56 protein-coding genes, 1 tRNA gene and 2 pseudogenes (2 of these 59 only partly in view) are annotated in these 55,690 nt (G+C 68.9%); 23 read left to right on the forward strand and 36 right to left on the reverse strand.

Going from position 1 to position 55,690, the window contains the following annotated elements:
- Nucleotides 1-313, forward strand: partial view of a TetR/AcrR family transcriptional regulator gene (locus DFR72_RS34615; RefSeq protein WP_090069820.1) — the 3' portion only. The gene continues 383 nt to the left of window position 1, outside the view; only the last 313 of its 696 coding nucleotides appear in the window; its start codon lies beyond the left edge, outside the window; its stop codon occupies nt 311-313.
- Here DFR72_RS34615 and DFR72_RS34620 read toward each other — a convergent pair.
- Genes DFR72_RS34620 through nth form a run of 4 tightly spaced genes read right to left on the reverse strand, consistent with a single transcriptional unit; the run spans nt 310 to nt 3,436 of the window.
- Nucleotides 310-1,497 (reverse strand): MarP family serine protease, encoded by a 1,188-nt coding sequence (locus DFR72_RS34620; RefSeq protein ID WP_090069818.1) that lies wholly within the window; start codon nt 1,495-1,497, stop codon nt 310-312. The genes DFR72_RS34615 and DFR72_RS34620 overlap by 4 nt on opposite strands.
- Nucleotides 1,498-1,512: 15 nt before the next feature.
- Nucleotides 1,513-2,172 (reverse strand): NUDIX hydrolase, encoded by a 660-nt coding sequence (locus tag DFR72_RS34625; protein WP_090069816.1) that lies wholly within the window; start codon nt 2,170-2,172, stop codon nt 1,513-1,515.
- Nucleotides 2,169-2,732: a TlpA family protein disulfide reductase gene (locus DFR72_RS34630; protein WP_090069814.1), complete on the reverse strand. Its 564-nt coding sequence runs from the start codon at nt 2,730-2,732 to the stop codon at nt 2,169-2,171. The genes DFR72_RS34625 and DFR72_RS34630 overlap by 4 nt, the downstream gene beginning before the upstream one ends.
- Complete coding sequence (gene nth / locus DFR72_RS34635) at nt 2,729-3,436, reverse strand: endonuclease III (protein ID WP_245983763.1); 708 nt, start codon at nt 3,434-3,436, stop codon at nt 2,729-2,731. The genes DFR72_RS34630 and nth overlap by 4 nt, the downstream gene beginning before the upstream one ends.
- A 136-nt stretch (nt 3,437-3,572) precedes the next feature.
- Here nth and DFR72_RS34640 point away from each other — a divergent pair, with 136 nt between their 5' ends.
- The 3 genes from DFR72_RS34640 to DFR72_RS34650 all read left to right on the forward strand — a co-directional run bounded on the left by DFR72_RS34640 (nt 3,573) and on the right by DFR72_RS34650 (nt 6,389).
- Complete coding sequence (locus DFR72_RS34640) at nt 3,573-3,812, forward strand: hypothetical protein (protein WP_030477588.1); 240 nt, start codon at nt 3,573-3,575, stop codon at nt 3,810-3,812.
- Nucleotides 3,813-4,021: 209 nt separating this feature from the next.
- Entirely contained in the window at nt 4,022-4,696 is a 675-nt protein-coding gene (locus tag DFR72_RS34645; RefSeq protein ID WP_030477589.1) for a Crp/Fnr family transcriptional regulator, read from the forward strand.
- Nucleotides 4,697-5,141: 445 nt separating this feature from the next.
- Nucleotides 5,142-6,389 (forward strand): MFS transporter, encoded by a 1,248-nt coding sequence (locus DFR72_RS34650; protein WP_090069813.1) that lies wholly within the window; start codon nt 5,142-5,144, stop codon nt 6,387-6,389.
- 47 nt (nt 6,390-6,436) lie between these two features.
- Here DFR72_RS34650 and dnaN read toward each other — a convergent pair whose 3' ends face one another.
- The 3 genes from dnaN to DFR72_RS34665 are packed head-to-tail and all read right to left on the reverse strand — an operon-like array spanning nt 6,437 to nt 8,850.
- A complete protein-coding gene (dnaN, locus tag DFR72_RS34655) occupies nt 6,437-7,528 on the reverse strand; it encodes a DNA polymerase III subunit beta (RefSeq protein WP_090069811.1) in 1,092 nt (363 codons plus the stop codon).
- A 60-nt stretch (nt 7,529-7,588) separates the two neighbouring features.
- Complete coding sequence (locus tag DFR72_RS34660; RefSeq protein WP_090069809.1) at nt 7,589-8,479, reverse strand: Gfo/Idh/MocA family protein; 891 nt, start codon at nt 8,477-8,479, stop codon at nt 7,589-7,591.
- A 14-nt stretch (nt 8,480-8,493) separates the two neighbouring features.
- A complete protein-coding gene (locus DFR72_RS34665; RefSeq protein ID WP_090069807.1) occupies nt 8,494-8,850 on the reverse strand; it encodes a hypothetical protein in 357 nt (118 codons plus the stop codon).
- Nucleotides 8,851-8,889: 39 nt separating this feature from the next.
- On the opposite strand from DFR72_RS34665, the gene DFR72_RS34670 reads away from it, so the two are divergent.
- Both DFR72_RS34670 and DFR72_RS34675 read left to right on the forward strand, forming a co-directional pair.
- Nucleotides 8,890-9,684 carry an NUDIX hydrolase gene (locus DFR72_RS34670; RefSeq protein WP_090069805.1) on the forward strand — a complete coding sequence of 265 codons (795 nt, stop codon included), beginning with the start codon at nt 8,890-8,892 and terminating at the stop codon, nt 9,682-9,684.
- Entirely contained in the window at nt 9,681-10,490 is an 810-nt protein-coding gene (locus tag DFR72_RS34675; RefSeq protein WP_245983751.1) for an MBL fold metallo-hydrolase, read from the forward strand. The genes DFR72_RS34670 and DFR72_RS34675 overlap by 4 nt, the downstream gene beginning before the upstream one ends.
- Here the strand turns inward: DFR72_RS34675 and DFR72_RS34680 are convergent.
- From DFR72_RS34680 to sp36, 4 genes are read right to left on the reverse strand one after another with little or no spacing between them, the layout of a single operon-like run.
- A complete protein-coding gene (locus DFR72_RS34680) occupies nt 10,484-11,611 on the reverse strand; it encodes a hypothetical protein (RefSeq protein ID WP_090069803.1) in 1,128 nt (375 codons plus the stop codon). The two genes, DFR72_RS34675 and DFR72_RS34680, sit on opposite strands and share 7 nt — an antisense overlap.
- A gap of 11 nt (nt 11,612-11,622) precedes the next feature.
- Nucleotides 11,623-12,225 carry a hypothetical protein gene (locus DFR72_RS34685; protein WP_090069801.1) on the reverse strand — a complete coding sequence of 201 codons (603 nt, stop codon included), beginning with the start codon at nt 12,223-12,225 and terminating at the stop codon, nt 11,623-11,625.
- Between the two features lie 40 nt (nt 12,226-12,265).
- Nucleotides 12,266-12,721 (reverse strand): RidA family protein, encoded by a 456-nt coding sequence (locus DFR72_RS34690; RefSeq protein ID WP_090069799.1) that lies wholly within the window; start codon nt 12,719-12,721, stop codon nt 12,266-12,268.
- On the reverse strand, nt 12,718-12,873 hold the full coding sequence (gene sp36 / locus DFR72_RS34695; RefSeq protein WP_090069797.1) for a Sp36 family protein: 156 nt from the start codon (nt 12,871-12,873) through the stop codon (nt 12,718-12,720). The genes DFR72_RS34690 and sp36 overlap by 4 nt, the downstream gene beginning before the upstream one ends.
- Nucleotides 12,874-12,941: 68 nt before the next feature.
- On the opposite strand from sp36, the gene DFR72_RS34700 reads away from it, so the two are divergent.
- From DFR72_RS34700 to bagB, 3 genes are read left to right on the forward strand one after another with little or no spacing between them, the layout of a single operon-like run.
- The gene (locus tag DFR72_RS34700; protein ID WP_090069795.1) at nt 12,942-13,193 is read left to right on the forward strand and encodes a hypothetical protein; all 252 of its coding nucleotides are present in this window, start codon (nt 12,942-12,944) and stop codon (nt 13,191-13,193) included.
- A gap of 44 nt (nt 13,194-13,237) precedes the next feature.
- The gene (gene bagA / locus DFR72_RS34705) at nt 13,238-14,230 is read left to right on the forward strand and encodes an ATPase BagA (RefSeq protein ID WP_090069793.1); all 993 of its coding nucleotides are present in this window, start codon (nt 13,238-13,240) and stop codon (nt 14,228-14,230) included.
- Nucleotides 14,227-15,351, forward strand: a complete 1,125-nt coding sequence (gene bagB, locus DFR72_RS34710; protein ID WP_090069791.1) for an ATPase BagB — start codon at nt 14,227-14,229, stop codon at nt 15,349-15,351. Before bagA ends, bagB begins: the two co-directional genes overlap by 4 nt.
- Before the next feature lie 13 nt (nt 15,352-15,364).
- On the opposite strand, the gene DFR72_RS34715 is transcribed toward bagB, so the two are convergent.
- Entirely contained in the window at nt 15,365-15,655 is a 291-nt protein-coding gene (locus DFR72_RS34715; RefSeq protein WP_090069789.1) for a WhiB family transcriptional regulator, read from the reverse strand.
- 237 nt (nt 15,656-15,892) lie between these two features.
- Between DFR72_RS34715 and DFR72_RS34720 the strand changes: the two genes are divergently transcribed.
- Nucleotides 15,893-18,325 (forward strand): penicillin-binding protein, encoded by a 2,433-nt coding sequence (locus tag DFR72_RS34720; protein ID WP_090069788.1) that lies wholly within the window; start codon nt 15,893-15,895, stop codon nt 18,323-18,325.
- Here DFR72_RS34720 and DFR72_RS34725 read toward each other — a convergent pair whose 3' ends face one another.
- Nucleotides 18,326-18,979, reverse strand: coding sequence for a GntR family transcriptional regulator (locus tag DFR72_RS34725; protein ID WP_090069786.1), 654 nt, complete (start codon nt 18,977-18,979; stop codon nt 18,326-18,328).
- 52 nt (nt 18,980-19,031) lie between these two features.
- Here DFR72_RS34725 and DFR72_RS34730 point away from each other — a divergent pair, with 52 nt between their 5' ends.
- On the forward strand, nt 19,032-19,748 hold the full coding sequence (locus tag DFR72_RS34730) for a haloacid dehalogenase type II (protein ID WP_090069785.1): 717 nt from the start codon (nt 19,032-19,034) through the stop codon (nt 19,746-19,748).
- Between the two features lie 43 nt (nt 19,749-19,791).
- Here DFR72_RS34730 and DFR72_RS34735 read toward each other — a convergent pair whose 3' ends face one another.
- Nucleotides 19,792-20,262: a GatB/YqeY domain-containing protein gene (locus DFR72_RS34735; protein ID WP_090069783.1), complete on the reverse strand. Its 471-nt coding sequence runs from the start codon at nt 20,260-20,262 to the stop codon at nt 19,792-19,794.
- Between the two features lie 68 nt (nt 20,263-20,330).
- On the opposite strand from DFR72_RS34735, the gene DFR72_RS34740 reads away from it, so the two are divergent.
- The 3 genes from DFR72_RS34740 (at nt 20,331) to DFR72_RS34750 (ending at nt 22,093) form a co-directional block, all read left to right on the forward strand.
- On the forward strand, nt 20,331-21,284 hold the full coding sequence (locus tag DFR72_RS34740) for a metallophosphoesterase (RefSeq protein ID WP_170176538.1): 954 nt from the start codon (nt 20,331-20,333) through the stop codon (nt 21,282-21,284).
- A gap of 19 nt (nt 21,285-21,303) precedes the next feature.
- Nucleotides 21,304-21,377, forward strand: a tRNA-Pro gene (locus DFR72_RS34745).
- 488 nt (nt 21,378-21,865) lie between these two features.
- Nucleotides 21,866-22,093 carry a hypothetical protein gene (locus tag DFR72_RS34750; protein WP_143086885.1) on the forward strand — a complete coding sequence of 76 codons (228 nt, stop codon included), beginning with the start codon at nt 21,866-21,868 and terminating at the stop codon, nt 22,091-22,093.
- Nucleotides 22,094-22,112: 19 nt separating this feature from the next.
- Here DFR72_RS34750 and DFR72_RS34755 read toward each other — a convergent pair whose 3' ends face one another.
- Entirely contained in the window at nt 22,113-22,592 is a 480-nt protein-coding gene (locus DFR72_RS34755) for a GAF domain-containing protein (protein ID WP_090069781.1), read from the reverse strand.
- A 218-nt stretch (nt 22,593-22,810) separates the two neighbouring features.
- Here DFR72_RS34755 and DFR72_RS34760 point away from each other — a divergent pair, with 218 nt between their 5' ends.
- From DFR72_RS34760 to DFR72_RS34765, 3 genes are all read left to right on the forward strand, one after another.
- On the forward strand, nt 22,811-24,625 hold the full coding sequence (locus tag DFR72_RS34760; protein WP_245983752.1) for a prolyl oligopeptidase family serine peptidase: 1,815 nt from the start codon (nt 22,811-22,813) through the stop codon (nt 24,623-24,625).
- 270 nt (nt 24,626-24,895) lie between these two features.
- Complete coding sequence (locus tag DFR72_RS45915; RefSeq protein ID WP_170176539.1) at nt 24,896-25,060, forward strand: hypothetical protein; 165 nt, start codon at nt 24,896-24,898, stop codon at nt 25,058-25,060.
- Nucleotides 25,061-25,215: 155 nt separating this feature from the next.
- Nucleotides 25,216-26,169 carry a BtrH N-terminal domain-containing protein gene (locus DFR72_RS34765; protein WP_090069779.1) on the forward strand — a complete coding sequence of 318 codons (954 nt, stop codon included), beginning with the start codon at nt 25,216-25,218 and terminating at the stop codon, nt 26,167-26,169.
- A gap of 99 nt (nt 26,170-26,268) precedes the next feature.
- Here DFR72_RS34765 and DFR72_RS34770 read toward each other — a convergent pair whose 3' ends face one another.
- From DFR72_RS34770 to DFR72_RS34780, 3 genes are all read right to left on the reverse strand, one after another.
- Nucleotides 26,269-26,745, reverse strand: coding sequence for a Dps family protein (locus DFR72_RS34770; RefSeq protein WP_090069777.1), 477 nt, complete (start codon nt 26,743-26,745; stop codon nt 26,269-26,271).
- Between the two features lie 15 nt (nt 26,746-26,760).
- Complete coding sequence (locus DFR72_RS34775) at nt 26,761-27,183, reverse strand: organic hydroperoxide resistance protein (protein ID WP_090069775.1); 423 nt, start codon at nt 27,181-27,183, stop codon at nt 26,761-26,763.
- A gap of 81 nt (nt 27,184-27,264) precedes the next feature.
- Nucleotides 27,265-27,837 carry an NADPH-dependent FMN reductase gene (locus tag DFR72_RS34780; protein WP_030477613.1) on the reverse strand — a complete coding sequence of 191 codons (573 nt, stop codon included), beginning with the start codon at nt 27,835-27,837 and terminating at the stop codon, nt 27,265-27,267.
- A gap of 65 nt (nt 27,838-27,902) precedes the next feature.
- Between DFR72_RS34780 and DFR72_RS34785 the strand changes: the two genes are divergently transcribed.
- Nucleotides 27,903-28,955, forward strand: coding sequence for an alpha/beta hydrolase (locus DFR72_RS34785; protein WP_090069773.1), 1,053 nt, complete (start codon nt 27,903-27,905; stop codon nt 28,953-28,955).
- Here the strand turns inward: DFR72_RS34785 and DFR72_RS34790 are convergent.
- From DFR72_RS34790 to DFR72_RS34810, 5 genes are all read right to left on the reverse strand, one after another.
- Nucleotides 28,931-30,106, reverse strand: a complete 1,176-nt coding sequence (locus DFR72_RS34790) for an MFS transporter (protein WP_090069771.1) — start codon at nt 30,104-30,106, stop codon at nt 28,931-28,933. The genes DFR72_RS34785 and DFR72_RS34790 overlap by 25 nt on opposite strands.
- Complete coding sequence (locus DFR72_RS34795) at nt 30,103-31,293, reverse strand: MFS transporter (RefSeq protein WP_090069768.1); 1,191 nt, start codon at nt 31,291-31,293, stop codon at nt 30,103-30,105. Before DFR72_RS34795 ends, DFR72_RS34790 begins: the two co-directional genes overlap by 4 nt.
- 38 nt (nt 31,294-31,331) lie before the next feature.
- Nucleotides 31,332-32,738: a gluconokinase gene (locus tag DFR72_RS34800; RefSeq protein WP_090069766.1), complete on the reverse strand. Its 1,407-nt coding sequence runs from the start codon at nt 32,736-32,738 to the stop codon at nt 31,332-31,334.
- A gap of 418 nt (nt 32,739-33,156) precedes the next feature.
- Nucleotides 33,157-34,221, reverse strand: coding sequence for an aspartate-semialdehyde dehydrogenase (locus tag DFR72_RS34805; RefSeq protein ID WP_090069764.1), 1,065 nt, complete (start codon nt 34,219-34,221; stop codon nt 33,157-33,159).
- Nucleotides 34,218-35,483 carry an aspartate kinase gene (locus DFR72_RS34810; protein WP_090069762.1) on the reverse strand — a complete coding sequence of 422 codons (1,266 nt, stop codon included), beginning with the start codon at nt 35,481-35,483 and terminating at the stop codon, nt 34,218-34,220. The genes DFR72_RS34805 and DFR72_RS34810 overlap by 4 nt, the downstream gene beginning before the upstream one ends.
- Nucleotides 35,484-35,587: 104 nt before the next feature.
- On the opposite strand from DFR72_RS34810, the gene DFR72_RS34815 reads away from it, so the two are divergent.
- Nucleotides 35,588-36,811 (forward strand): glycosyltransferase family 39 protein, encoded by a 1,224-nt coding sequence (locus tag DFR72_RS34815; protein WP_245983753.1) that lies wholly within the window; start codon nt 35,588-35,590, stop codon nt 36,809-36,811.
- Nucleotides 36,811-37,371, forward strand: coding sequence for a nitroreductase family protein (locus DFR72_RS34820; protein ID WP_090069758.1), 561 nt, complete (start codon nt 36,811-36,813; stop codon nt 37,369-37,371). The genes DFR72_RS34815 and DFR72_RS34820 overlap by 1 nt, the downstream gene beginning before the upstream one ends.
- Here the strand turns inward: DFR72_RS34820 and DFR72_RS34825 are convergent.
- From DFR72_RS34825 to DFR72_RS34835, 3 genes are all read right to left on the reverse strand, one after another.
- Nucleotides 37,357-37,770: an NUDIX domain-containing protein gene (locus DFR72_RS34825; RefSeq protein ID WP_170176540.1), complete on the reverse strand. Its 414-nt coding sequence runs from the start codon at nt 37,768-37,770 to the stop codon at nt 37,357-37,359. The two genes, DFR72_RS34820 and DFR72_RS34825, sit on opposite strands and share 15 nt — an antisense overlap.
- Before the next feature lie 96 nt (nt 37,771-37,866).
- Nucleotides 37,867-38,154 (reverse strand): hypothetical protein, encoded by a 288-nt coding sequence (locus tag DFR72_RS34830; RefSeq protein WP_090069754.1) that lies wholly within the window; start codon nt 38,152-38,154, stop codon nt 37,867-37,869.
- A gap of 18 nt (nt 38,155-38,172) precedes the next feature.
- A complete protein-coding gene (locus DFR72_RS34835; protein WP_090069752.1) occupies nt 38,173-38,469 on the reverse strand; it encodes a hypothetical protein in 297 nt (98 codons plus the stop codon).
- A gap of 733 nt (nt 38,470-39,202) precedes the next feature.
- Here DFR72_RS34835 and leuA point away from each other — a divergent pair.
- The gene (gene leuA / locus DFR72_RS34840) at nt 39,203-41,026 is read left to right on the forward strand and encodes a 2-isopropylmalate synthase (RefSeq protein ID WP_090069750.1); all 1,824 of its coding nucleotides are present in this window, start codon (nt 39,203-39,205) and stop codon (nt 41,024-41,026) included.
- Here the strand turns inward: leuA and DFR72_RS45920 are convergent.
- From DFR72_RS45920 to DFR72_RS34850, 3 genes and pseudogenes are all read right to left on the reverse strand, one after another.
- Nucleotides 41,023-41,907: a TolB-like translocation protein gene (locus tag DFR72_RS45920; protein ID WP_425459930.1), complete on the reverse strand. Its 885-nt coding sequence runs from the start codon at nt 41,905-41,907 to the stop codon at nt 41,023-41,025. The two genes, leuA and DFR72_RS45920, sit on opposite strands and share 4 nt — an antisense overlap.
- Nucleotides 41,896-43,100: pseudogene (locus tag DFR72_RS45925) on the reverse strand (MFS transporter); the annotation flags it as partial. The pseudogene DFR72_RS45925 and the gene DFR72_RS45920, both read right to left, overlap by 12 nt.
- A gap of 46 nt (nt 43,101-43,146) precedes the next feature.
- The gene (locus DFR72_RS34850; protein ID WP_245983755.1) at nt 43,147-44,718 is read right to left on the reverse strand and encodes a discoidin domain-containing protein; all 1,572 of its coding nucleotides are present in this window, start codon (nt 44,716-44,718) and stop codon (nt 43,147-43,149) included.
- 328 nt (nt 44,719-45,046) lie between these two features.
- Between DFR72_RS34850 and DFR72_RS34855 the strand changes: the two are divergent.
- A pseudogene (locus tag DFR72_RS34855) lies at nt 45,047-45,466 on the forward strand (DedA family protein); the annotation flags it as partial.
- 20 nt (nt 45,467-45,486) lie between these two features.
- Here the strand turns inward: DFR72_RS34855 and DFR72_RS34860 are convergent.
- From DFR72_RS34860 to DFR72_RS34885, 6 genes are all read right to left on the reverse strand, one after another.
- Nucleotides 45,487-46,068: a TetR/AcrR family transcriptional regulator gene (locus DFR72_RS34860; RefSeq protein WP_090069749.1), complete on the reverse strand. Its 582-nt coding sequence runs from the start codon at nt 46,066-46,068 to the stop codon at nt 45,487-45,489.
- 80 nt (nt 46,069-46,148) lie between these two features.
- Nucleotides 46,149-47,255: an ABC transporter ATP-binding protein gene (locus DFR72_RS34865; RefSeq protein WP_090069748.1), complete on the reverse strand. Its 1,107-nt coding sequence runs from the start codon at nt 47,253-47,255 to the stop codon at nt 46,149-46,151.
- Nucleotides 47,252-48,250 (reverse strand): ABC transporter ATP-binding protein, encoded by a 999-nt coding sequence (locus DFR72_RS34870; RefSeq protein ID WP_090069746.1) that lies wholly within the window; start codon nt 48,248-48,250, stop codon nt 47,252-47,254. The genes DFR72_RS34865 and DFR72_RS34870 overlap by 4 nt, the downstream gene beginning before the upstream one ends.
- A gap of 6 nt (nt 48,251-48,256) precedes the next feature.
- Nucleotides 48,257-49,180 (reverse strand): ABC transporter permease, encoded by a 924-nt coding sequence (locus DFR72_RS34875; RefSeq protein WP_177224620.1) that lies wholly within the window; start codon nt 49,178-49,180, stop codon nt 48,257-48,259.
- Between the two features lie 5 nt (nt 49,181-49,185).
- The gene (locus tag DFR72_RS34880) at nt 49,186-50,190 is read right to left on the reverse strand and encodes an ABC transporter permease (RefSeq protein ID WP_090069744.1); all 1,005 of its coding nucleotides are present in this window, start codon (nt 50,188-50,190) and stop codon (nt 49,186-49,188) included.
- Nucleotides 50,191-50,232: 42 nt separating this feature from the next.
- Entirely contained in the window at nt 50,233-51,912 is a 1,680-nt protein-coding gene (locus DFR72_RS34885; RefSeq protein ID WP_090069741.1) for an ABC transporter substrate-binding protein, read from the reverse strand.
- A gap of 216 nt (nt 51,913-52,128) precedes the next feature.
- On the opposite strand from DFR72_RS34885, the gene DFR72_RS34890 reads away from it, so the two are divergent.
- Nucleotides 52,129-55,407 (forward strand): AfsR/SARP family transcriptional regulator, encoded by a 3,279-nt coding sequence (locus DFR72_RS34890; protein ID WP_090069739.1) that lies wholly within the window; start codon nt 52,129-52,131, stop codon nt 55,405-55,407.
- Here the strand turns inward: DFR72_RS34890 and DFR72_RS34895 are convergent.
- Nucleotides 55,383-55,690: the 3' portion of a uridine kinase family protein gene (locus DFR72_RS34895; RefSeq protein ID WP_245983756.1), read on the reverse strand. 169 nt of this gene lie beyond the right edge of the window; only the last 308 of its 477 coding nucleotides appear in the window; the start codon falls outside the window, past its right edge; the stop codon is at nt 55,383-55,385. The genes DFR72_RS34890 and DFR72_RS34895 overlap by 25 nt on opposite strands.

A 55,690-nucleotide genomic window follows, 5' to 3' on the forward strand; every position in this document is an offset into this window, starting at 1 on the left:
CGAGTCGACGCTCGCCACGGTCCGGCTCGCGGACATCGACCAGGTGCTCGGCGTGGTCAGCGCCGTGATGGCGTACGTGTTCGGCGCCGTGCGCAGCGAGATCACGGAGCTGCGCGCGGAACGGGCCACCGGCCTGACCGAGGAGCAGTGGCAGCGGGCGTCCGGGCCGTACATGGAACGGATGCTCGCCACCGGCCGCTTCCCGCTGCTCGGCAGGGTCATGTTCGAGTCCACGGACCGCGACCACGCCGAGGTCTTCGACACCGGTCTCGGCTACGTCCTCGACGGCATCGCCGTCCGGCACGGTTTCTAGCTGGCGCAGCCCTGGGTGGAGGCGCGCTTGGTGAGCGTCGGCGCCTTCTGCACCATCGCCTGCACCTGCTGCGCGGTGAGCACGAAGCCAGTCTCCGGGTCGTCGACCGCGGCGCCGAAGACCACGCCCATCACCCGGCCGTTCGGGTCGACCAGCGGGCCGCCGGAGTTGCCGGAGCGGACCTCGGCGCGAACCGTGTAGACGTCACGCGTCACCGTCTGGGCGTCGTAGATGTCCGGGCCGCGCAGCAGCGGGATCCGCTCCCGCACCCTGGCCGGCGAGGCCTTGTACGGGCCGTCGAGCGGGTAGCCGAGCACGATGCCGTCCTCGCCCGGCTGTACCTCGTCCGAGCGGAACTGCAGCGGCGTGGCCTCCAGGTCCGGCACCGCGAGCACGGCGATGTCCGTGCGCGGGTCGTAGGAGACGACCGTCGCGTCGAACTGGCCGCGGCCGACCTCGACCGTCACCTCGTTCGTGCCGGCGACGACGTGGGCGTTGGTCATGACTCGTTCCGGCGCGATGACGAAGCCGGTGCCCTCCAGCGCACGGGAGCACGAGGGCGCACGGCCGCGGACCTTGAGCACGGAGGCCTTCAGCCGGTTCGCGACCGGCGAGTTCGCCAGCTGGCCGTCCGGCGGCTCGACGTCCTTGAGCGGCGTGCGGTTGAACGGGTCCATCGCCTGCGGGAAGCCCGAGACGTCGAAGAGCTTCTGCAGGTCGCCGGACAGCACGCGGGCGGCCTGCGGCATGGTCTGGTCGACCTTGCCGAGGATCACCGACTGCTTGAGCGACGAGGTGAGGTCCGGCAGGCCGACGACCGAGGTCAGCGGCAGCGCGATCATCCACGCCACGATGAAGACGACGAAGCCCTGCACGATCGCGCCCAGCGCGTTGTCCGCGCCGCGCAACGGCGACGCGTTGACCCGTGCCTTGATCGTCCGGCCGATGTAGACGCCGATCGTCTCGCCCAGCGCCACGAGCAGCACGACGATGCCGACCGCGAACACGACCTTGGTGACGACGTTCTCGAACTGGGAGACCAGCAGCGGAGCGATCTGCGTGCCGAGGATCAGGCCGACGAGCACGCCGACGAAAGCGGGCAGCGCGACGACCATGCCTTGCCTGGCCCCGGACAGCGCGGCGATCGCGGCGAGGCCCAGCACCAGCAGGTCAACCCAGTTCAACCCGAAACCTCCGCCTCACTGTGTAGCGCGCAACGCTAGTTCAAGGTCACGCACATCGGTCGCATCCCACGGCTGTTCCCAGCCGCCGAGTGCGATCAGGCCGTTGATCAACCCCGCGGTGAAACCCCACACCAGCATGCCCGGCGCGGAGAAGGCCGCTCCGACGTAACCCGCGGGGTGGCGCACCCGGAACCTGTTGGCAGGATCGGCGAGGTGCGCGACCGGCACCCGAGCGACCGCAGCGGTCTCCGCCGGATCGACAGGGGCGACGGGGCTCGGCTGTTCCCAGTAGGCGAGCACGGGCGTGACCACGAACCCGGACACCGGCACGTAGAGCTCCGGCAGCGTTGCAAGTGGTCTCACTCCTGACTCAAGTACACCTGTCTCCTCGTAAGCCTCGCGTAATGCCGTGCCCACCGGCCCGTCGTCGGTGTCGTCGGACGCACCGCCGGGGAACGCGACCTGGCCGGGATGCGAGCCCAGCGTGTCCGAACGGCGCAGCAGCAACACGTCCGGCCCGTGCTCCTCGGACTCGCCGAACAGCATGAGCACGGCCGCCTTGCGCACGCCCTGCTCCGGCGCCCGCGGGACCCGCATGAACGTCTGCGCGTCGATCTCCTCGGTGGCCTTGGCCAGGCGCTGCATCCAGTCGGGTGGCTCTGTCGCCTCCGTCATCGAACCGCCTTCTCCACCTGTTCCGGTGCCTTGAAGTACGGCGGATCGGTGATCTGCCGGACCTGACCGTCCGCTGCTACGTAATACGTGGCGGGAAGCGTCATCGGCGCCTTGAATTGCTTGCGGAGCTGATCCGCCTCGTCGTGGACCGAGGGCAGCCGCACGCCGAGCCGGGCGAGCAGCTCCAGACCGTCCGCCTCCCTGCTCTCCACGAGAACTGGGACGACCGGGACGGCACCTGGTTGCTTCGCATAGGTGTCCAGCACTGGCAGCTCCTCCTGGCACGGCTGGCACCAGGTCGCCCAGAAGTTGATCAGGAGCGGCCCCTTGAGCGCGAGGGCCGTCCGGGTGCCGTCGCCGAGGCACGTCACGCCGACGCCGCCCTCCGCCCCCGGCACGCACGGCCGGAGCTGGGCCTGTGCGCGCAACGCGACCAAGTCCTGGGTCGGGCGGGTGGACGTGGGCGGCGGATCCGGTGCGGCGCCCCGGGGCCACAGCGCCACGACACCCGCCACGCCGAGGACGAGCACCACGACGAGCCAGCGCGTGCGGTTGTTCACGCTCCTAGCTTCTCACCGGCCCGTACCCGCTCGGCGAGCTCGATCAGGTGGGGCTTCTCGTCGCCCTTCACGAGCTTGGCGGCCTTGTCCGGGTCCTCCGGGCCGAGGCCGTACGACGGGCAGTCGTTCATCAGCAGGCAGGCGCCGCAGGCAGGGGTCTTGGCGTGGCAGACGCGGCGGCCGTGGAAGACGATCCAGTGCGACGCCATGGTCCAGTCGCGCTTCTCGATCAGCTCGCCGATGGCGTGCTCGACCTTGACCGCGTCCTCCAGCTCGGTCCAGCCCCAGCGGCGCACGAGGCGGCCGAAGTGGGTGTCGACTGTGAGCCCGGGCACATCGAACGCGTTGCCGAGAACCACGTTGGCCGTCTTGCGTCCTACACCAGGGAGCTTGACCAGCTCCTCCAAGTTGCCCGGCACCACACCGTCGTGCTGCTCCACCAGAGCGGCACCGAGACCCAGCAGAGACGTCGCCTTGTTCCGGAAGAAACCGGTGGGGCGGAGCATCTCCTCGAGTTCAGTCCGGTCGGCACCGGCGTAGTCGGCGGCCGTCGGGTACTTCGCGAAGAGCGCGGGAGTGACCTCGTTGACCTTCTTGTCGGTGCACTGCGCGGACAGGATCACCGCCACGACGAGCTCGAGCGGCGTCGTGAAGTCCAGCTCGCAGTGCGCGTCCGGGTATCCCTGGGCCAGCACGCGCACCATCCGGCGGGCCCTGCGGGTCAGGCCGAGTCTGGTTTCCGGTTTCTTGGTTGCGGGCACTGATCCAGAGTAGTCAACACGCCGAACCCCACCCCTAGATCCGCACTCGAATCCCTCATGCGCCACACTTCGGAGCATCATGACTGCCTGGCTTGTGATCGTCGTTCCGATCGTGATCATGTTCTTCGCGCTCTTCATGGAGCGCGTCGAAGCGAAGCTCCGGCACGTTGCCGTGCAGGAGAACGAGGTCGAGGAGTTCCTGGAGTCCGCCAGGCCCGAAGAGGTCAAGGCGCTCTACGGACACGGCATCGGTCGCGCCCTTGACATGTTCCGGCTCCGTCGCCGTGGCCGCGGTGGTGCGCGCAAGCGCGTCCGCTGACACGACCCTGGCGTCGACCGACACCCAAATGGCGTAGGCTGGCTCGTTGGGCTCTGGATCGAGCCAGCCGGGTTGTTCCTAGTAAGACGGCGAGCCGAGCGGCGATCCACAAGAGAGCCCTTAGACTGCAACGCAGTGATCGGCGGCACGGCGCTGACTCCACCAAAGATGGTGGTAGGCGTGCCGTCGCGTCGATTAGGAGGGACGAGGTGGACGAGACCCTGGCGCGAGCGGGCATCTTCCAGGGGGTGGACCCGGCGGCCGCAGAGGCGCTGGCGACGACCCTTGAGACGGTGGAGTTCCCGCGTGGCCACGTGATCTTCGCGGAGGGTGAGCCGGGCGATCGGCTGTACATCATCCAGTCCGGCAAGGTGAAGATCGGCCGCAAGTCGCCGGACGGCCGCGAGAACCTGTTGGGGATCTTCGGGCCCTCCGACATGTTCGGCGAACTGTCCATTTTCGATCCTGGCCCCCGCACGTCGACTGCGACGACGGTGACCGAGGTGCGCGCGGTGTCCATGGACCGCCCCGCGCTCCGTCAGTGGATCACCAACCGGCCGGAGATCGCCGAGCAGCTGCTGAGGGCCCTGGCCCGCAGGCTGCGCCGGACGAACTCGATGCTGGCCGACCTGATCTTCACGGACGTGCCCGGCCGCGTGGCCAAGGCGTTGTTGCAGCTCGCACAGCGCTTCGGCTCGCAGGAGGCCGGCCTGCTCCGCGTCACGCACGACCTGACGCAGGAGGAGATCGCGCAGTTCGTCGGCGCGTCCCGCGAGACCGTGAACAAGGCTCTCGCCGACTTCGCGCACCGCGGCTGGCTGCGGCTCGAAGGCAAGAGCGTGCTGATCCTGGACCCGGAGCGCCTGGCGCGCCGAGCCCGCTAGTTCAGAACGCGAAGCACCAACGCAGCGGAGCCCCGTGGACTGCACGGGGCTCCGCTGCGTTGGTGCTTGAGCACGCGACGAGCTTGCCGCCGTCTGCGGAGCAGCGGCCAACAAGCACCACCGAACACGAAGGACCGGGCGCCACCCCCGACGTGGCGCACCGGTCCTTGGTGTTCGCGCGGCCCATCCCCCGACGAACCACGCCTTCCACCCTCTGGCGCGCAGGCCCCGACCCTCTGGCCAGAGGTTGGTCTTCGGTCGGCGAGTCAACTTTCGCACGTCGACACCCCGACCACTCAAGCCCTTTCACCCTCAAGGACCTGGTGTGTGGCCTATTCGTTGCATGTTTCACCCGGTCATCCCATTCCTGTGACCCAATCGCAACCATCGTGACCCTGCGCACCCGATCTGGTACATCCGTACCAACTTTGGCATACTGGTACACATGTCCCACTCCGCCCGTCTCTCGGACTACCGCGCTGCCCTGACCACTCCCGGCATGCGCGGCCCCGTGGTCGCGTCTCTGCTCGCCCGCCTGCCCATCGCCATGGTCGGGCTCTCGCTGCTGCTCTACGTCGAGCGCGCGACGGGATCGTTCGCGGTCGCCGGCATGGTCTCGGCGGCGGCGCTGACGGGTGTGGCACTCGGCTCCGTGATCCAGGGCCGGTTGATGGACCGCTTCGGCCCCACCCGTCCCCTGCTCTGGGTGACCGGGATGTTCGCCGTCTTCGTCACCGTCTCGGTGCTCGCCGTCGAGGCGGCCGCGTCGGTGTTCGTGCTGGTCCCGCTGGCCCTCGGGGTCGGCGCGACCGAGCCGATGGTGGGCTCGGCGTCGCGTGCGCTGTGGGAGCGGATGGTGCCGGCCGGTCCCACGCGGATGGCCGGTTACGCCTACGAGGCGATCAGCATGGAGGTCTTCTTCATCCTCGGGCCGGGTCTCGCCGGTCTGCTGCTGGCCGCGCCGTGGGCGGGCACCGGTGTCGTCGTCGGCGCCGTGCTGATGGTCATCGGCGCGATGTGGTTCGCGTTCAACCCCGTCGTACGTGCGTGGGGCCCGGTCAAGCAGGCACCGCGTCCGTTGCTCGGCGCGTTCGCCTACCCCGGCATGCGCACGGTGGCGCTGGCCGCGCTGGGCTTCGGTGTGACCATCGGCTTCGTCGAGGTGGCCGTGCCGGCGTTCGCGAAGGCCGCGGGTCACGCCTCGATGGGTGGCCTGATGCTGTCGCTGTGGTCGATCAGCTCGGTGGTCTTCGGCGTGCTCTACGGCATGCGCCCGTGGCCGCGCCCGATGCACCTGCGCCTGCCGGTGCTGCTGGCCGGCTTCGCGCTGCTGACGTTCCTGCTCGCGATCCCGGCGACGCTGATCGGGCTCGCCATCGCGCTGTTCCTCGTCGGCACGCTGATCACGCCGCAGTCGACCGCGCACTCCGCGGCGATCGAGCAGGTCACGCCGAACGGCATGGCCGCAGAGGCGTTCGGCTGGGTGATCACCTCGGTGACCGTCGGCCTCGCCATCGGGCAGGGTGTGTCCGGCCAGCTGATCGAGCACCTCGGCACGCGGCCGGCGTTCGTCGCGGCGGGTGTCGCCGGGCTGGTGATCGCACTGGCGGTCTGGCTGCTGCGCGCCACCGTGCAGCGCGGCGTGCCCGCCGAGGTGCCGGCACGGTCCGAGATGGAACTCGCCTCGCGCTGATCGGTTTTCAGGAGGCCGGCCCGATCCGGGCCGGCCTTCGTCGTTCGTCAGGCCACCGAACGCATCGGCACCACGAGGTAGGTGAGCTCGACGCCGTCTTCCCCTGGCGGCGACGTCAGCACCGTCGAGCGGAGACCGCCCTGGATCTTCAGCTCGATCCGGCGGCCAGCGAACGCCTTCAACGCGTCCGCGAGGTAGCGGGCCTGGAACGTCTTGGTCAGCCGGTCGCCCTCGACCGTGGCCTTCACGAACTCCTCCGACTCACCCTGCTGCGGGTCGCTGCCCTTGACCCTGACCTCCGAGTCCTCGACCTGGATGGTCACGGCCTGGTGCGGGCCGCCGTAGGGAGTGGCTCTGCGAACGGCGCGCGCCAGCGCGTCGGCGTCCACGAGCACCGTGCTGTCGATGACTGCCTCCAGGAGTCGGCGCGCCCGGTCGTCCGGGAACGGAGCGGCCAAGAGCGCGGTGGAGATCGAGTTGTTGCCCCAGGCGAGGCCGATGCGGTCCTCGTTCGCGTGCAGGGCGACCTTGTTCGTCGCCTGCCGAGCCGCCTCGACGATGGCCTTCGCAGGTACCAACAGGTCCAGTTGACCTTGTTGTTCCCACGGAAGTGTGGCGTAGGCCATGCGGTAGCGGTCGGTGGCCATGAAGTGCAGCTTGTGGGCGTCCGACTGGATCCGGATGCCGGTGAAGATCGGCAACGCGTCGTCCTTGCTCGCCGCGCCCGCCACGGCCGCGATGATCCTGAGCTTCGCCGCGTCGATGTGGCCCTGGAGCTCCGGCAGCACCGGAACACCGGGGTGGTGGTCGAGGTCGAGCAACGGCAGCGCGAACCTCGACGTGGGCGTGCGGACGGCCAGCCGCTGCCCCTCGACCTTCAGCCTCACCTGCGGCTCGTCGAGCGACTGGAGGGTCGCGGCCAGCAGCTTCGCCGGCACGAGCACCTCGCCCTCGGTGTGCACCGTCGCGTAGACGCTCAGGCGCACACCGTGCTCCTGGTCGCTGCCGGCGACCTCCACGTCCGTGCCGGCCTTGAGGCGGAGCCCGGCCAGCACCGGGTCGAGCACGCGGGTCGGCAGCAGCCGCGCCACCTCGGCGGCGGCACCGGCGAGCTCGGCTGTGGTGGCGGTGAGGTCCATGGTCTGGACGCTAGCGGGCACCCCTGACAATTTCGGGCGCCCTGGTTCTGACCGCGGCTGTCAGGCACCCGCCTTGCGGCGCGCCAGGTCGATGATCCGCTGCAGGTGCAGCCCGCGCCGCACGTCGCACTCGTGCGTGGTGGTGCCGCTGTCCACCATCGCCACGAAGTCGTCGAGCAGGTTCGTGAAGCACTCCAGCGCGGGCGTGTCCCGGTTCGTCAGGGTGCGGTGGCCCTCGGTGCCGAAGACGGTGAAGTCCGCGAACGGTGGCTGCACCGGCAGCGAGAGGCAGAGCGAGACGGTGCTGGTGGCGCCGCCGGCGTGCTGGAGGATCAGCTGCCACAGACCGGTGTCCGTGACGTTCGCGGCCAGGACGTCGGTGATCTCGCCCAGGGCGGCGTCGAGCAGGTCGAACGCGTGCGGGCCCACGTCGTCCAGGGCGCCCTTGTCGTGGCGCCACGGGGAGTTCGAGAACGGGCCGTCGAGCAGTGCGCCGGAGATCCAGCGGCTGTCGGCGCCGGTCCAGCCGCCGGTGCGGTGCAGCTGGGCCAGCATCTGCTTGGTCTCCGGGGCGTAGCGGCGGGTCAGCACGACCAGGGACGCGACGCCCGCCTCCTCCACGGCGGCCACCAACTCCGTTGCCACCTCCACGGATTCCGCGATCGGCTTCTCCAGCACGAGGTGCTTGCCCGCGCGCGCCGCCTCGATCGCCATCGGGCCCTGCACGCCCGGCGGCACGCAGAACGCCACGGCGTCCACAGTGGACAGCATCGCGGTGTAGTCCTCGAACGGTTCCGCGCCGAGGGAACCCGCCAGCGAGGCGGCCGCTTCCGGGCGGCGCGCCCACACACCGGTCAGCGCGGTGCCGGGGTGGTTCGCGATTCCGGGGCCGTGGATCATCTCGGCCCACGGGCCCGCACCGACAAGTCCTACGCGCAGCTGTTCGTCCACTCGCACATCCTGCCTCAGGTGTAACTGGCCTTGGGGACGAAGATCTCGCCGCCGTTGTCGAACTTCAGGCGCACGCCGTCCTGGCCGGACTCCCGCTTCGGCTCGTGACCCCAGCCGCCGGGCACCGTCACCACGTAGCCGCGGTCCGGTGACGGGCCGAGCCAGACCTCGTAGTGGTCGCCGCCGACGACCCGTTCGACCTTCTTCACGTACATGCCCGGTGCGTCGGAGGTCGGTTCGGCGCTGCTCACGGTCGTGCTGTCCGGCACGAACATCACCACGCCCGCCACCGCGGTGAGGCCTGTGCCCATCACCGCGCCGAGCAGGAACAGCAGGACCTTCACCAGGCAGCCGGAGACGTTCGTCGCCATCACACCATCCTCGAGTAAGCGCGGTCGTACGCTCGGAGGATGCCCGACGACATGACCTTGCCGGGAAACCTGGTACCCCGAACGCCGGTTTCCCAACCCGCCGAGGCACGCGACGCCGTCACCGTGGTCCTGCTCCGCGACGGCGCCGAGGGCCTCGAGGCCTTCCTGCTGCGCCGCGTGAAGGGCATGGCGTTCGCGGGCGGCATGACCGTCTTCCCCGGCGGTGGTGTGGATCAACGCGACGCCGACACGTCCGTCGCGTGGACAGGTCCGCCGCCGGAGTGGTGGGGCGAGATCTTCGGCGTCGACGCGGCCACGGCCCGTGCGTTCGTCTGCGCGGCCGTGCGTGAAATGTTCGAGGAGTCCGGCGTGCTGCTCGCGGGCCCCGACGCCACCTCGGTCGTCGCGGACACGAAGGACTTCGCGCAGGCCCGGCAGCAGCTGGTGGACCGCGAGCTCTCCCTCGCGCAGTTCCTCACGGCGAACAACCTCGTCCTGCGCGCGGATCTCCTGCGCCCGTGGGCGAACTGGGTGACCCCGTACGAGGAACCCCGCCGCTACGACACCCGTTTCTTCGTCGCCGCGCTGCCGTCGGGCCAGAAGGCCGACGGCGAGACGACCGAGGCCTCCGACGCGGCCTGGCAGACCCCCGCAGCCGCCATCCAGGACGCTCAGGAGGGCCGCCGCATGCTCATGCCGCCCACCTGGCGCACGCTCGACGAGGTGGGCGCGCTCGGCAGCGTCGAGAAGGTCATGGCCGAGGAACGCAGCGTCGAGAAGATCATCCCCAAGCTGATCCGCGACGGCGACGTCATCCGGGTGGTGTTCCAGTGAGCGGCTCCCCGCTGATCGGCGCCCGCGCAGAGCACCCGCGCTACGGCGAACTCCGCCAGGTCACCGAGCACGCCGCCGTGCTGCTGGCGGACAACCCGTCACCGATGACGCTCGACGGCACGAACACGTGGCTGCTCAAGGCACCGGACGCGACGTCGTACGTGGTCGTCGACCCCGGTCCGCTCGACGACGCCCACCTCAGGCGCATCGCGGAGATCGGCCCGGTCGCCGAGGTCCTGCTGACCCACGGCCACCCCGACCACTCCGAGGGCGCGAGGGAGTTCGCGGAACGCGTGAAGGCTCCGGTGCGCGCGCTCGACCCGACGTTCACCTACGGGTCAGAGGGCCTCACGGACGGCGATGTGATCACCAGCGCCGGCCTGGAGCTCCGCGTCCTGGGCACGCCCGGCCACACCAGCGACTCGCTGTGCTTCGTGATCGACGGCGAGGCCGTGCTGACCGGCGACACCGTCCTGGGCCGCGGCACGACGATCGTCGCCCACCCGGACGGCAGGCTCGGCGACTACTTCGAGTCGCTCGAGCTGCTCGCCGAACTGCCGGAGAACACCGCTGTCCTGCCCGGCCACGGCCCGGAGCTCGCGGACGCGGGGGAAGCGGCGCGGATGTACCTCGCGCACCGCACGCAACGCCTGGAACAGGTCCGCAGGGCCGTCCAGGCACTCGGCGGGGCTCCGACCCCGCGCCAGGTCGTCGAGGTCGTCTACGCGGACGTCGACAGGGTGCTGTGGCCCGCCGCCGAGTGGTCGGTGCGGGCCCAGCTGGAGTACCTGCGGACCGGTTACTGAGGCTGGTGGCCGTTGTTCGTGGCCCCGAAAGCCGACTGACGCGACGAGGACCGGTCGATCTGCCAGCGGCCGCTGTCGGTGGCCGGTGCCCCGGTCTGCTCCCGCTGCGCCAGCTCCTCGTGCAGCTGCTGCAGCAGGGCCCGTTCGCGCTCGCTGAGGTTCGCGTCCACCGAGGACGGCTCCGCGGGCTCGGCCAACGCGGCCTGCAGGGCCGCGAGCTCGTCGGGCTTGAGCTCGGTGGTGATCTCGGCCCGGTTGATCGGAACGGGCTCGGGGAGCACCTCGATCTCGGGCTCCACGGTGGCCATCGGGATGCGCTTCACGGGTTTGGGCGGGAAGGGCTGCGAGCCCTCCACCACCTGGGGTGCTGAACGTGTGCGTCGTGAGCCGGTCTCTTCCAGTTGCTCCGGCGCCGGTGTCGGCTCGGCCACCGGCGCCGGAGCCGGAAGCTCCTCGGCGGGCTGGTCGAACCAGGCTTGCTGCTGCTGCGAGACGTGGTCGGCCATCGGGGCCGGGGCACCGGAGATCGGCACCGCCAGAGACGACGTCACCGCGGCGGCGTGGTAGTCGCTGACCTGCACACCGGTCGCCAGGACCTCGACGGCGGCGCGGACGCCCGCCTTCCGCAGCACCGTGTCGATCCGGTAGGCGGTCGCGGGCGCGAAGCCCTGCGGACCGATGTCCACCAGCACCACGCGCTGCGGCAACGGGCCCGGCGTGGAACCCGTGGGCGACGAACGCCAGACGCACCGCACCGAGCGGATGTCCGGCAGCACCGACACCGCACGGGTCAGGTCGCCGGCGATGTCCGAGGCCGGGTCGGTCTCGGAGGTGAAGCGGTGCCTGATGAACGGCAGCATCTCGACCACCGGCAGGCGGTCGGTCAGCGACCCGTCCGAGCGGACCTCGTGGAGGATCCACGTGATGGCGGCGCGCTCGTCCGGCAGCACGGGGATGCTGCCCGCGACGAGCGTGCCGACGAGCAGCTCGATCGAGCGGTCCAGTTCTCCGACCGCGAGGAACTCGCGGGCCTGCGACAGAGCGGCGTCGTCCACGCGCCCGGCCATCGACAACAGGAGATCGTGGAGACGGACCGGCAGGCCGACACCGTCGTTCGTCACGTCAACTCTCCTTAGCTGAGCACCAGGTGCTCATCGGACTCGGCGCCGGCGCACACCAGCTCGGATGCGGCCAACGCCGCCCGGTGATAGGGCGGAAGGTCCATTCCGGACGACATGACCTCTACGCACGGGTCGTGCTCGCCCAACGCCCGCAGAACGCGCTGCAACTCACCGGTCAGCCGGGCGTGGCCGGTCGTGGCCGCCACCAGCAGGACGCGGTTGATCCCGGAGGGACCGATGCGCCAGCAGGAGCGAACCTCACCGACCCCGTGCCGGCCTCGCAGCGTGGCACCGAGAACGACGGTCGCGGAATCACCCATCGGCACCCGATCGGGTGATTCCGGGGAAAAGGTGTAGTCGGTGGCGGGCAGTTCGTCCAGTCCTGTGACCGAACTGAGCGCACCGGGTTCCGCCCCGTAGGGCACCAGCGCGTCCTGCAAAAGGCGCAGTTCGTGATCGGTCAGAGGGATGCGTCCGTGCAGAAGGGTGCGCGGCAACGACCGCGCGAGCACCGCGTACGCGTCCGATGCGGCCCAGTCCCGGTACCGCCACAGCAGCTCGTCCGGGAGGCGCCCGGCGAGCCGCAGCAGCAGTTCGTGGCACGTGTCCGACATGTCACACCCTTCAGCAGAACCCGTAACTCGAACCGGGAACTCAGACCTCGACGATCAGTTCGATCTCCACCGGAGCGCCGATCGGCAGCTCGGCCACGCCCACGGCGGAGCGGGCGTGCTTGCCCTCGTCACCGAAGATCTCGCCGAGCAGCTCGGAGGCGCCGTTGATGACACCCGGCTGACCGGTGAAGCCCTCGGCGGAGGCCACGAACCCGACAACTTTCACGACTCGCTTGATCGAGTCAATCCCCACGAGCGCGTGCACGGCCGCGAGAGCGTTGAGGATGCACGTCGCGGAGTACTGCTTGGCCTCCTCCGGGGAGACATCGGCGCCGACCTTGCCGGTGGCGGGCAGCTTGCCGTCGACGAACGGCAGCTGGCCGGACGTGAACACCCACGAGCCGCTCTGCGTGGCGGGCACGTAGGCGGCCAGCGGCGCGGCGACGCCGGGCAGCTCGATGCCGAGCTCCTTGAGGCGGTTGCTCCAGGTGGTCACGCCTTCACCCGCTTCAGGTACGCGACGTGCTGCTCACCCGTCGGGTTCGTCAGCACCGTGACCAGCTCCCAGCCGTCGTCACCCCACTGGTCGAGGATCTGCTTCGTTGCGTGGATCAACAACGGCACGGTCGCGTACTCCCACTTCGTCATGCTCGGAGCCTAACTTGCCACCCGAGCGGGGCCTGCCCGGTCGGCGAGGTTGGAGCTACCTTGATCACATGGAGACCTGGCGGATCATCGCCACCGGCCTGTTCGCGGTGGGTGGGCTGGTCCTGGTGCTCGTCGCCATGGCGCAGGTGCGTGACCGCAAGCACAGCCAGCGCGTCGCGGTCGTCCAGGCCGGACTGATCGGACTCGTGGTCGTGGTCGTCATCACGGCCAGCATCGCGCTGTGGCTGCCGTCGGTCGTGGCCTGGGCCTTGGTCGCCGCCACCGCCATGGCCGTTCTCTTCCTCACCATGGTCGATTGACCGACCGGTCCACGTTCGACCGATTTCACACATAGTCTGGACGTGTGACGTCGTGGACCGAGGAGCTGACCCGAGCCCGTCTGCACGTGGTCTCCGGCAAGGGCGGCACGGGCAAGACGACGGTGGCGGCCGCGCTCGCGCTCGCGCTGGCCACCGGCGGGCGCCGGGTGCTGCTGGTCGAGGTCGAGGGCAGGCAGGGCATCGCCCAGCTCTTCGACCGGGCCCCGCTGCCCTACTCCGAGGAACGGATCGCGTCCGCGCCGGGCGGCGGTGAGGTGCACGCGCTCGCGGTCGACGCGGAGGCCGCGCTCCTCGAGTACCTGGCGATGTTCTACAACCTCGGCTTCGCGGGCCGGACGCTGCGCAAGATGGGCGCGATCGAGTTCGCGACCACTCTCGCCCCCGGCCTGCGCGACGTCCTGCTGACCGGCAAGGTCAAGGAGTGCGTGAACCGCACCGGGCCGGACGGCCGCCACCTCTACGACGCCGTCGTGCTGGACGCGCCGCCCACCGGGCGCGTGGTCAAGTTCCTCGACGTCACCAAGGCCATGGCCGACCTCGCCAAGGTCGGGCCGATCAAGGGGCAGAGCGAGGGCGTCGTGCGGCTGCTGCACTCCGGCGACACGGCGGTGCACCTGGTGGCGCTGCTGGAGGAGATGCCGGTGCGCGAGACCCTGGACGCCGTCGCCGACCTGGACGGCGCCGACCTGCGTCCGGGCGCGGTGCTGGTGAACCGGGTCCAGCCGGTCCGGCTGCCCGCGCGGTCGCTGCCGGTCGCCGCCGAGGGTCGGCTCGACGAGTCACGGGTGCGCGCGGGGCTGCAGACCGCCGGGCTCGACCTCGACGAGTTCACGGTCGAAGGTTTGGTGGACGAGACGGTGGAGCACGCCATCCGGGTGCAGTCACAACAAGAGGCCAAGGAACTGCTCGGCGAGTCGGACCTGCCGACGCTGGAGCTGCCGGACCTGACGGACGGCGTGGACGTGGCCGCGCTGTACGAGCTGGCCGAGACACTGGTCGCGGCAGGAGTCCGATGAACAAGCTCGAGTTCGACCCGCTCCTGGACGACCTGGGGACACGCGTCCTCGTGTGCTGCGGCTCCGGCGGTGTGGGCAAGACGACGACCGCGGCGGCGCTGGGGTTGCGCGCGGCCGAACGCGGCAGGCGCGTGGTCGTGCTGACGATCGACCCGGCCCGGCGCCTGGCGCAGTCGCTGGGTCTGCGGGAGCTGGACAACCACCCGCGCGAGGTCGTCGTGGACGGCTTCGAGCCCAAGGGCGAGCTGTTCGCGATGATGCTCGACATGCGTCGCACGTTCGACGACATGGTGCTGACCCACGCGGGCCGCGACCGGGCCGACCAGATCCTGTCGAACCCCTTCTACCAGACCATTTCCTCGTCGTTCTCCGGCACGCAGGAGTACATGGCGATGGAGAAGCTGGGCCAGCTGGTGGCGCAGGACGAGTGGGACCTGATCATCGTCGACACCCCGCCGAGCCGGTCGGCGCTCGACTTCCTGGACGCGCCGCAGCGGTTGTCGACGGTGCTCGACGGCAGGTTCATCCGGATGCTGTCCGCTCCGGCACGGGCGAGCGGCCGCGGCCTTCTCAAGATCGTTGGAACCGGTTTCAGCCTTTTCACGCGCGCCGTGTCGACCATCGTCGGCGGCCAGCTGTTGCAGGACGCGTCAACCTTCGTTCAGGCTTTCGACAGCATGTTCGGAGGATTCCGCGAGCGCGCCCAGCGCACGTACGAACTGCTCCGGTCGCCCGGAACCGGTTTCGTGGTGGTGGCGGCGGCGGAGCCCGACGCGTTGCGCGAGGCCAGCTATTTCGTGGAGCGGCTCAGCGCCGAGAACATGCCGTTGTGCGGGCTCGTCGCGAACAGGACGCACCCCGTGCTCGCGACCGGCCTGCCCGCGGCGAAGGCGGTCGCCGCAGCGGACGAACTCGACCGCTCCGGTGACGCGCCGCTCGCCGCGGCAGTGCTCCGGCTGCACGCGGACCGGGTGGCAGTCGCCGATCGTGAGAAGCGGCTGCTGGCCCGGTTCACGCGTGCTCACCCCGGCGTTTCGCTGGTCGGCGTGCCCGCGTTGCCCGCGGACGTGCACGACCTCGACGGCCTACGGGAGATAGGTCGCCGGCTGGCCGGCGAGTAGACGCCGACAGCGCCTAACTGACCCTCGTGTCCTCGACGTGCTCTTGACGCGCGTTGTCGAGCAGTTCGTGCCACGAGTCGACGTCCGGACGGCGGCGCAGCAGAGCACGGCGTTCGCGCTCGGTCATGCCTCCCCAGACCCCGAACTCGATCTTGTTGTCCAGCGCTTCGGCCAGGCATTCCATGCGCACCGGGCAACCCAGGCACACGAGCTTCGCCTTGCGCTGCTCCGCACCTCGGACGAAGAGCTGATCCGGCTCTTCGTCACGGCACGAAGCGTTGATACGCCAATCCCCCTGGTTCATATCCCCCACTCCTCAGTGCTGTCCAAATGTGGAAATCCGCCACACCCCTGCCACGGATGCCGTAGCGTTCGAGCCACGGCTGCATTCCTTGGACGTTGACGGACTGTAGTGCCGTTCGGTTCCCTCTCCAAGCCTGGGTCACCCGACTGTTACCTGTCTTGCGTATGTCTACTCATGCTGAGTAACGGCACTTACTGATCACCTTCACCCGTTCGTGTACGGCGTACGCTGGCCCGCGTGCGAGTCAGGAATGGCGTGCTCAAGATGCTCGGCCTGTGCCTGCTGGCTGGGGTTCTCCTCGCCGGCATGCTGTTCCCAGTCGTGGGTGCGACAGGTCTCGTCTCGAACAGAGCCAGCGACACGGTGGACAGCATCTCGGCCGACCTGGTGACGACGGATCCTCCGTTGATCACCACGGTCACGGACAAGGACGGGGCCCCGATCGCCTACCTGTTCGACCAGTACAGAGTCCTGACACCTCCCGAGAAGATCTCGCCGACCATGAAGGCGGCGCTGATCTCGGTCGAGGACCGCCGGTTCTACGAGCACCAGGGCGTCGACTGGAAGGGCACCATCCGCGCCGGCCTGACGAACCAGGTCAGCGGCTCGGTGTCGCAGGGCGCGTCGACGCTGACCCAGCAGTACGTCAAGAACTACCTGGTCCACGTCGTGGCGCGGAACAACAAGCTGGAGCAGGCCAAGGCCCAGGAGCAGACCATCGCGCGCAAGATGCGCGAGGCGCGGATCTCGTTGCAGCTGGAGCGCAAGCTCGGCAAGGAGGAGATCCTCGCCCGGTACCTGAACGTCGTTCCTTTTGGTTCGACCATTTACGGCATCGCGGCGGCGGCGCAGGCTTACTTCGGCACGACTCCCGACAAGTTGACCGTTCCACAAGCTGCGATGCTCGCCGGAATGGTGAACAGCCCGTCAGCACTCGACCCCGAAGCGTATCCGGACAAAGCTTTGGACCGTCGCAACAAAGTGATCGACAGGATGGTCGAGAACGACAAGCTGTCGCGCGACGCGGGTGAGGCGGCGAAGAAGGAAGGCCTGGGTCTCGCGACTCCGGTGCGCACCCCGCCGAACGGTTGTGTCGGTGCCGGTCCGGAAAACGGTTTCTTCTGCTCTTACGTCGTGAACTACTTGCAACGCGCGGGTTTCAGCGAGGAACAGCTGCGCACCGGCGGTTACACCATTCAGACCACATTGGACAGAGCGGCCACCTCGCAGGCGAAGGCCGCGGCGGAGGCGGGCGTCGCCAAGGGCACCGAGGGCATCGCGAACACGATGGCGATCGTGAAGCCCGGCAAGGAGCGCCACGACGTGCTCGCGCTGGTCGCGAACCGCGACTACGGCCTGAAGTCCGACCTGCGCCAGACCACGTACGACCTGCCCAGCGGCGTGGAGAACAAGTTCGGCGCCGGCTCGATCTACAAGGTCTTCACGGCCGCGGCGGCGCTGGAGAAGGGGCTCGGCATCGAGAACGTCATCCCGACGCCGACGTCGCACACCTCCAGGGTCTTCAAGGGTGGCGCCCAGCGCTGCCCGAGCACCGGTGAGCCCGGCACGCGCTGGTACTGCCTGTCGAACTTCGACTCGAAGTACCCGTCCTCGATGACGCTGCAGCAGGCCCTCGCGACGTCGCCGAACACCGGCTTCGTGATCCTCGAGGAGCAGACGGGCATGGACCCGGTCGTCGACATGGCCTCGCGCCTGGGCATGCGCGAGACGATGGCGACGAACCTGCAGGGCACCAGGCCCGACCCGAAGGCCAAGGACAAGCAGAACCGCATCTCGCAGACGGAGTTCTACAAGCAGAACGGCGGCAACGCGTCGTTCACGCTCTCGCCCGCCCCGGTCTCCACCCTGGAGCTCGCGAACGTCGCCGCGACCATCGTGAGCGGCGGCAAGTGGTGCCCGCCCACACCGATCGCGAAGGTGCTGGACCGCAACGGCAAGGGCGTTCCGGTCAACGAGGCCCCGTGCGAGCAGGTCGTCGCCGAGGGTCTGGCGAACGGCCTCGCGGTCGGCATGAGCAAGGACGACACCGGCAACGGCACCGCCGCGGCCGCCGCCCGTGCCGCCAAGTGGACCCGCCCGATGATCGCCAAGACGGGCACCACCGAGGAGTACAAGTCGGCGGCGTTCATCGGCGCGACCCCGGACTTCGCGGGCGCCGTGCAGACGTTCAACGACGGCACCAACCCGCGTCCGATCTGCATCGGCGCCGCACCCCGGTTGTGCGGCAACGGCAACATCTTCGGCGGCACGATCCCGGCCAAGACGTGGTTCGAGACGATGACGAAGGTGCACGGCTCGATGCCCGCCTCGGCGTTGCCGCAGGTCGAGCAGCGCTACCTCAAGGGCGGCCGCGAGATCCAGGTGCCCGACGTGGTGGGAAAGCAGATCAACGACGCCACGCGGATCCTCGACCAGGCCGGGTACAAGGTGAGCCAGCAGTCGGTGAACTCCGAGCAGCCGAAGGGCACGGTCGTCAGCCAGTCGCCGCGCGGCAACGCCTTGCGCGGCACGGTGATCACGCTGTCGGTGAGCTCGGGGTACGTGCCGCCGCCGGTCGCGTCGGAGCCACCGGCCCAGCCACCGCCCAGCCCCGGCAACCCGAACGAGCCGCCACCGATCACGCTGCCGACCGAACCGGAGCCCAGGTAGTCACCGGCGGAGCAGCTGCTCGAGCTGCTCCACGCTCACGTCGATGTGCGCCCGGATCTCGGCGACCGCCCTGTCGTGGTCGCCGAGCCGGATCGCGTCGAGGATGACCCGGTGCTGCGCCACGACCTCCTCCGGCGTCTCGGACTTCGAGAGCACCATGAGGTAGAAGCGCAGCTCCTTGGTCATCGCCGCGAAGAACTCGTCCAGCCTCGTGCTGTCGAGCAGCGCCACGATCGCCTGGTGGAAGGCCAGGTCGCGATCGACGATCCGGCCCGTGTCGCCCTCGGCGGCGGCCTCGGTGATCTCGTCGAACGCCCTGGTGATCGCTTCGAGCTGCTCGGGGCGGGGCGTGCGGAGCACCGCCGCCGTTTCCAGGCGCTCGCGGGCGGTGTAGAGCGCCTCGATCTTCTCCGGCGTCGGGGCGATGACGACGGCGCCGCGGTTGACCTCGTAGCGGACCAGGCCGGTCAGCTCCAGGATGCGGACGGCCTCGCGGATGGTGTTGCGCGCGACACCCAGCTCGGCCGCGATCGCGCTCTCCCTGAGCCTGTCACCAGGGCCGAAGGCACCGGCCATGATCCGTTCGGAGAGGCCGTCGGCGAGTTGCTGGGCCGTGGTGGTGCGGCGCACTTCGAGGCCGTCGAGGGCTGACATGTGGCCAGTTTACCGAGTTGCCCTACAGTTGAACTGTACTACAGTTTGGGTCATGGATCTGACGACGTTCAAGGCGCTCAGCTTCGACTGCTACGGCACGCTCATCGACTGGGAGACCGGGATCGCCGCGGTGCTGTCACCGTGGGCACGCGAACAGGGGCTGTCGCTGTCCGACGAGGAGCTCCTGCTCGCCTATGGCAAACAGGAGGCGGCCGCGCAGGCGGCGACTCCGTCCGCGCTGTACCCGGACCTGCTGGCGTCGGCCTTCCGGCTCATGGGCTCCGGCCTCGGGTGCGAGGTGAGCGACGAGTGGGCGCGCCGGCTGGGTGACTCGGTGCCGGACTGGCCGGCGTTCCCCGACTCCGCGGACGCGTTGGCGCGCCTGGCCTCCCGTTACAAGTTGATCATTCTGTCCAACGTGCACCGCGAGGGGTTCGCCGGGAGCGACCGGCAGCTGCGCGGGGACTTCGCGGCGATCATCACCGCGGAGGACGTCGGCGCGTACAAGCCCGCCGAGAACCACTTCCGCGCACTCGACACCACGCTCGCCTCGTTGGGGGTGGAGCGTTCGGAGCTGCTGCACGTGGCGCAAAGCCTGTTCCACGACCACGTGCCGGCCAAGCGCGAGGGGCTGCGGTCCGTGTGGATCAACCGGCGGCACGACCGGCCGGGGTGGGGCGCGACGCCCGAGCCGTCCGAGGACTACAGCTACGACCTGGAGTTCGGGTCGATGGGCGAGTTCGCGGACGCGGTCGACAAGGCGTTCTGAATTGTTGTGCCGCAGCGGTCACAGCCGCTGCGGCACACTCGTGTCAGCCGGCCAGCTTGGCCTTCACCGCGGCGGCCACCCGGCCACCCTCGGCGCGCCCGGCGACCTCGGCGTTGACGGCCTTCATGACCTGGCCCATCTGCTTCTGCCCCGGCGCCTCGCCGAGCTGCGCGGACACGGCGTCGAACGCCTTGTCCACAATGGACGCCAGCTCGGCGTCGTCGAGCTGCTTGGGGAGGTAGGTCTCCAGCACGGCGAGCTCCTGGCGCTCCAGCTCGGCCTTCTCGGCCCGGCCGGCACCGTCGAAGGCCTCCGCGGCCTCCTTGCGCTTCTTCGCCTCGCGCGAGAGGACCTTCACGACCTCGTCGTCACTGAGCTCACGGGCCGTCTTGCCCGAGACCTCCTCGTTCGTGACGGCCGTGAGCGCCATCCGCAGCGCACCGGCCGTGACGGTCTCCCGTGCCTTCATCGCGACAGTCAGATCGTTCTTCAGCCGCGTCTTCAAGTCCGCCATGACGCAGAACGGTACCGCCCGCCGGATGCCGCGCCGATCGAGTTACCGCCCTTCCGTACCCTTGACGCGTGAACAAGCTGGGCCGCGCCCTCCTCGCCACGACCGCTCTCGGCGCCGCGACCGTCGCGTACGCGGCGGGAATCGAGAGAAGGCACTGGACCCTGCGCACCGCCACGGTGCCGGTCCTGTCCCCCGGCGCCAAGCCGATCCGCGTGCTGCACATCTCGGACCTGCACATGACGCCGAACCAGGTGTCGAAGCAGCGCTGGGTCGCCGCGCTGGCCGACCTGAACCCGGACTTCGTGGTCAACACGGGCGACAACCTCGCGCACAAGGACGCCGTCCCCGGCACCCTGCGCGCGCTCGGCCCGCTGCTCGACAAGCCGGGCGTCTTCGTGTTCGGCAGCAACGACTACTACGCGCCCAGGCTCAAGAACCCGGTGCGCTACCTGCTGCCGTCCTCCAAGACCAAGCGCATCCACGGCGTGACGCTCCCGTGGCGCGACCTGCGCGCAGGCATGATCGAGCGGGGCTGGGAAGACCTCACGCACCTGCGCAAGACCATCATGGTGAACGGCCAGGCCATCTTCTGCGCGGGCCTCGACGACCCGCACCTCAAGCGCGACCGCTACGCCGACATCGCCGGCACCCCGGACCCGTCCGCGGCCCTGAGGCTGGGCGTCACGCACTCGCCCGAACCGCGCGTCCTGGACCCGTTCGCGGCCGACGGCTACGACTTCGTGATGGCCGGCCACACCCACGGCGGCCAGTTGCGCATCCCGTTCTACGGCGCCGTTGTGACGAACTGCGAACTGGACCGGGGCCGAGCTCGCGGTGTTTCGCGCTGGGGTTCGCACATGTGGATGAACGTGTCCGCCGGCATGGGCACTTCGCCTTACGCGCCGGTGCGCTTCTGCTGCCCTCCGGAGGCATCCCTGCTGACCCTGGTTCCGCGGCCCGTTACGCCTGGTCAAGGGCGGAATGAGGGGGTCCGATTCGGAGCTGGCGCGGACATGATGTAGAGTTCTACATGTTCCCAGCCGGGGTGTGGCGCAGCTTGGTAGCGCGCTTCGTTCGGGACGAAGAGGTCGCAGGTTCAAATCCTGTCACCCCGATTGAATAACACAGATCAGCCTCTGTCGCAGAAATGCGGACAGGGGCTGATTTGTTTTTACAGCCGTTTCTCGCGGAGATCGGTCAGACCGCCGTGGCGGTCCGGCGGGGACTGCGGTGGCGCTCGGGCGGCCGGCGTCGACGATTCCCTTCAGTCGTGAATTCGTCTCAGCTTTTGTCTGACTGGATCACCTCACAAGGTCCTCGCGACCCAGGGTCGAAGGTCCTTTTCGATCACGGAAAAGGACATCAACGTTCCCGATAGACCACCCGATCGTGTGACGTGTCTCGACACGCGCAGCCGCAGACGGGACCGTTCTTGCATGACACAGCGCCATCGTTCTGCATCAAACCTTACGAAACGCGCACGTAGCGTTAGCCCTTAAGAGTGAAGGTTGACGGTTCAACTCACGTTGCGTAACGGCTGTCTTGATCCAAACGACGAAGGCAGTGGTTCAGCCATCGTTGAATATGTCGGGAGATGTTTGTGATGGACTCCGCCTCCACCGCCAATCCGTCTCACAGGTCCTGGATCGTCATTGCGGCCAAGGCAATTGTGGTGCTGCAGTCCCTGGGGATCGTTTTCATGCTCACTTCAGCCTGGGTGACGGCCGTGGTGGCCGTCGGCTTCATCGTGGTCTTCGTCGCGATCAGGGCGCTGTCGCGAGCCTCGCGGAAGGTCGACCAGATCTTCGACGAGGAACTCGGCCGCAAATAGGCTCGGCGCGTGCCCTGACTCAGCTGATGAAGCCCCGTGCGGGCAGGCCTTCCGGGAACCGGTCCAGCGCCTCGCCCGCGGCCAGCGCGAGCGACTCCAGCGTCTCGGTCTCGGCCGGGGTCGCGGTGTGCGGGACGGCCCAGTAGCAGCCGATGGCGCCGATCGCTTCCGGGCGCAGGATCGGAGCCATCACCAGGCTCCGGACAAAGGTCGGTCGATACGCTTCCTGAGGAATCCTCGAATCGAAGCGGATGTCCCTGATCGCGACGGTCTGACGATTCAACATCGCCCAGCCGCTGATGCAGTTCACGGCGGGGAAGCGCTGGCCCTTCCACAACGGGCTCATCGAGTCCTCGTCAGCGTAGTAACAAAGATCGTCGTCGAGCAGCACCAGCGTCGCACCGTGCGCTGCCAGCGAGTACCTGGCCGTCGTGCGGACGATCCGCTGCACTTCCTCCAACGTCGCAGCTCCGGCGAGGCGCTCCATCGTGTCGGACATGCGTCCACGTTAACTCCCGCCGATCCGCACACCTAGATTTCCTGTTTCGATTCAACTAATCAGCGGCAGTTCCGCGGCATGTCACCTTGTGACGAACATTGCCGGCGCTTCGCAACAATCCACCGCTGCGGCGACCGGGCAGTGTGGTGGCGGCCCCACTTCGCGGGTCGAGTCGTCTGCCATCCCCCAGAAGCAGCCTCTGACTCTAGTGTTGAACCGTGACCACGCACCCTTCTCCCGACATCCCGGAACAGCTCTTCGAGGACCCGGCCGCCGAGACCCGGTGGCGTGAGCGGTTCACCGCTCCCCGGATGAGCCTGCCCGGCTGGGCCGACGACGCTCCGGACCGCACCCTGTACGTCTCCAACGCCAGTGGCGTGTGGGAGATCTACGCCTGGGACCGCGCGACGGACGAGCACCGCAAGGTCACCGACCGCCCGAACGGCACGTCGCACGCCACGCTGAACCCGGACGGCACCGAGATCTGGTGGTTCGACGACCACGACGGCGACGAGTTCGGCGTCTGGGTCCGCGAGCCGTTCAAGGCCGACGGCAGCAAGGCCGAACCCGCGGTCGCGGACGTGACGGCCGGCTACCCGGCGGGTCTGGAGATCGGCCGCACCGTCACGGCCGTGGCCGCGTCGACGGACGACGGCACCACGGTCTGGCTGACGCGCGACGGCCGCAGCGAGGTGATCTACCAGCACGTGAACGACGCCGGCGTCACCGCGCTGGCCAAGGACGAGTCGATCGTCGTGATCGCGCACTCCGAGCACGGCGACAACCGGCACATGGCGCTGCGCGCGCTGAACGCGGAGAACGGCGAGACGATCGCCGAGAAGTGGGACGGCAAGGGCAAGGGCCTCGACGCCATCTCGTTCAGCCCGGTGCGCGGCGACCAGCGACTGCTGGTGCTGCACGAGCGCCGCGGCCGCGAGGAACTGCTGATCTGGGACGTCGCCGCCGGCACCGAGCAGGAGATCGTCCTCGACCTGCCGGGCGAGGTCGCCGCGGACTGGTACCCGGACGCGTCCGCGCTGCTGGTCGTGCACACGCACCACGCCCGCAACACCGTGCACCGCTACGACCTCGCGACCGGCGAGCTGTCCACTCTGGACACCGCACCGGGCGTGATCGGCTCGGCGGGCGTGCGGCCGGACGGCACGATCGAGTACTCCTGGTCGTCCGCCGAGAAGTCCACGGTCATCCGCGCGCTGGCCACCGACGGCACCGAGCGCGTGCTGGTCGAGCCAGTCGGCGCCAAGCCCGCGACGTCGCACAAGCTGGAAGACGTCTTCGTCGGCGACGTGCACGCACTCGTCTCGAAGCCCGAGGGCGAGGGCCCGTTCCCGACCGTCTTCCTGATCCACGGCGGCCCGCACTCCTCCGACGAGGACCGCTTCTCGGCCTACCGCGCGGTGTGGCTAGACGCCGGCTTCGCCACCGTGCACGTGAACTACCGCGGCTCCAGCGGCTACGGCTCGAAGTGGCGCGACGCCATCGAGGGCAGGCCGGGCATCACCGAACTCGAGGACATCGCCGCCGTCCACGACTGGGCGGTCGAGTCAGGCCTCACCGACCCTGACCGCTCGGTGCTCAACGGCGCCTCGTGGGGCGGCTACCTGACACTGCTGGGCATCGGCACCCAGCCGGACCGCTGGGCGGTCGGCGTCGCGGGCGTCCCCGTAGCGGACTACCTCGCCGCCTACGAGGACGAGATGGAACCGCTGCGCGCCTTCGACCGCGCACTGTTCGGCGGCTCCCCGGAAGAGCTGCCCGAGCTGTACGAGGAGTGCTCGCCGCTCACGTACGTCGACCAGGTCACCGCGCCGGTGCTGATCCTCGCCGGCGAGAACGACCCCCGCTGCCCGATCCGGCAGATCGACAACTACCTCGACGCCCTCGCCGCGCGCGGCCACACCTACGAGATGTACCGCTACGACGCGGGCCACGGCTCGCTGGTCGTCGCCGAGACGATCCGGCAGACGGCGGCCGAGGTGGACTTCGCTCGGCGGCACCTGGCGGCGAAGTAGTTCGCGGCCGGGTTCATGGCCGGGTAGCTGGTCGCCGGGTAGCGGTCGCCGGGTAGCGGTCGCCGGGTAGCGGTCGCCGGGTAGCGGTCGCCGGGTAGGTCGCCGGTAGTTCGGTGCCGGAGGTTTGTCGCCGGTAGTTCATGATCGCGAGTTGTCCACAGGCTGCCGTTCGGTTGACCTGCGGTTATCTGAACTTCGGTAGCCTGTGGACAGAGCGGGAACCAAATCCGGGGATCGCGCGTTGCGTCATGAGGAATCGCGCGGGGAGCGGTGGGCACGGCGGTCGGCAGCACGGCGGTCGGCACCACGGCGGCTCGGCGGTACAACGGCTCGGCGGCACGGCGGCACGGCCACGCTGGACAGCTCGTCGCCCCGTACAACAGCTCGCCGCGCCGTAGGATGGGTGACGGCGCCGCCGAGCGCCTCACCTCCTGATCGGTCACCCACGCTGACCGGCGTCGCGGAGGCAAAGGGGACGCATGTCCTCCCGGCGCCGGTCGGTCGTGTATGTCGTGTGCACCGCGAGCTGAGTCCGGACGAGCAGAGCCAGGCGTGGGAAACGGCTGTTGCGCGTCCGCGAGAGGCACGCCATGACCGAGCAGAAGTCGTTCAAGCGCCTGGTTCGCGCCCGGATGGAGCGCACCGGCGAGTCCTACACCACCGCGCGCAGGCACGTGCTGAAAGACGCGCGGCCCACCGGGCAGATGCACGACTCCTGGCTGCTGCGGGAGGTGCTCGACGACGAGTGGTCCGAGGCGATGCTGGCCGGGCTCGCCGGCGGCATCGGGTTCATGTACTTCGTGTTCGAGTACAAGGGGCACGCGCCCACGATGACGATCGTCGCGCGGCACCATCCCGCGCCGTTCATCCCCACCGCGCTCATGCATGCCGGCATCGCGCACGAGGTCACCAGCACCACCTCCGCGCGCAAGGCCGAGCAGCAGCTGCGGTCGGCTGACGAGCCGGTGATCTGTCTGCTGGGCAAGGAGAAACACCCGGTCGGGGTGCTGGGCACAGATGGCGACACCGTCACCGTGCACGACAAAGGCACGCACCAGCAGCCGCTCGCCGAGTTCATGGCGATCTGGGGGCAGGGCAGGCACGAGATGATCAGCATCGGTGAGCGCCGGGGTGAGCCGGGCGTCGCCGCGGCCGTGCGGATGACGTGCGAGCACCTGACCGGGCCGGTGCTGGGCAACAACTTCGACGTGAACTTCGGCTTCTCCGGCATGCACAAGTTCGCGGAGCAGTTGCGCGACAAGGGGAAGAAGGGCTGGGCTCAGCGGTGGGCCGGCGATCCCGCGTTGCCGCAGCAGCGGCTGCACGACTGCCTGGAGGTCGAGTACACGGCGCCGGGTGCCTCGCGGCCGCTGTACGCGGAGTTCCTGGCGGAGGTCGGGCTTCCTGGCGCGCAGGAGTTCCGGGAGTCCGGCAGGCTCTGGTCGGAGATCGCCGGGGGTGGCCACTACGACGAACTGGCCCGGAAAGTGGACGAGGCCCGTTCCATCGAGGAACGGGCCATCCGTCGGCTGATGTCGAGCTGACAAGCTCGCCTGGTGTCGAGCTGACAAGCCCACCTGGTGTCGGGCTGACAAGCCCACCTGGTGTCGGGCTGACAGGCTCGGCCTGGCCGGGCTGACGGGCTAGGCCGCCTGGGCCTGCCACATCCAGTGCGCCTGCTCCAGCTCCTGCGTGATGCCGATCAGCAGGTCCTGGGTGACGAGGTCGGGCTTGTCCGTCTCGTCGATGCGGGAGCGCATGCGGGTGATCAGTGACGCCAGTGAAGCCGTGATCGACGTGACGACCTGCTCCTCCTTCAGCCAGCCGGTCTCGATCTCGGACACGCCGGACGACGCGGCGACGGTCTTCGCCGTGCCGTTCGGCGTGACGCCGAGAGCGGCCGCTCGTTCGGCTACCTGGTCGGCCGCGTTGCGGGCGAGGACGACCAGTTCGTCGAGCTGGAGGTGGACGCTGCGGAAGTTCTTGCCGATCACGTTCCAGTGCGCCTGCTTCCCGATCAGGGAGAGGTCGACGAGGTCGACCAGGGTCGCCTGCAGGATGGCTCCGACGGCGTCGCGGTCGGCGTCGGCGAGCGGGCTGGTGATCGGGTTCTTGGCCATGGTGAAACGCGCCTCCTAGACGGTGACGGTGAGCGCCACCTCGATGTTGCCGCGCGTCGCGTTCGAGTACGGGCAGACCTGGTGGGCCTGCTCGATGAGCTTTTCCGCGACCGCCTGGTCGAGTCCGGGGATCTTCACCGCGAGCTCGACGGCCAGTTGGAAGCCGCCGGTGCCGTTGGAGCCGATCCCCACCTTGGCGGTTACCTCAGAAGAAGCGACCTGAATCTTCCCTGCGCGCGCGACTGCTGCGATAGCGGAGTTGAAGCACGCCGAGTAACCGGCTGCGAAGAGCTGCTCGGGGTTGGTCGCGTCACCGCCGGGGCCGCCCATCTCCTTCGGGACCGACAGCACTTCGTCGATCACACCGTCGGAGGAGCGAACCTCGCCGTTGCGGCCTTCGCCGTAAGCAGTCGCCTCAGCCGTGTACAGCGCTTCCATTCCGCTCTCCCTTGAGTCAGTGGTCAAAGCCTTTCACCCTGGGAGAACGCATCGCGCGCGACTTAAATGCCCGGTGGTGACTCAGTTCACGTCGGAGATGGGGCGGCGCAGCGCGAACTCGGCGACCTGACGGCCGATCATCCGCAGGTTGCGGTCGACGTCGGCGTCCGAGCAGGCGCCGTCGCCGTCGAACTTGACCTGGGCGGAGTTGATCGCGGAGCCCAGCGGCGTCGGCCAGCCGCGCAGGGCGTGCACGATCGAGCGAACCGCCGCCAGCGTGTTCACCGCGGCCTGCCAGCCGTAGGCGGCGGTGATGGTGCCGACGGCGCGGCCGTCGAGGTACGGGCGGTCGTCGTCGCGGAGGTCCTCGATGTAGTCGAGGGCGTTCTTGACCAGGCCGGACACGGTGCCGTGGTAGCCGGGTGACACGACGATCACGCCGTCGCAGCGGCGCAGGTCCTCGACCATGCGGAGGGCGACGTCCGTGCGGTCCGGCACCGACGGGTCGTAGAACGGGAGCACCAGCTCGGGGCCGCTGTACTGGATCGTCCGCGCACCGAGCTCACGGGCGCCCTCCAGAGCGACCCGCAGTGCCCGTTCGGACTGCGAGTCGGACCTGATCGAGCCGCCGATGCCCACCACCGTCACCGTCATGACAACGATCCTTCCACCTCCAGCTACCTGGAGATCCAGCACTACTCGCGAGTAACCTGCACCACATGTCGAACTTCCAGGCGGCCGTGATGGCCGGTGCTCTGCGCTTCGCGTTCGGTCTTCCCGGCCCTGTGCGCCGCCTCATCGCCGGCGCCCCGGTCCGTCTGGACGGCCAGGACCTGCACCCCGAGGCGCAGCTGCTGCTCAGGCTCCAGCAGCTGACCGGGACGGAGTGGCGCACGAGGACAGCATCCGAGAGCCGACTGGACCTGGAGTTGAGTTCGAAGCTCGTCTCCGGTCCGAAGATCACCGGAGTGGGGTCGCGCGACCTCACGATCGGGGAGTTCGCCGGGCGCCTCTACACGCCGGACGGCCTGGCGGCAGGCTCCTCGTTGTTGATCTTCTACCACGGTGGCGGCTGGGTGACCGGCAGCCTGGAGAGCCACGACAACCTCTGCCGCTTCCTCGCGAGGGAGGCGGGCATCCGGGTGCTCGCGGCCGACTACCGGCTCGCTCCGGAGGCCCCGTTCCCGGCCGCGGCCGACGACGCCGCCGAGGTGCTGCGCTACGCCGTCGCGAAGGCGGAGGACCTGGGCATCGACCCCAGGCGGATCGCTCTCGGCGGTGACAGCGCGGGCGGCAACCTGGCCGCCGTCACGGCCCATAGCGCCGAGGTCGACCTCGCGTTCCTGCTGCTCCTCTACCCCGGCGTGGACGCGTCGGTGCGCCGCCGGTCGCGGGAGATCTTCGGCAACGGGTTCTTCCTGACCGACGAGAAGATGGACTGGTTCCTCGACCAGTACACCGCCGAGAGCAAGGACCGGCACGACCCGCGGCTGTCGATCATGCTGGCCGAGGACCTGTCGAACCTGCCGCCGACCTACATCGCGACCGCGGGCTACGACCCGTTGCGCGACGAGGGCGAGGCCTTCGCGGAACGCCTGGCCGCCGAGGGCGTGCCGGTCGTGCTGCGCCGGCACGAGGGCCTGTTCCACGGCTTCGCGAACGTGCTCGGCGTCGGCGGGATCTTCCGCGAGGCCGTGTCCGAGGCCGTCGGTGCGCTCCGGACCGGTTTCGCGCTGGCCAACTCCGCTCAGGACGTGGAGGAGACCGCCTGACGCTGGCGCGACAACGCCCAGCCGACGCCGGCGACCAGCAGTCCGGCCACGCCCGCGACGACGAAGCCGAGCGGGGGTCCGCTGTGATCGACAGCGATCCCCGCGAGCGGCTGACCGGCGGCGACGCCGAACGTGAACGCGGAACCCTGCAATCCCAGCGCGAGCCCGCGGGCCGTGGGTGGCGCGTTCTTGGCGATCAGCTCGGACGACGCCGTGATCGTCGGCGCGCAGGCGAGGTTCATCGGGATCAACGCGAGCGCCAGCAGCCAGACGTGGCCGTCGCCGAGGCCGACGGGTATCTCCAGCAAAGCCATGCACGCCAGCAGGAACACGCCGGTCGGTACCCGTTTGAGGGTGCCGTAGAAGAGCCCGCCGAAGGCCGACGCCGCGCACATCACCACGAAGACCAGGCCGAGCCAGCTCTGCTGACCTGAGCGCTCCAGCGAGGCGATCGCCGAGATCTCCATGCCGGACAGCACCATCGTGGCGCCGAACGGGATGATCAACGCGGCGATCATCGGCCCGCGCAGCCACTGCCGCAACGGAGGCGGCGGGCCCTCGGTCACGTCGTCCTCGTGCAGCAGCACCGGGTTCACGAGGAACAGCACCGCGCTCGCGGTCAGGATCGCGATGCCGATCACGACCAGCGCCGTCCCGGTCGAGTACTTCGTCGCGATCAGCACACCCGCGGCGGGCCCGACCATGAACGACAGCTCGACCGAGATCGAGTCGAGTGAGAACGCGGGCCTGCGCTGCGGTTCGGGCACGATCGCGGTGAGCGCCTGCCGTCCGATCGACATCACCGGCACGGCCACGAGCCCGTTGGCGAACGCGAGCACGAGCAGCACGTAGTAGTCCATCAGCGGCGCCGTCACCCAGAAGGCGCCTTCGAGCAGGCTCAGTGCCAGCACGAACCGCAGACCCTTGATGTCGACCAGCTTGCCCATCAACGGCGACCCGAGGGCGAGGCCGATCATGGTCGCGAAGCCGACCGTGCCGGCCGCCGCGTAGCCCTTGTCGAGCGTGGTGACGACGTGCAGCGTGACCGTGACGCCCGCCGCCGTCGGGGGGATCCTGGCGAACAGCATCAGCAGCATCAGGGGACGAACCCCCGGCAGCGCCAGGACCGACTTGAACGGGGCGAGGTTCACGAGGACATCGTCACCTGGCTGGCAACGGGTTTGTTCTGCCGCGAGAGCAACCAGGCGACGCCCGCGACCAGCAGCCCGATCACGCCGACGATCGCGAACCCGGCCGGTGCTCCCCCGCGGTCGATCGCGACGCCGGCGATCGGTGCGCCGATCGCGCTGCCGACGGTGAACGCCGACCCCTGCAGGCCGAGTGCCAGGCCACGGGCGGTGGGCGGCGCGAGCCTGCTGATGTGTTCGCCGGAGGCCGCGATCAACGGCGCGCACATGAGGTTCATCGGCACGAGGAGCAGGCATAGCAGCAGCACGTTGCCATCGCCCAGGCCCACCGGGATCTCCAGAGCGGCCATCAGGACGAGCAGCACCAGCACGCTCGGCACCCTCTTCACGCCGCCGTAGACCAGGCCGCCCACGATCGACGCCGCGCACATCGCGAAGAACACCGCGCCGAGCCAGCTCTGCTTGCCGATGTGCTCCAGCGAGGCGATCGCCGAGACCTCCATGCCCACGAGGCACACCGTCGCCCCGGCGCACACGACCAGCACGCCGACGATCCGTCCGCGCATCCACTCGAGCACGCGGGGCTGCGGGCCGTCGACGACCTCGTCCTCGTGCACCATCGGCGGGTTCGCCCAGTACAGGAGCACTCCGGCGATGAGGATCGAGACGCCGATGAACCACAGCGCCGCGTTCGTGGAGAACTTCGTCGCGACGAACACGCCGAGCGCGGGCCCGCCCATGAACGACAGCTCGACCGAGATCGAGTCGACGGACAGCGCGATCCGGCGGCGGCCCTCCGGCACGAGGGCGGTGATGACCTGCCGCCCGATCGACATCATCGGCACGCCGAGCAGCCCGACCAGGAACGACGTCACCAGCAACGTCCAGTAGCCCATCAGCGGCGCCGTGAGCCAGAACGCCGCCGAGGCCGTGACGCTCACGCCCAGCATCGACCGCAGACCTCGCGAGTCGATCAGCCTGCCCATCAGCGGGGCGCCCAGCCCCATGCCGATCGTGCCGGCCGCGCCGACCAGTCCCGCCGCGCCGTAACCCCGGTCCAGCGTGACCGCGACGTGCAGAGTCAGGACCACGCCCGTGGCCGCCGGAGGCATCCTCGCGAAGAACATCAGCAGTGCGAACGGACGGACTCTGGGCAGCATCAGGACGTGTTTGAAGGGGGCGAGGTCCACCCGGCCATCCTCACCCGGACGGCAAAAGGTTTTCTTTGCTAACGATGTGATTCGCCGTACAGATCTTCCAATGCCCGGTAGGCCTTCACGACGAACGGCCGTGCGTTCGCGTACCTCTCGACCAGTCCCTCGTCCGGCGTGATCGTCTGCGTCGGCCGCACGAGGTCGACGGTCAGCGACTCGATCTCACCCAGCGCCCGCCATGCCAGCAACGCCGCGCCCACGGCCGAACCGCCGGTGTCCTCGGTGAGGTGCAACGGCATGCCGAGCGTGTTCGCCAGGGTCTGGGCCCAGATCGGGGCGCGGAACGCACCGCCGGTGATCCGCAACGACTCGACGTGCGGCACCGCGTCCAGCACCAGTGCCAGCTGCTGACACACACCTTCGACCAGTGCCTTGGTGATCTGCTGAGGGGTGTGTTCGCGCCGGAGGCCGAGCAACGCCGCGTGCGCGGTCGGGTCCCACCACGGTGCCCGTTCGCCCAGCAGGTACGGCAGCGCGACGAGCCCGTCGGAGTCGACGTCGGCGGCCTGGGCGAGCAGGTCGCCGACCGGGATGCCGAACGTCTCCGCGGCCCACTGGGCGACCACGCCACCGTTGCTGATCGCACCGCCGCGAACCCAGAGGCCCTCGCCGATGGCGTAGCTGAACGTGCGGCCCTCGTCGTCGACCCCTGGCCCGAGCTGCGCGACGCGGAGTGCGCCCGACGTGCCGAGCGAGACCGCGCCCGCACCGGGGCTGGCCGCGCCGACGCCGAGGTTGCCCAGCGGCCCGTCGCCACCGCCGACGATCACCGGGATGCCGGGCTGCAGTCCGGGGATCACGGCCGTCAGCGGTGTCGAGTGGGTGGGCTCGACCAGCGGCGGGAGCTGGTCCGCGGTGACGCCGGCGAACTCCAGCGACGGCTCGTGCCACTGCAGCGTGTGGACGTTCATCAGGCCCGTGCCGGAGCCGGACGAGTGCTCGTTGATCAGTGCGCCGGTCAGGTGCAGGTGCACGAAGTCCTTGATCTCGCACCACTTCGCGGCGCGGACGCCGTTCTCGTGGAACCAGGCGAGCTTCATCAGCGGCGTGAACGAGTGGATCGGCGCGCCGGTCGCCTGGTGCAGCGCACGGCCTTCCTCGGTGCCCCGCAGCCGTTCGGTCTGCTCGATCGCACGGTTGTCGGCCCAGCTCAGGGCGTCCGTGACCGGGCTCAGGTCCGCGTCCAGGCCCATGATCGAGTGCATCGCGCCGGTCAGCGCGATGGCCCGCACGTCCTCCGACGCCAGTTCGCGCAGGGCGTCGAGCGCGGCGTCGAGCACCTGCCGCGGGTCGTGCGTGGCTTCGAGACCGCTGGTGCGCATGGGATAGCCGCGTTCGGTCGAGGCGACGACCCGAGCCTGTGCGTCTACCGCCACGACCTTGGTCGCCGTCGTGCCGAGGTCCACCGCGAGAACGAGCATGACCCACCCTAGGACGGCGGATACCGGACGAACCACTCCCGGTTCACCGGTGCGGCCCCGCTCTTCTCCAGTTCCCAGTGCGCCACCATGCGGTCGATGACGGGACGGAACTGCACGCACTCGCCTCAGTGGCCGCGTTCGGAAGAGGTCGCCGTGCGTGACCAGCCATCCGGTTCGTCCACAGTGGACTGATGTCGCGTGCCTTGCACCACGGCGTTTTCTGGGTGCGGAGCAACGCTGCGAAGGGTCCTCCGCCGAACACGCGACCAGCTGGCCGACCAGTCCTGTTCGGACACCCGCGCCGAAAGCGGAACCCTGGTAGGCGGCCACGACCTCGGTGAGGCGGGGCGGCCTGATCCACTCGATCTCCCCCGCCGCCGTCAGACCCTACCGGGCCCGACGGCGGCGGGAGCGACGATCAGAGGCGCTTCGCGAGCTCTTCCGCGACCTCGTAGGTGTTCAGCGCGGCACCCTTGCGCAGGTTGTCACCGCACACGAAGAAGTCCAGCGTGTTCGGGAAGTCCAGCGCCTGGCGCACGCGGCCGACGTACGTCGGGTCCTCGCCCACGGTGTCCGCGGGCGTGGGGAACTTCTGCGCGGCCGGGTCGTCGACCAGCACGATCGTCGGCTGCGACTCGAAGATCTTGTGCGCGGCCTCGACCGTGATCTCGCGGGCGAACGTCGCGTGGACGGACAGCGAGTGGGTCGTGACGACCGGGACGCGGACGCAGGTCGCGGAGACCTTCAGGTCCGGGATGCCGAGGATCTTGCGGGCCTCGTTGCGGACCTTCAGCTCCTCGGACGACCAGCCGCCGTCCTTGAGCGAACCGGCCCACGGCACCACGTTCAGCACCAGCGGCGCCGGGAAAGGCGAGTCCTCGGCGGACAGACCGGCGGCGGCCAGCGCCTGCGCCACGTCGCCCGCGGACACACCGGCCTCCTTGCCCGCCAGTGCCGCGATCTCGGCGTAGAGGCGGTCGATGCCGGACTGGCCGGCACCGGAAGCGGCCTGGTAGGAGGCCACGACGAGTTCCTTGAGCTCGAACTCGCGGTGCAGCGCGCCCAGCGACGCCATCATCGACAGCGTCGTGCAGTTCGGGTTCGAGATGATGCCGCGCGGACGCTCGTTGATCTGGTCCGCGTTCACCTCGGGCACGACCAGCGGTACGTCGGCGTCCATCCGGAACGCCCCGGAGTTGTCGATCGCGACGGCGCCGCGCTCGACGGCGATCGGCGCCCACTCGGCCGAGACCTCGTCCGGCACGTCGAACATCGCGATGTCGACACCGTCGAACGCCTCGGGCGAGAGCGCGATGACCGTGACGTCCTGGCCGCGCACGTTGATCTTCTTGCCCGCCGAGCGCGGCGACGCGATCAGCCTGATCTCGCCCCACGGCACGGACGAGCGGGTGTTGATGATGTCGATCATCACGGTGCCGACGGCACCGGTCGCGCCGACCAGCGCGAGAGTGGGGGCGGTCATCGTCCAGTCCCTGCGTAAACGACGGCCTCTTCGTCGGTGCCCAGGTCGAACGCGTCGTGCAGGGCACGGACGGCGTCGTCGAGCTGGGTGTCGCGGCAGATGACCGAGATGCGGATCTCCGAGGTGGAGATGATGTCGATGTTGACGCCGGCCGTGGCCAGCGCCTCGCAGAACGTCGCCGTGACGCCGGGGTGCGAACGCATGCCCGCGCCGATCAGCGACACCTTGCCGACGTGCTCGTCGTAGAGCACCTGGTCGAACCCGATCTCGCCGCGGGACTTCTCCAGGGCCGCCACCGCGCGCGGGCCGTCGACCTTGGCCAGCGTGAACGTGATGTCCGTGCGGCCGGACGCCGCCTGGGACACGTTCTGCACGACCATGTCGATGTCGAGCTCCGCCTGCGCGACGACGCGGAAGATCTTGGCCGCGATGCCGGGGTGGTCGGGGACGGCGGTAACGGTGATTTTGGCTTCGGACCGGTCGTGCGCGACGCCGGTGATCATCGCCTGTTCCACGTGAAGGTCCTCCACTGAACCGGACACGATGGTTCCGGTCTTGTTGCTGAACGAAGAGCGGACGTGCACGGGCACGTTGTAGCGGCGGGCGTACTCCACGCAGCGGAGCATCAGCACCTTGGCGCCACACGCGGCCATCTCGAGCATTTCCTCGTACGTGATCGTGTCGAGCTTCTTCGCGTTCGGCACGATGCGCGGGTCGGCGGTGTAGACGCCGTCCACGTCGGTGTAGATCTCGCACACGTCGGCCTTGGTCGCCGCCGCGAGCGCCACCGCGGTGGTGTCGCTGCCGCCACGGCCGAGCGTGGTGATCTCCTTCGAGTCCTGGGAGACGCCCTGGAAGCCCGCGACGATCACGATGGCTCCCTCGGACATCGCGTCCTGGATCCGGCTCGGCGTCACGTCGATGATCCGGGCCTTGCCGTGCGCCGAGGTCGTGATCACGCCGGCCTGCGAACCCGTGTAAGAGCGGGCTTCCGCGCCGAGCGAGTTGATCGCCATCGCGAGCAGCGACATGGAGATCCGCTCACCGGAGGTGAGGAGCATGTCGAGTTCACGGGCAGGCGGCACCGGCGAGACCTGGCGGGCGAGATCGAGCAGCTCATCCGTCGTGTCGCCCATGGCGGACACCACGACGACGACGTCGTTGCCCGCTTTCTTGGTCGCGACGATGCGCTCGGCCACGCGTTTGATCCGCTCGGCGCTTCCAACCGATGAACCGCCGTACTTCTGGACGACGAGCGCCACCGACCTGACCTCCTTCGCGCGACTAAAACCCCACGTCGAAGGCAGCCTACCCGGACCACCTGGTGAGACTCTGGAGCCGTGATGCGCGTGACTACTCTGTCCGGGTGTCGTCGAGCGCCGATGTCGTGGAGGCCCCAGCAGCCGTGCATGAGAGCAGTGCGCGCTCGCGGTTGGCCGAAGCGCTCAGACACCCGGCCGCGCTCTGGACCGCTCCCGCGCTCATCTACCTGATCGTCCGGCAGGTCGGTCTCTTCGTCCTGCAGCTCGTCGTGGAGTACCAGAACGAGCTGACCGGCAAGACCGACACCTCGGTCGACAACCTCAGGTCGTGGGACGGCGACTGGTTCCTCGGCATCGCGACGGGCGGCTACAACGGCGTCCCGTCACCCCCGTACGACGCGTTCGGCCGCCGCACCGCCGAGACCCCGCTCGCCTTCTTCCCCGGCTACCCCGCGCTCATCCGCTGGGTGAACGGGCTGCCGGGCGTGGACGTGGTCGGCGCGGCCTTCGCGGTCAGCCTGATCAGCGGGATCTTCTGCGCGTACGGCCTGTTCGTCCTGGGCCGGATCGTCCGCGACGGCTCGAACCGCGCGGGCCTGATCTTCGTGACGCTGTTCGCCGCGTCCCCGATGGCCGTCGTGCTCTCGATGACGTACTCCGAGGCCACGTTCTGCGCGTTCGCCGTCTGGGCGCTGGTCGGCGTGGTGAAGAAGCGCTGGATCCTCGCCGGCGTCTGCTGCGCGGCGGCAGGCCTGGTCCGCCCGACCGCGGCAGCCCTGATCGTCGCGGTCGGCCTGGCCGCGCTGGTCGCGGTGCTGGCCGACAAGAAGGACTGGCGAGCGTGGGTGGGCGGCGCCGTCGCCCCCCTCGGCCTGCTCGGCTACCTGGGCTGGGTGGCCGTCCGCACCGGCGACCTCATGGGCTGGTTCGGCGTGCAGCAACGGGGCTGGGGCTCGAAGTTCGACGGCGGCGCGGCCACCTGGGAGTTCGCCTGGGGCCACCTCGGCAACCCGCGCTCGTTGCTGGAGACCGGCACCGTCTGGCTCCTGGCCCTCGCGATCGTCCTGGTGTTCTACGCCTTCCAGCGACGCCTGGAGTGGCCGCTGGTCGTCTACGGCGTCGGCGTCCTGGTCATGGACCTGGGCTCGAACGGCCTGATGAACTCGAAGGCCCGCCTGCTGCTCCCGGCCTTCACCCTGCTGCTCCCCCTGGCCCTGGTCCTCACCCGCCGCCGCCCGTCCACCGTCTTCACGATCCTGGGCATGGCGACGCTCTTCAGCGCGTGGTTCGGCGCCTACTCCCTCGCCGTTTGGCAGTATGCGATCTGATGAACGAGCTGATCTCGAAGCGCTGGAGCCCGCGCGCCTTCTCCGCTGACGCGACGGTGACCGACGACGAACTCCGCACCGTGCTGGAGGCGGGCCGCTGGGCCCCGTCCCACGGCAACAGCCAACCGGCCCGCTTCATCGCGGGCCACCGGGGCACCGAGACGTTCGACGCGATCTTCGAAACCCTGACCCGCGGCAACAGGACCTGGGCCGTCCGAGCCTCGGTCCTGCTCATCGGCTGCGTGCTCACCACCGACGACCGGGGCGACATCCCCAACGTCGAGTTCGGCCTGGGCCTCGCGATGGAGAACATGGCCCTGCAGGCCGTGGACCTGGGCTTGATCGCACACATGATGGGCGGCTTCGACAAGGAAGCGGCCCACAGGACCTTCTCCATGCCCGCCGACGTCCGCCCGCTCGTGGCCATGGCACTGGGCAGGCACGGCGACCTGTCACACCTGCCCGAGGACCTTCAGGCCCGTGAGCAGCGAGAACGCAAGCGCCTGCCGCTCTCCGAGACCGTCTTCACCGGCACCTGGGGCAACTCACAGTTCAGTTGAGAAGTACTTCGTCGCGACGTCGTTGTGCAACGGAAACGCCAACGGCACGCAGTCGAAGATGACCTTGCGCTCGGAAGCCTCGTCGTTGGGCACGAACGGCGGCATGTCCTCGGCGTTGATCGCGGGCGCGGTGGCGAACATCAGCACAGTCCCACCGTCAGGCGTGGACACGAAGTGCAACGGCCGCAGGTCCTCCGGCGGAATGCACACGCCGGCTTCTTCTTCAAGCTCCCGCACGGCACTCTGCTGCCAGGACTCACCGCGATCCATGAACCCGCTGACGAACGCCAACTCGCCAACAGGCGGAATCGCCCGGCGCACGGTCAGCAACCCGGTCCGGGGCCCGTCCTTCACAGGAACGAGCAACACCACGACCGGCGAGGGATTGGCCCACACCATGTGCCCACAGCCAACGCACCTACGCGGGTACGCGGACGTGTCGGAGTACTGAGTGCCACAGCTGCTGCAGAAGTCGTCGCGCGCCATGAGACGAACCTAGTTCAGCCGCCTAACGAGCTTAAGGACGATCGCTCGAACGCCCAGCCAGAACAACGCTGCCAGCCCGAAGTTGACGATCACCCGCAACTTGGCGTCAGCGGGCGCGAACAGGTCCTTGAACGCCAAAGCCACCGGCTCGGCCAGGAACTTGACCGTGCTGGTGATGGTGTTGTCCGGGTTGGCCCCGCCGACGGTGAGCACGACGTGAACGACGAGCACGACCGCCAGCGCGAGGCCGACCCAACTGACGACTCCGGCGGCGATACCAACGACACGAGTCCGCATACCGCCGGAATCTACTACTCAGTAGCGCGACACCGCACGCGCGATCAAACCGGTCACGACCAGCCAGAACACGGCAGCGAGACCGTAGTTGAGGAAGACGTCGAGGTTGTAGTTACCGGTCGCGAAGAGCCCCGGGAAGAACAGGGCGAGGGGCTCGGCGAGGGACTGGATGAACTTGAAGAACGCGTTCCCCTGGTTCGCGCCCAACACGATCATCAAGATGTACAGCACTTCGATGAAGGCGAAGAGTGCACCGATGCCGCTGATCACGCGGGAAGCCGTGCCGCGGCCGCTGGAGGTACGTAATCTGGACATACATGAACGATTCCCAGGTCTGAGCAAACCAAAACTTGCAAGTTGACCTGCATCGCGCGCGCCCGCCCCCACGCGATGCCGCAGGCGAGCCCTCCACGCCACCCGAAGCCGAAGGCGAGCCGTCCACCCGCACGCGAAGCCGAAGGCGAGCCGTCCCTTCGCATGCGAAGCCGAAGGCAAGCCGTCCCTTCGCACGCGATGCCGAAGGCGAGCCATCCTTCCCGTACGGGCAGGGCGGTGGGTCCCATCACGAGTCGCGCCACAGCTCCTGCTGCATGCAGGTAGGGGTGTCAAGCGGACACGCTTTTCGTCCGCTTGACACCCCTACCTGCATGTGGCCCGCTCTTGGTGCGGCTCGTGATGGGACCCACCGCCAACGCACTCTCCAAGCAACAGGCAGCCGCCCAACGCAACAGGCGTGCCATCAACCCGCCCGTGGCGTGGCCCCCTGATCAGATTGCCGGGGTCTGGGGCAGAGCCCCAGAAAAACGCACGCAACCGCAAGGCCGCCCGCAACCCAACCACCGCAAAAGTCGCCCCTCAAAAGCCGCCATGTCCCACGATCCGGTCACCAAGTTCCACCAACCCCACACCTATGGCTACTCTGTCCGACGTGTGGCGTTCCCTCCTGCTTCGCTGCCGTGACGGGGTCTGATCAGACCGGCCCCCCGTCGCGGGACTCAGCGTTGCCGCCGGTCGTTCCCAATCAACGACCCGCAGGAGCACAACCCCCATGACCTCCAACGAGGCTTTCACCACCACGACCCCGGACTCGGCGGACGCCTACACCTCAGGCACCAGCCGAATCCGCAAGCCTTCTCGCCCGGCCCCGGACTCCCAGCAGTCCTGGAACCGCCAACTGGGCAGCAGCATGCCGTTCCACCGCTACCGCCCGTTCCAGGAGCTGGTAGAGGTCATCGACGTCCCGGACCGCACCTGGCCGACGAAGAGGACCACGAAGGCCCCGCTGTGGTGTGCGGTCGACCTGCGCGACGGCAACCAGGCCCTGATCGACCCGATGTCGCCGGCGCGCAAGCGCAAGATGTTCGACCTCCTGGTCCGCATGGGCTTCAAGGAGATCGAGGTGGGCTTCCCGGCGGCGAGCCAGACGGACTTCGACTTCGTCCGCGAGATCATCGAGGACGGCGCCGTACCGGACGACGTCACGATCCAGGTCCTGACCCAGTGCCGCGAGGAACTGATCGCCCGCACGTTCGAGTCCCTCAGGGGCGCCAACAAGGCGATCGTCCACTTCTACAACTCGACCTCGATCCTGCAGCGCCGCGTGGTGTTCCGCAGCGACAGGGACGGCATCAAGAAGATCGCCGTCGAGGCGGCGAAGTTCGCCAAGCGGCAGGAACAGGACTACCCGGAGACCGACTTCCGCTACGAGTACTCCCCCGAGTCCTACACCGGCACGGAACTCAGCTACGCCCTGGAGGTCTGCAACGCGGTGCAGGACGTCATCCAGCCGACGCCCGAGAAGCCGCTGATCATCAACCTGCCGGCGACCGTCGAGATGGCCACCCCGAACGTCTACGCGGACAGCATCGAGTGGATGAGCAGGAACCTCGCCAACCGCGAGGCGATCATCCTGAGCCTGCACCCGCACAACGACCGCGGCACCGGTGTCGCCGCCGCCGAGCTGGGCTACCTGGCCGGCGCGGACCGCATCGAGGGCTGCCTGTTCGGCAACGGCGAGCGCACCGGCAACGTCTGCCTGGTCACGCTGGCGATGAACATGTTCAGCCAGGGCATCGACCCGCAGATCGACTTCAGCGACATCGACGAGGTCCGCCGCACCGTCGAGTACTGCAACCAGCTGCCGGTGCCCGAGCGCCACCCGTACGGCGGTGACCTGGTCTTCACCGCGTTCTCCGGTTCGCACCAGGACGCGATCAAGAAGGGCTTCGAGGCCCTGGAGGCCGACGCCAAGGAGGCCGGCCAGCACGTCGACGACTTCCTGTGGGAGGTCCCGTACCTGCCGATCGACCCGAAGGACGTCGGCCGCAACTACGAGGCCGTCATCCGGGTCAACTCGCAGTCCGGCAAGGGCGGTGTGGCGTACCTGATGAAGCAGGAGCACCACCTGGACCTGCCGCGGCGCCTGCAGATCGAGTTCTCGAAGGTGATCCAGGAGGTCACCGACACGCAGGGCGGCGAGATCGGCCCGAAGGAGATGTGGGACGCCTTCGCGGAGGAGTACCTGCACGGCAAGGTGCCGCTGTACCTGCTGAAGCACAGGGCGTCGTCCGACGGCAGCGGCCGCGAGGAGATCACCGCGACGCTGCTGATCGACGGCGACGAGCAGGAGATCACCGGCTCGGGCAACGGCCCGATCGCCGCGTTCGTCGACGCGCTCGCCTCGGTGGGCTACGACGTGCGGGTGCTGGACTACGCCGAGCACGCGCTGTCCGCCGGTGACGACGCCCGCGCGGCCGCCTACGTCGAATGCGCCGTGGGCGACCGCGTGCTGTGGGGCGTGGGCATCGACTCCTCCACGGTCGCGGCGTCGTTCCGCGCGATCGTGTCGGCGATCAACCGCGCACAGCGTTAGCCAAGAGCAACCGACGGGGAGGACGCGTGCGGCACCAGTTGCCGCGGAGCGCCCTCCCCGTTCGCTTGCACGGCCCAGATGCCCTCACCCGGCAGGCCGTAAGCGATGGTGTCGTCGTCGAGCCACACGACCTGGTCGTCGATCCCACGGGTCTCGGCCAGCGGTGTCTCCACCATCGTGGTCAGGTCCAGCACGTGCTGGCGCCACGGTCGCGCGCCGTCGCCGGGCACGCGCTTCTTGAACGCCACGCGCTTGCCGTCCGGTGAGAGCGACGGGCATTCGGCGTTCTCCCGCAACGTCTTCGCCGACTCGTCGACCGCGTCGCCCTGGACCAGGTACGTCTTTCCCGCGGTGCTCATAGTCGCGTAGTACGTGCGGTCGTCCGGGGCGAACGTGACGCCCCACCAGTTCATGTCGTTGACGGTCTTCATGCCCGCGACGGACGTGCCCTCGATGTTGCTGGCGTAGGCCTCGGTCTGCTGGTCGAAGATCGCGGTGCGGGTGGAGAACGTGCCTGCCTGCGCGTACGAGTCGCCGGTGACGAACGTCGTCCACGACGCCATCCGCCCGTCCGGCGACAGCTTGGCGCGGTTGGGCACGCCGTCGACCTCGACGCGGCGGCGTTCGGCCAGCCCCCGGTCGACGAACACCGCCGTCGAACCGGGCAACGGGCCGGAGGCGTCCGCGAGGCACAGTCCCTGCCCGCCCGCGGTGAAGAACCGCTTGCAGGACAACGAACTCACCCGCCGCGGACCGGACGGGGCCGTGAGCGGCACCGACGCCACCTTGCCGCTCACCTCGTCCACGAACATCAGCCGCCCGGACGACAGCTCGACCGGACCCTGTTCCACGGCAACGGAGATCTCGGCCGGAGCGCGCAGGGCGTAGGCGGTGGCGCCCGCGCCCAGCGCGATCACGGCGGCGATGACGATCAGGACCCTCACCAAGCGAACCACGTCCAAAGAGCACCGAAGAGAACGGAGGAGGTGGCGCGGGCGAGCACCTGCCCGGTCTGCAGGAGGGCCAGACCGGAGGTGCGCAGCTCGTCCGGGATCATCGGCCCGGCGACGGCCATCAGCACGCCGTCGGTGCACGCGTAGAACAACCCGTGCAGCACCAGAACACCGATCAGCAGGGAGATCCCGGAAACTCCGGCCAGCAGGACGTACGCGCCGAGCAACGCGAGATGACCGAACAGGAAGATCTTCCACCGGCCCACGCGATCGGCCAGTGAGCCCAGCGGCACGGCGGCGAGCAGGTACACGCCCGCCGTACCGAGGGGCAGCAACGCGATGTAGGCGAGCTCGACGTCGAGCTTCTTCTGCAGCAACAGGTAGACGAACCCGTCGCCCAGCGTCAGGAACCCGAGCCCGCACGCGACCAGGCAGACCCGCCGGAACGGCCTGGACCGCAACAACCCGAAAGCCGACCGCAGCGACACCGCGACGCGTGGCAGCACGTCCCGGTGATCACGCACGAACAGCACCAGAACCAGAAAACCCAGTGCCGCGAAGCAGAAGCTGACCACGAACACCACGTCGTAGCGGGCCGGCAGCGTCCACAGGAGGCAGAACGCCAGCAGTGGCCCGAGGAACGCGCCCACGGTGTCCATCGCGCGGTGGACACCGAAGGCCCGTCCCAGCGCCGAAGGTTCGCTGCTCAACGTGATCAGCGCGTCCCTCGGCGCCGTGCGCAGGCCCTTGCCGGTCCGGTCCCCGGCCAGCACGAGCCCCATGGCGGTGGCCGAGGTCCCGGCGGCGAGCAGGCCGAGCTTGCCCAGCGCCGAGATCCCGTACCCGAGTCCGGCCACGAACTTGCGCCGTTGCCAGCGGTCCGCGGCGTGACCGCCCACAACGCGGACCAGTGCCGTCACACCGGTGTAGATGCCGTCGAGCACACCGAACTGCAGCGGGGAGAACCCCAAGCCCAGCACCAGGTACAGCGGCAGGATGGCGGTGACCATCTCGGACGAGACGTCCGTGAGCAGGGACACCGCGCCCAACGCGAGAACGTTCCCCGCGATCCTGCCGGTGCCACCAGAAGCCGGAGCTTGTCTAGCGGTTGCGATGTACACGACGGCCTCCGATCAACAGCCAGGAAAGATCAACAGCCAGGTCCGGTCAACGACAGTTGTAAGGACCGGCCTTGTCGCGCACCTTGCCCGCGGTGTCGATGACCTCCCACGAGTAGGAGCGACCGGACAGCGTGAACTTCACGACGCCGTGCGAGTCCGCGAACCACTTCTCCACGCCCGCACGAGGCTTGACGTTGGAGTAGAGGTAGTCACCGCCGATGCCGATGATCGCGGAGCGCAGGCCGTTGGCCTGGTCGACCGCTCCGCTCTTGTTCAGCGGGGCCAGTCGCTCGTAGTGGTGGTCGTGACCGCTGAGCACCAGGTCCGCCTTGGCGTCGGCGAAGGCGTTCCACACCGTCGTCATCTTGGACTTGTCGCCGTACTCACCCGAGTTGAAGCGCGGGTGGTGCCAGTAACCGACGACGCACGCCTTGGTGTTCGCGGCGAGGTCGGCCTTCAGCCAGGTCATCTGCGTCGAGTCGGCACCCGTGTCGTACATCTTCTGGGAGTCGACCGAGACGAAGTGGAAGTCGCCGGCGTCCCAGCTGTAGTACGGCTTGCCCTGCGGGTAGGCCTGGGCACCGAAGTAGGACTTGTACCCGTTGAGGTTGTCCTCCCACTCGTGGTTGCCGGTCGCGGGGTGGGTGATGCTCTTGAACTTGCCCCACGACTTGTCGTAGTGGGCCTTGAACTCCGCGAGCGTGCCGCTGTCGTACTGGTTGTCGCCGACCGTGAGCACGTGGTTCGGCTTGATCTGGTCGATCAGCCTCGCCGTCTCGTAGTGCTCGGTGTTGGTCAGCGACGCGATGTCACCGGCCGCGACGACCGTGATGGTGTCGCCGGGTGAGGCCGGCAGGGTCGTCGCCTGCACCGAGTTGCTCGCGGGACCGAGGTTGCCGGCCGCGTCACGCGCCTTGACGGTGTAGGTGAACGCCGTGCCGGACGCGAGGCCCGTGTCGGTGAACGTGGTGCCGGTCGGGGTGCCCACGACACTGCCGTTGCGCAGGACGTCGTAGCTGGTCACGCCGACGTTGTCGGTCGCGGCCGTCCACTGCAGGCTGACCGAGCTCGACGTGGTGCCGGTCGAGGTGAGAGCGCTGGGCGCGGTCGGCGGCGTGGGGTCGGAGCCACCCGAGCTGCTGCCCCAGACCTCGAGGTCGAAGATCGAGTAACCCCACGCCGTGCCGCGCTTGGTGCCGTAGACCCGCACGTAGCGGCCTGACGCGCTCAGGGTCGTCTCGTCGATGCCGCCGTTCTGACCGGTGAGGGTCTTGCCGGTGGTCCACGTCGAGCCGTCGTTCGAGGTCTGGATCTTGTACTCGGAGGCGTACGCGGCCTCCCAGTTGATCTTGACCTTGGAGACGGTGGCGGTGCCACCGAGGTCGACGGCGATCCACTGCGGATCGACGCCCTCGAGGCTCGCCCACCGGGTGGACGAGTTCCCGTCGACGGCGTTGGCGCCGCCGAAGGTCTCGGCCTCGACGGACGAGACGGTGGTGGGTTTGTTGGCGGACAGCAGGGAATCAGCCGCGTTGGCCGTGCCCGACGCGGCGATCTGGGGGACCACCAACGCGAACAGGGCTATCGCGACACCGGCTCTGGTGTGCTTTTTGATCACTTCGTTCCTCCTGGGCAAAGGCGGCGGCTCGAAGGATTGGTAAACAAGCTTCCCAATTGAATTTGGAAGTTAGCCGCGGCCGAACCAGCAGGTCAACGACGGAGATCCGCATCGGACGGCGGGAAGGGGCACCACGGCGTGGATGACCTGGATCACACCTGGCAGAGGCGTTTCGTGCGACGAGCACGGCCGCCACGTGTCATGCCCGGTCATGCACTTTCGGACAGCGGCCAGGGCCGTTCGGACGAGCCGGGCGGGCCACCTGTGGGCACGCTGAAGAAACACCCAGGTCGGGATTGTTCACCTGGGTCACGTACGTTCACCGATCATGAGCACCGCAGCCAGTCTCGTAGTGCTGTTCCTGGTCGCCGTCGTGCCGTTGGCACCGACGGAGGCAGTGCTCATCGGCGCCGGCGTCCTGGCGGCGTCCGGTGAGGTGCCGCTCTACCTGGTCGTGCTCGTCGCCGCGGCCGGCTGCCTGCTCAGTGACATGATCAACTTTACCGCGGGGCGCCGGATGGGGATGCGGGCCCTCGACAAGGTCAACAGGAACGCCAAGGCGCGGTCGATGGTCGTGTGGACGGCCGACCAGCTCGCGACCAAGGGCGAGACGATCCTCATCGCGGCGCGGTTCCTGCCCGCCGGCGGCATCGTCGGGGCGTTGCTGACGGGGGCGCTGAAGTGGCCGCTGCGCCGGTTCGTGCCGGTCGCGGCGCTCGGGTCGGCGCTGTGGAGCCTCTACCCCGCCACCGTGGGGTACATCGGCGGTCAGCTCGTCGACGAGGCGTGGCTCGCGATGCTGTTGTCGTTCGGCGTGGCCACGCTCATCTCCATCCCGGTCGGCATGGCGATCCGTGCGCGCAACGCCGACCGCACTCTCTCGTACGCCGAGGCGTCGTCGTAGAGCACCGCGAACCGGTCCGCGGCGGCCAGCAGGGCATCCACCTCGAACGCCATCTGGGCGTCGCCGCACAGCCGTTCCAGCAGTGAGATCCAGCGCAGGTTGAAGAGCATCAACGCGTCCCGCACGCGGCCGGGCCGAGCGGCGAACTCCGAGCGCGTCACGACGAAGAAGCAGCCGCCGGGGAACACGCGCCGCTTCGAGTAGTCGAGCCAGCGTTCGCTCAGGTCCACGAGCGTTCCACCCGCCATCACGACCTCGTGCGCGAAGATCTCCGCGGCCGTGTGCACGGTGCAGATCTGCAGTTCTTCCTTGGCGCCGAAGTGCGAGAACACCCCGCTCTTGCTCATGCCGAGCTCGACCGCGAGCCGCCCGATCGTGACGCCCTCCAGGCCGTCGACCGAGGCGATCTCCGCCGCGCGCAGGAGGATCGAGCCACGACTGTCCATCCACCGAGGACAACGCACAGCCCTGGAGAAACGAACGGGGCCACCTCGAAGTGAGGTGGCCCCGGCCGGAAAAGCGGGTGCTACGGGTTCAGCGCCTCGGTGACGGACGCCGGTCCCACGAGCGGGACGTCGGGCGACAGGCCGTCGCCCTCCTCCACCAGGATCGGCTTCACCTCGTGCGGCTGGATCTGGCCGGACTGGATCTGCTCCGCCCAGTGGCACGCCACCTTGTGCCCCGGCTTGAGCTCGCGCAGCGCGGGCCGTTCGGTGTCGCACTTCGTCTCCTGCCGCCACGGGCACCGGGTGTGGAACCGGCAACCGGTGGGCGGGTTCGCCGGCGACGGGAGGTCGCCCGCGAGCAGGATCCGTTCGCGCCGGTCCTCGACCACGGGGTCGGGCACCGGGATCGCCGACAGCAGCGCCCGCGTGTACGGGTGCAGCGGCTCGGCGTAGAGGTCCTGCGCGGAGGCCTCCTCGACCAGGCCGCCGAGGTACATCACGCCCACGCGGTCGGAGATGTGCTTCACGACCGCGAGGTCGTGCGCGATCACCAGGTAGGTCAGGCCGAACTGCTCCTGGAGCTGTTCCATCAGGTTCACGACCTGCGCCTGCACCGACACGTCCAGCGCGGACACCGGCTCGTCGGCGACGATCAGGTCCGGCTCGAGGGCCAGGGCCCGCGCGATGCCGATGCGCTGCCGCTGACCGCCCGAGAACTCGTGCGGGTACTTGCGCAGCGCCGTGGTCGGCAGGCCGACGGCCGTGAGCAGTTCGCGGAGCCGCTTGTTGGTCGACTCCTTGCCCTTGTCCAGGCCGTGCGCCCGCAGGCCCTCGATCAGGATCGACTCCACGGACTGGCGCGGGTCGAGCGACGACAGCGGGTCCTGGAACACCATCTGGATCCGGCGCCGCATCTTGCGCAGCTCCTCGCCCTTGAGGGCGGAGAAGTCCTGGCCGTCGAAGACCATCTTGCCCGCGGTCGGCTCGTTGAGCCGCAGCATCGCCCGCCCGAGGGTGGACTTGCCGCAGCCGGACTCGCCGACCAGGCCGTACGTCTCGCCGCGCTTGATCTCCAGGTCGACGCCGTCGACCGCGTAGACGTAGCCGACGGTGCGGTCCATGAACACGCCCCGCTTGATCGGGAAGTGCACCTTCATGTCCTGCACGGAAACCAGGGTCTCGCTCATACCGGCACCTCCTCGGCGGCGGGAGTTCCCGGCACCACCGGGTTGTGGCAGCGGAGCAGGCGACCCAGCTGGTCCTCTTCCGCGGGCGTGACCTGAACGCACACGTCCAGCGCGTTCGGGCACCGGGGTGCGAACGCGCAGCCCTGCGCCCACGGGATGTTGTCCGCGACGGAACCCCTGATCGGCGTCAGCTTCTCGCCGGGCGCCGCGTCGAGGCGCGGGATCGAGGCCAGCAGGCCGTGCGTGTACGGGTGGCGCGGCTCCGCGAAGAGCGGGTGCCGGTTGGCCTTCTCGACCACCTTGCCGCCGTACAGCACGTTGACCTCGTCGCACAGGCCCGCGACGACACCCAGGTCGTGGGTGATCATCACGAGCGCGGTGCCGAGGTCCTGCACCAGTTCCTTCATCAGCGACAGGATCTGGGCCTGGATGGTCACGTCCAGCGCCGTCGTCGGCTCGTCCGCGATCAGCAGCTTCGGCCGGCACGCCAGCGCGATCGCGATGAGCGCGCGCTGCCGCATGCCGCCGGAGAGCTGGTGCGGGTACTCCTTGAGCCGGCGGTTCGGGTCCGGGATGCCGACCTTGTCGAGGAGGTTCTTCGCCTCGATCATCGCTTCCTTGCGGGCCAGGCCGCGGTGCCGTTCGAGCACCTCGGTGACCTGCAGGCCGATCGGGATGACCGGGTTGAGCGACGACAGCGGGTCCTGGAAGACCATGCCGAGCTCGCTGCCGCGCTTGTCGCGCATCTGCTTGTCCGACAGCTTCAGCAGGTCCGTGCCGTCGTAGGTGACGGTGCCGGTGACCGTGGCGCCGCGCTTGGGCAGCAGACCCATGATCGCCAACGATGTCACGGACTTGCCGCAGCCGGACTCGCCGACGAGGCCGACGGTCTGGCCGGGCTCGACGTCGAAGCTGACGCCGTCGACCGCGCGGAACGGTTCCTCGCCACGACGCTGGAACACGACGGTGAGGTCACGAACTTCGAGCAGTGCCACGACGACTCACCGCCTGTTCTTCGGGTCGAGGGCCTCACGCAGGGTCTCGCCCATGAGCGTGAAACCGAGCGCGACGATGATGATGCAGACCGCGGGCCACGCGGCGAGGTGCGGATGCGTGTCGAAGACGTTCTGCACGTCGCCGAGCATCTGCCCCCACTCCGGGATCCGGTCGTCCGGGTTGCCGAGACCGAGGAACGACAGCGCCGCCGCCTCGATGATCGCGGTCGCCAGGACGAGCGTGGACTGCACGATCACCGGGCTGAGCGAGTTCGGCAGCATGTGCCGGAACACGATCGCGCCCTTCTTGACGCCGAGCGCCGTGGCCGCCAGCACGTGGTCGCTGTGCCGTTGCGCGAGCATCGAGCCTCTGAGCAACCGGGCGAACACGGGTATCTGCACGATCGCGACCGCGAGGATCACGGTGAACTGGCTCGGCCGCGCGAACATCGCCGCGATCGAGAACGCCAGCAGCAGCGACGGCAGCGACAGCATGACGTCGACCAGGCGCATGACGACCGAGTCGACCCAGCCGCCGATGGCGCCCGCGAGCGTGCCCAGGATCAGGCCGCCGGTGAGACCGATCAGCGTCGCGCCGACACCGACGATCAACGTCTGCTGCGAGCCGACCAGCAGGCGCGAGAAGAAGTCGCGGCCCTGCAGGTCACCACCCAGCGGGTGGCCCGGCTGAGCGGGCGGGATCTCGTTGCGCGCCTTGACGACCTGCTCGATCAGCATCTTGTCGGACGGGTCGTGCGGGGCGAGCCACGGCGACAGCAGCGACACCACGATGAAGATGCCGATGATGGTCGCGCCGATGAGGAACACCGGGCTGCGCCGAAGCCGCTTCCACGCGCTCGCCGCGAGCGAGACGCCCGCGGTGTCCGCGAGGTCGTCGATCTTTTCCTTCTTGGAGACTCCGAGTGCCACTGCGCTCACCTCGTCCTGATGCGCGGGTCGATGAGCGCGTACGAGAGGTCGACCAACAGGTTGACCACGACGTAGACGATCGTGGCCATGATGATCAACAGCAGCAGCACCGGGTAGTCACGCCGTTCGAACCCGATGGCGAGCGCCTGGCCGACACCGGGGATCACGAACACCTTCTCGGTGAGCACCGCACCGGAGAGCAGTGCGCCGGTCTGCAGACCGATCGTCGTGACGACCGGCAGCATCGAGTTGCGCATCACGTGCCGGCGGCGGATCACCGACGAGGTGAGGCCCTTCGACTCGGCGGTGCGCACGAAGTCCTCGTCGAGCACGTCGAGCACGGCCGCCCTGGTGATCCGGAAGATCACCGCGAACGGGATCGTGGCGAGTGCGATGGCCGGCAGGATCAGGTGCTTCAACGCGTCGAGCGTCGCGTCGAACTCACCGGTGAGGATGCCGTCGAGGGTGAAGAAGCCGGTGACGCGCGTGGCGTTGATGTCGCCCTGGCGGCCGAACGAGGGAAGGCCGAGAGCGGCCGAGGCCGCGTCCTTCAGCACGTAGGCCAGGAAGAACACCGGCACGGCCACGCCGATGAGCGAGCCGATGACGCTGAGGTTGTCGAACAGGCCGCCGCGACGCTTCGCGGCGAGGTAACCGAGCGGGACGCCGACGAGGATCGCGATCAGGATCGCGAAGAAGCTGAGCTCGATCGTCGCGGGGAACCGCTGGACGAAGATGTCGAGCGCCGAGTCACCGGGCTGAACACCGGTGGAGACGCCGAAGTCACCGGACGCCGCGCGCCCGAGGAACTTGAAGTACTGCACGATGATCGGCTGATCGAGGCCGAGTTGCTTGGTGAGGGCTTCTCGCGACTCCGGCGTAGCGCGCTCTCCCAGGAGGGCCGAAACCGGCCCTCCTGGGAGGAGGCGCATCCACGCGAAGAGCAGCAGCGAGAGCACCAGCACCACGCCGACCAGCTGGACCAGCCGTCGAATGGTGTAGCGGAGCACTTGAGCTACCCCGTTGTTCTCTTGTGGTGGGAGCTAGTCAGCTCAGCCCTTGGAGGCCGGGCCGAACTTCTCGTCGGTCAACGGGCTCGGGACGACACCCTTGATGTCCGACTTCAACACCAGAGCGGGCGGGGAGTGCGAGATCGGGATCGCGGGCAGGTACTCGTCCATGATCTTCTTGTTGATCTCTTCGTACAGCTTCGTGCGGTTGGCCTCGTTCGGCTCGGAGTTCGCCTTGGCCAGGTCGCCCGCGAGGCTGGCGCCCCACGGCGACACACCGGTGTTGAAGCGGTTGTCGGTGCGGCCGAAGAACGTGCCGACCCAGTTGTGCGCCGTGCCGTTGTCGCCGGTCCAGCCCAGGAGGAACAGGTCAGGGGCACCGTTGTCGACGTCGGTCAGGTAGCCGCCGTTCCACGGCTTCGTGGTGACCTCGATCTTGATGCCGGCGGCCTGCAGGTCACCGGAGATCGCGCCGAACAGGTCCTTCGGGTTCGGCATGTACGGACGCGTGACCTCGGACGGCCAGTAGAACTTCAGCGTCAGGTCGGAGGCACCGGCCTCGGCCAGCAGGGACTTCGCCTTGGCGGCGTCGTAGCCGACGGCCTTGAGGTCCTTGTTGTAGCCGTTGACGGTGTCCGGCATGAACTGCGTCGCGACCTTGGCGCCCTCGGGCAGCTGCGACTTGACCAGCTGCTCGCGGTTGATCGCGTACTGCAGCGCCTGGCGCACCTTGAGGTCCGCGAGCTTCGGGTTGTTCTTCTGGTTGATGCCCAGGTAGAACACGTTGAAGGCGGGACGGATCGCGACGTTGAAGCCGTCGGTCTTCAGACCGGCCCAGTCCGCCGCGTTCGGCAGGTCGTAGCCGTCGATGTCGCCGGCCTTGAGCGCCTGCTTGCGGGCGGTCTCGTCCGGGATGATCTTGAAGACGATCTTGTCCAGCTTGGCCTTCGTGCCGTGGTAGGCGTCGTTCTTCACGAGCTCCACGGTGTTGTTGGCCTTGTCGTACTTGCCGAACTTGAACGGGCCCGTGCCGGTCGGGTGCTCGTTCGCGTAGGCCGGGTAGGTGAACGCGTCACCGGCGGCCTGGACGTTGTCCGCGTCGTACTTCTTCAGCGCGTCGGGGCTGGAGATCGAGAACGACGTGAAGCCGAGGACCGACGGGAACTGCGAGGTGACCTCGTTCAGCTCGACCACGGCGGTCTTGGCGTCCTTGGCCGTGCAGGCCTTGAACAGCGAGGGCTTGTCCGGCGTGGTCGCGAACCCGCCGAAGTTGTCCAGCCAGTACTGCGAGACGGCGTCGGACTGACCGGCGCCCTTCTGGTTGTACCAGCGGTTGAAGTTGAAGCACACGGCCTCGGCGTTGAAATCCGTGCCGTCGTGGAACTTCACGCCCTCCTTGAGGGTGAAGGTCCACGTCTTGCCGTCGGCACTCGGCTCGTACTTCGTGGCCAGCGCGGGCTCGACCTCGGCGGTACCCGGCTTGAAGCCGACCAGACCCTCGAACATCTGGCGGGAGACCCGGAAGGTCTCACCGTCGGTCGCGTAGAACGGGTCGAAGAGCTTCGGCGCGCCGGCAGCGCCGAAGGTCAGCGTGCCGCCTTCCTTGCCGCCGCCGCCAGAGTCGCGCTGGGATTGCGCGCAACCGGACAGGGCGAGCGCGCTGACGCTGAGGAAGCCGATCGCGGCAACCCAACGGCGGCGAGCCGTTACTGAGTGGACCATCAAACACCCCTTGGACAATCCGCACATCTCACGGTGTGGTCGCCGACCATAACCGTTGTAGATACCCCGTCCGGGGTTACTCAGGTCACGATCCGGCCACTAGACCAGGCATTCTGATACGTCCGGCGCACGGCCGCTGACCCAACGTGAGCACGGTAGATGCGTCGGACGCTCTCCTAGGCTGTAGAAACAACAACGACACGCGGAGGAGGTCACATGAGCAGGCTGGTCGAGTTCCGCGTGCTCGGCCCCCTCCAGGTCCTCCTCGACGCCGAACCTCTGCTGGTCAGGGCAGGTCGGCAGCGTGCGCTGCTCGTGTCGCTCCTGCTGCGCGCGGGCACGTCGGTGTCTGTCGACGAGCTCGCCGCGAACGTGTGGGGCGAAGATCCACCAGCCCGTGCACGCGCGACACTTCAGACATATGTGATGCGTCTCAGACAGCTGCTCGGGCCGTCCGTTCCGATCAAGACCGTGCCCGACGGGTACCTGATCGACGTCGACGAGAAGACCATCGACCTGATGCGCTTCGAACCCCTGATCGAGCAGGGCGAGCAGGAGCGCGCCGCCGGGAACCTGCAGGCCGCGTCGGCCGCGTTCGCCGCCGCGCTGGGCCTCTGGCGGGGTCCGGCCCTGGTCGACGTGCCGTCGGAGGTCCTGCACCGCGACGAGGTGCCGAGGCTCGACGAGCGCCGCCTGCACGTGCTGGAACGCCGTGTCGAGGTCGATCTCGAACTGGGCCGCCACGGCGAGCTGGTCGCGGAGCTGTCCCGGCTGACCAGCGAACACCCGTTGCGCGAGCGGTTCTGGGCGCAGCTGATGGTCGCGCTGTACCGGTCCGGGCGGCAGAGCGAGGCGCTGGCCGCCTACCAGCGCGTTTCGCGGTTGCTGGGCGGCGAGCTGGGCATCGATCCCGGTGATGAGCTGCGGCGCGTGCACAGCCAGGTGCTGTCCGGGTCGATCAACGCCGTGGCGACCTCCACCGGTGCGCCGGTGGTCGCCGCGAAACCGGAACGGGTCGTGCCATCGCAGCTGCCCGCGGACATCCCCGACTTCGTCGGCCGCGACGAGGCCGTGTCGCTGATCGTGGCCCTGCTGCGGACCGCGCAGGGCGTGCCGGTCGTGACGCTGGCCGGGCCGCCGGGCGTGGGCAAGACGGCCCTGGCCGTGCACGCGGCGCACCGGATGCGGGCGGACTTCGCGGACGGTCAGCTGTACGTCAACCTGCGCGGATACGCCCCCGGACCGCCGTTGAGCGCGGTGGACGTGCTGCCCCGGTTCCTGCGCGCGCTGGGCACCGAGCCCGACCAGGTGCCGCTGGACCAGGACGAGCAGGAGGCGATGTTCCGGTCCACGCTGACCGGTCAGCGGGTCCTGTTGCTGCTGGACAACGCGTCGTCCGCCGAACAGATCCGTCCCCTGCTGCCCGGTTCGCCGGGGTGCGCGGTGCTGGTGACGTCGCGCGACACGTTGCGCGGCCTGGCCGTCTCGCACGCGGCGTCGAACGTGCGGCTCGACGTGCTCGACTGGCACGAGACGAAGTCACTCCTCGCAGGTATTTTGGGTGCGGACGAGGTGGCGTCCCAGGAGGACGCGGCGCTGGAGCTGGCGGCCCTCTGCGCGCACCTGCCATTGGCTTTGCGTATCGCAGCCGCGAACCTCGTGTCGCGTCCTGAGCTGTCCATCGCGGACTACGTGGAGGAGCTCCGGGCGGGCAACCGGCTCGCGGCCCTGGCCGTCGAGGGCGACGAACGGGTCGCGGTGCACGCGGCGTTCGACCTCTCCTACACGGCGCTGAAGCCCGAGCTCGCTCAGATGTTCCGGGTGCTGTCGCTGGTGCCCGGCACGGACTTCACACCCGAGATGGCCGCCGCACTGAGCGGGCTGACCACCCAGGACGCCCGCCGGCGGCTGGACCGCCTGGCCACCGCGAACCTGATCTCGAACCACGCGCCGTCCCGCTACCAGTTCCACGACCTGCTGCGCGACTACGCGGCCGAGCGCCTGGCGTTCGAGGAGGGCCGTGCGGACGCGCGGCTCGCGTTGCGGCGGCTGCTGGACTGGGCGGTGCGCTCGGTCGACAACGCCACCTCGGCGATGAAGTCGACGCTGTTCCGCTTCCCGCGCCCCGACCCGCTCGACGGCGTGGTGCCGCGGACGTTCAGCACCTCCACCGAGGCCCTGACCTGGCTGGACGTCGAACGCGCCAACCTGGTCGCGCTGGTGGCGCACTCCGTCGAACGCGATCCCGAGAACTCGCCGTGGCAGCTGGCCGACGCCCTGCGCGGCTACTTCTACACGCAGTCGCTGACGGCGGAGTGGCGTGAGACCGCGAAGGCCGGCCTGCTGGGTGCTCGCGCGCCCCGCGACGAGCTCGGCCAGCTCGCGATGCTGTCCTCCCTGGGCACGCTGTACTGGGTGACCGGGCAGCACCGCAACGCGCTCGGCTACTACCAGCAGGCCATCGCCCTGCAGGAGCACATCGACCTGCCCCAGGCCGAAGCCGCCGTCCTGTCCAACGCGGGCAGCGTCCACATCGACCTGGGCGAGCTCGAACACGCCGCCGACCACCTCGAACGCGCCCTGGTGATCGCCCGCCGGGTCGGCGCGCCCCAGTTGCTCGCGAACGCGCTGTTCAACCTCGGCGGCGTCTACATGCAGCTCGGCCAGCTCGAGCGCGCCGCGTCGACGTTCGAGGAAGCGCTGGAGGACGGCAAGCGCCTCGACTCGTGGATCCTGCAGGCGAACTCGATGCGCGCGCTCGGCGAGGTGCAGGCGTGGCGCGGCAAGCCGGACCTCGGCGAGGACTACTTCGTGCGCGCACGTGAGCTGTACGAACGTGCGGCCGCCCGGAACTTCGGGCACACCATGCACGAGGGCATGGCCATCACGCTGATCATGCGCGGCCGTTACGAGGAAGCCGCACTCGAAGCGTCCGCCGCCATGCAGATCGCGCAGGACCTGGAGAACGTCAAGAGCGTCTGCGACGCGCAGAACCTGCTCGGCCGCGCACTGGAAGGCGGCGGTCGCTACGAGGAGGCCTCGGAGCAGTTCTCCTCCGCGCTGGCCATCGGCCTGGAGACCGGTTACTCGTGGGGCATCTGCTCGGCCCGCCGCGGCCTGGCCTCCTCCTACCGCGCGGTCGGCCGTTACGAGGAAGCCCTGTCGACGGCCACCGCGGCGCTGGTCGAGGCGGGCAAGTCGCAGTTCCGCCTGGCCGAGATGGAGGCGTTGCTCGTGCTCGGCCGCACCCACCTCGACACCCTGAACGCCGAGGGCGCCCTGGAATGCGCCCTACGGGCCGTTTCGGTCGGCTCGGACTCCGGTCACCGCTGGGTGTTCGGGCGCGCGCTGCAGCTGGCCGGCGATGCTTCCTCCGCCCTGGGTGACGCCGCCGGCGCCCGGTCGTACTGGTCCACGTCGCTGGAGGTCCTCAGCGCGATCGGGACTCCCGAGGCTTCCGTCGTCCAGGCTCAACTGCTCGACGTGACAACGTAGTCAGCTCTGGACCTGGTCTCGTCGACCGCGAACCAGCCTCGTTCGTACTGCTGCCAACGGATGAAGTGCTCGCGTTGGTGCTCGCCGTCGCGTTTCACCGCGCGTTCCAGCCTCGCTTGCGCGTCCTCGTGGTCCACGAAGATCGCGAGGCTCAGGCGGGTGTTCGCTTTCCTGGCCGAGGAAAACCCCTCCAGGAGGATGGTCCTTTGTGGAGTCAGGACGACCTCGTCACCTTCTCCGATGCACGGAAACCCTTGGGACCAGTCGGTTTTCCGGTAACGCC

This window comes from Lentzea flaviverrucosa (assembly GCF_003350445.1).
Lineage (GTDB): Bacteria > Actinomycetota > Actinomycetes > Mycobacteriales > Pseudonocardiaceae > Lentzea > Lentzea californiensis.

Bases quoted from the DNA above. Each gene is read 5' to 3' on its own strand.
- DFR72_RS34625 (WP_090069816.1), bottom strand. From the start codon at position 2,172: ATGACGGAGGCGACAGAGCCACCCGACTGGATGCAGCGCCTGGCCAAG.
- nth (WP_245983763.1), bottom strand. From the start codon at position 3,436: ATGGTGCGCGTGCTGGCCCAGGGATACCCGGACGCGCACTGCGAGCTG.
- DFR72_RS34640 (WP_030477588.1), top strand. From the start codon at position 3,573: ATGACTGCCTGGCTTGTGATCGTCGTTCCGATCGTGATCATGTTCTTC.
- DFR72_RS34650 (WP_090069813.1), top strand. From the start codon at position 5,142: ATGTCCCACTCCGCCCGTCTCTCGGACTACCGCGCTGCCCTGACCACT.
- dnaN (WP_090069811.1), bottom strand. From the start codon at position 7,528: ATGGACCTCACCGCCACCACAGCCGAGCTCGCCGGTGCCGCCGCCGAG.
- DFR72_RS34665 (WP_090069807.1), bottom strand. From the start codon at position 8,850: ATGGCGACGAACGTCTCCGGCTGCCTGGTGAAGGTCCTGCTGTTCCTG.
- DFR72_RS34670 (WP_090069805.1), top strand. From the start codon at position 8,890: ATGCCCGACGACATGACCTTGCCGGGAAACCTGGTACCCCGAACGCCG.
- DFR72_RS34685 (WP_090069801.1), bottom strand. From the start codon at position 12,225: ATGTCGGACACGTGCCACGAACTGCTGCTGCGGCTCGCCGGGCGCCTC.
- sp36 (WP_090069797.1), bottom strand. From the start codon at position 12,873: ATGACGAAGTGGGAGTACGCGACCGTGCCGTTGTTGATCCACGCAACG.
- DFR72_RS34700 (WP_090069795.1), top strand. From the start codon at position 12,942: ATGGAGACCTGGCGGATCATCGCCACCGGCCTGTTCGCGGTGGGTGGG.
- bagB (WP_090069791.1), top strand. From the start codon at position 14,227: ATGAACAAGCTCGAGTTCGACCCGCTCCTGGACGACCTGGGGACACGC.
- DFR72_RS34715 (WP_090069789.1), bottom strand. From the start codon at position 15,655: ATGAACCAGGGGGATTGGCGTATCAACGCTTCGTGCCGTGACGAAGAG.
- DFR72_RS34725 (WP_090069786.1), bottom strand. From the start codon at position 18,979: ATGTCAGCCCTCGACGGCCTCGAAGTGCGCCGCACCACCACGGCCCAG.
- DFR72_RS34730 (WP_090069785.1), top strand. From the start codon at position 19,032: ATGGATCTGACGACGTTCAAGGCGCTCAGCTTCGACTGCTACGGCACG.
- DFR72_RS34735 (WP_090069783.1), bottom strand. From the start codon at position 20,262: ATGGCGGACTTGAAGACGCGGCTGAAGAACGATCTGACTGTCGCGATG.
- DFR72_RS34750 (WP_143086885.1), top strand. From the start codon at position 21,866: ATGGACTCCGCCTCCACCGCCAATCCGTCTCACAGGTCCTGGATCGTC.
- DFR72_RS34755 (WP_090069781.1), bottom strand. From the start codon at position 22,592: ATGTCCGACACGATGGAGCGCCTCGCCGGAGCTGCGACGTTGGAGGAA.
- DFR72_RS34765 (WP_090069779.1), top strand. From the start codon at position 25,216: ATGACCGAGCAGAAGTCGTTCAAGCGCCTGGTTCGCGCCCGGATGGAG.
- DFR72_RS34770 (WP_090069777.1), bottom strand. From the start codon at position 26,745: ATGGCCAAGAACCCGATCACCAGCCCGCTCGCCGACGCCGACCGCGAC.
- DFR72_RS34775 (WP_090069775.1), bottom strand. From the start codon at position 27,183: ATGGAAGCGCTGTACACGGCTGAGGCGACTGCTTACGGCGAAGGCCGC.
- DFR72_RS34780 (WP_030477613.1), bottom strand. From the start codon at position 27,837: ATGACGGTGACGGTGGTGGGCATCGGCGGCTCGATCAGGTCCGACTCG.
- DFR72_RS34785 (WP_090069773.1), top strand. From the start codon at position 27,903: ATGTCGAACTTCCAGGCGGCCGTGATGGCCGGTGCTCTGCGCTTCGCG.
- DFR72_RS34800 (WP_090069766.1), bottom strand. From the start codon at position 32,738: ATGCTCGTTCTCGCGGTGGACCTCGGCACGACGGCGACCAAGGTCGTG.
- DFR72_RS34805 (WP_090069764.1), bottom strand. From the start codon at position 34,221: ATGACCGCCCCCACTCTCGCGCTGGTCGGCGCGACCGGTGCCGTCGGC.
- DFR72_RS34820 (WP_090069758.1), top strand. From the start codon at position 36,811: ATGAACGAGCTGATCTCGAAGCGCTGGAGCCCGCGCGCCTTCTCCGCT.
- DFR72_RS34825 (WP_170176540.1), bottom strand. From the start codon at position 37,770: ATGGTGTGGGCCAATCCCTCGCCGGTCGTGGTGTTGCTCGTTCCTGTG.
- DFR72_RS34830 (WP_090069754.1), bottom strand. From the start codon at position 38,154: ATGCGGACTCGTGTCGTTGGTATCGCCGCCGGAGTCGTCAGTTGGGTC.
- DFR72_RS34835 (WP_090069752.1), bottom strand. From the start codon at position 38,469: ATGTCCAGATTACGTACCTCCAGCGGCCGCGGCACGGCTTCCCGCGTG.
- leuA (WP_090069750.1), top strand. From the start codon at position 39,203: ATGACCTCCAACGAGGCTTTCACCACCACGACCCCGGACTCGGCGGAC.
- DFR72_RS34860 (WP_090069749.1), bottom strand. From the start codon at position 46,068: ATGGACAGTCGTGGCTCGATCCTCCTGCGCGCGGCGGAGATCGCCTCG.
- DFR72_RS34865 (WP_090069748.1), bottom strand. From the start codon at position 47,255: ATGAGCGAGACCCTGGTTTCCGTGCAGGACATGAAGGTGCACTTCCCG.
- DFR72_RS34885 (WP_090069741.1), bottom strand. From the start codon at position 51,912: ATGGTCCACTCAGTAACGGCTCGCCGCCGTTGGGTTGCCGCGATCGGC.
- DFR72_RS34890 (WP_090069739.1), top strand. From the start codon at position 52,129: ATGAGCAGGCTGGTCGAGTTCCGCGTGCTCGGCCCCCTCCAGGTCCTC.